At 46.2% G+C, this 57,233-nt stretch carries 61 protein-coding genes, 1 other RNA gene and 1 pseudogene (1 of these 63 cut by a window edge); 43 read left to right on the top strand and 20 right to left on the bottom strand.

The features are described 5' to 3' along the window. From cysD to B2337_RS13090, 3 genes are all read left to right on the top strand, one after another. Positions 1-144: the 3' end of a sulfate adenylyltransferase subunit CysD gene (cysD, locus tag B2337_RS13100; protein WP_292361843.1), read on the top strand. 759 nt of this gene lie to the left of the window's left edge; the window shows 144 of its 903 coding nt (coding positions 760-903); its start codon lies off the left edge, out of view; the stop codon is at positions 142-144. A gap of 116 nt (positions 145-260) precedes the next feature. Next, on the top strand, positions 261-1,688 hold the full coding sequence (gene cysN / locus B2337_RS13095; RefSeq protein ID WP_292361844.1) for a sulfate adenylyltransferase subunit CysN: 1,428 nt from the start codon (positions 261-263) through the stop codon (positions 1,686-1,688). Positions 1,689-1,941: 253 nt separating this feature from the next. Continuing rightward, positions 1,942-2,709: an EAL domain-containing protein gene (locus B2337_RS13090; protein WP_292361845.1), complete on the top strand. Its 768-nt coding sequence runs from the start codon at positions 1,942-1,944 to the stop codon at positions 2,707-2,709. On the opposite strand, the gene B2337_RS13085 is transcribed toward B2337_RS13090, so the two are convergent. The 5 genes from B2337_RS13085 to B2337_RS13065 are packed head-to-tail and all read right to left on the bottom strand — an operon-like array spanning position 2,689 to position 7,428. Continuing rightward, positions 2,689-3,225, bottom strand: a complete 537-nt coding sequence (locus B2337_RS13085; RefSeq protein WP_292361846.1) for a DNA-deoxyinosine glycosylase — start codon at positions 3,223-3,225, stop codon at positions 2,689-2,691. The genes B2337_RS13090 and B2337_RS13085 overlap by 21 nt on opposite strands. A 43-nt stretch (positions 3,226-3,268) precedes the next feature. Next, complete coding sequence (locus tag B2337_RS13080; protein ID WP_292414730.1) at positions 3,269-3,712, bottom strand: DUF3465 domain-containing protein; 444 nt, start codon at positions 3,710-3,712, stop codon at positions 3,269-3,271. Then, on the bottom strand, positions 3,705-4,925 hold the full coding sequence (gene glcF, locus B2337_RS13075; RefSeq protein ID WP_292361848.1) for a glycolate oxidase subunit GlcF: 1,221 nt from the start codon (positions 4,923-4,925) through the stop codon (positions 3,705-3,707). Before glcF ends, B2337_RS13080 begins: the two co-directional genes overlap by 8 nt. 2 nt (positions 4,926-4,927) lie before the next feature. Further along, positions 4,928-5,983 carry a glycolate oxidase subunit GlcE gene (glcE, locus tag B2337_RS13070; RefSeq protein WP_292414731.1) on the bottom strand — a complete coding sequence of 352 codons (1,056 nt, stop codon included), beginning with the start codon at positions 5,981-5,983 and terminating at the stop codon, positions 4,928-4,930. Continuing rightward, positions 5,983-7,428, bottom strand: a complete 1,446-nt coding sequence (locus B2337_RS13065) for an FAD-linked oxidase C-terminal domain-containing protein (protein ID WP_292414732.1) — start codon at positions 7,426-7,428, stop codon at positions 5,983-5,985. Before B2337_RS13065 ends, glcE begins: the two co-directional genes overlap by 1 nt. 316 nt (positions 7,429-7,744) lie before the next feature. Here B2337_RS13065 and B2337_RS13060 point away from each other — a divergent pair, with 316 nt between their 5' ends. The 7 genes from B2337_RS13060 (at position 7,745) to B2337_RS13030 (ending at position 13,235) form a co-directional block, all read left to right on the top strand. Further along, the gene (locus B2337_RS13060) at positions 7,745-9,373 is read left to right on the top strand and encodes a nitrite/sulfite reductase (RefSeq protein ID WP_292742706.1); all 1,629 of its coding nucleotides are present in this window, start codon (positions 7,745-7,747) and stop codon (positions 9,371-9,373) included. After that, positions 9,357-9,839 (top strand): DUF934 domain-containing protein, encoded by a 483-nt coding sequence (locus B2337_RS13055; protein ID WP_292361852.1) that lies wholly within the window; start codon positions 9,357-9,359, stop codon positions 9,837-9,839. The genes B2337_RS13060 and B2337_RS13055 overlap by 17 nt, the downstream gene beginning before the upstream one ends. Before the next feature lie 12 nt (positions 9,840-9,851). After that, the gene (locus B2337_RS13050; protein ID WP_292361853.1) at positions 9,852-10,727 is read left to right on the top strand and encodes a symmetrical bis(5'-nucleosyl)-tetraphosphatase; all 876 of its coding nucleotides are present in this window, start codon (positions 9,852-9,854) and stop codon (positions 10,725-10,727) included. Positions 10,728-10,797: 70 nt separating this feature from the next. Beyond that, positions 10,798-11,280, top strand: a complete 483-nt coding sequence (ribE, locus tag B2337_RS13045; RefSeq protein ID WP_292361854.1) for a 6,7-dimethyl-8-ribityllumazine synthase — start codon at positions 10,798-10,800, stop codon at positions 11,278-11,280. Next, positions 11,281-11,742, top strand: a complete 462-nt coding sequence (gene nusB, locus B2337_RS13040) for a transcription antitermination factor NusB (RefSeq protein ID WP_292361855.1) — start codon at positions 11,281-11,283, stop codon at positions 11,740-11,742. It abuts the gene before it with no gap. Between the two features lie 46 nt (positions 11,743-11,788). Then, on the top strand, positions 11,789-12,766 hold the full coding sequence (thiL, locus tag B2337_RS13035; RefSeq protein WP_292361856.1) for a thiamine-phosphate kinase: 978 nt from the start codon (positions 11,789-11,791) through the stop codon (positions 12,764-12,766). Continuing rightward, complete coding sequence (locus B2337_RS13030; RefSeq protein WP_292361857.1) at positions 12,747-13,235, top strand: phosphatidylglycerophosphatase A family protein; 489 nt, start codon at positions 12,747-12,749, stop codon at positions 13,233-13,235. Before thiL ends, B2337_RS13030 begins: the two co-directional genes overlap by 20 nt. Before the next feature lie 36 nt (positions 13,236-13,271). Here B2337_RS13030 and B2337_RS13025 read toward each other — a convergent pair whose 3' ends face one another. The 5 genes from B2337_RS13025 to moaB are packed head-to-tail and all read right to left on the bottom strand — an operon-like array spanning position 13,272 to position 17,109. Further along, positions 13,272-14,207 carry a carbohydrate kinase family protein gene (locus tag B2337_RS13025; RefSeq protein WP_292361858.1) on the bottom strand — a complete coding sequence of 312 codons (936 nt, stop codon included), beginning with the start codon at positions 14,205-14,207 and terminating at the stop codon, positions 13,272-13,274. 6 nt (positions 14,208-14,213) lie between these two features. After that, positions 14,214-15,362, bottom strand: coding sequence for a ribonuclease D (gene rnd / locus B2337_RS13020; protein ID WP_292361859.1), 1,149 nt, complete (start codon positions 15,360-15,362; stop codon positions 14,214-14,216). Positions 15,363-15,400: 38 nt separating this feature from the next. After that, positions 15,401-16,291 (bottom strand): alpha/beta fold hydrolase, encoded by an 891-nt coding sequence (locus tag B2337_RS13015; RefSeq protein ID WP_292361860.1) that lies wholly within the window; start codon positions 16,289-16,291, stop codon positions 15,401-15,403. A 54-nt stretch (positions 16,292-16,345) separates the two neighbouring features. Further along, positions 16,346-16,597 carry a glutaredoxin family protein gene (locus B2337_RS13010; protein WP_292361861.1) on the bottom strand — a complete coding sequence of 84 codons (252 nt, stop codon included), beginning with the start codon at positions 16,595-16,597 and terminating at the stop codon, positions 16,346-16,348. Then, entirely contained in the window at positions 16,594-17,109 is a 516-nt protein-coding gene (moaB, locus tag B2337_RS13005) for a molybdenum cofactor biosynthesis protein B (RefSeq protein ID WP_292361862.1), read from the bottom strand. The genes B2337_RS13010 and moaB overlap by 4 nt, the downstream gene beginning before the upstream one ends. Positions 17,110-17,203: 94 nt before the next feature. Here moaB and B2337_RS13000 point away from each other — a divergent pair, with 94 nt between their 5' ends. The 9 genes and pseudogenes from B2337_RS13000 (at position 17,204) to radA (ending at position 24,864) form a co-directional block, all read left to right on the top strand. Further along, positions 17,204-17,884: an OmpA family protein gene (locus tag B2337_RS13000; RefSeq protein WP_292414733.1), complete on the top strand. Its 681-nt coding sequence runs from the start codon at positions 17,204-17,206 to the stop codon at positions 17,882-17,884. 37 nt (positions 17,885-17,921) lie between these two features. Next, positions 17,922-18,650 carry a 23S rRNA (guanosine(2251)-2'-O)-methyltransferase RlmB gene (rlmB, locus tag B2337_RS12995; RefSeq protein WP_292414751.1) on the top strand — a complete coding sequence of 243 codons (729 nt, stop codon included), beginning with the start codon at positions 17,922-17,924 and terminating at the stop codon, positions 18,648-18,650. Positions 18,651-18,753: 103 nt separating this feature from the next. Beyond that, a complete protein-coding gene (gene rpsF, locus B2337_RS12990; protein ID WP_292361864.1) occupies positions 18,754-19,098 on the top strand; it encodes a 30S ribosomal protein S6 in 345 nt (114 codons plus the stop codon). 15 nt (positions 19,099-19,113) lie between these two features. Beyond that, the gene (gene rpsR, locus B2337_RS12985) at positions 19,114-19,341 is read left to right on the top strand and encodes a 30S ribosomal protein S18 (protein WP_292357806.1); all 228 of its coding nucleotides are present in this window, start codon (positions 19,114-19,116) and stop codon (positions 19,339-19,341) included. Positions 19,342-19,378: 37 nt separating this feature from the next. Continuing rightward, positions 19,379-20,287, top strand: coding sequence for a DUF2232 domain-containing protein (locus B2337_RS12980; RefSeq protein WP_292414734.1), 909 nt, complete (start codon positions 19,379-19,381; stop codon positions 20,285-20,287). A 47-nt stretch (positions 20,288-20,334) separates the two neighbouring features. Next, positions 20,335-20,778 (top strand): annotated as a pseudogene (rplI, locus tag B2337_RS12975) (50S ribosomal protein L9); the annotation flags it as partial. A 207-nt stretch (positions 20,779-20,985) separates the two neighbouring features. Beyond that, positions 20,986-22,398, top strand: a complete 1,413-nt coding sequence (gene dnaB, locus B2337_RS12970; RefSeq protein ID WP_292361866.1) for a replicative DNA helicase — start codon at positions 20,986-20,988, stop codon at positions 22,396-22,398. Beyond that, a complete protein-coding gene (alr, locus tag B2337_RS12965) occupies positions 22,395-23,483 on the top strand; it encodes an alanine racemase (protein ID WP_292414735.1) in 1,089 nt (362 codons plus the stop codon). Before dnaB ends, alr begins: the two co-directional genes overlap by 4 nt. Continuing rightward, positions 23,476-24,864 carry a DNA repair protein RadA gene (gene radA / locus B2337_RS12960; RefSeq protein ID WP_292414736.1) on the top strand — a complete coding sequence of 463 codons (1,389 nt, stop codon included), beginning with the start codon at positions 23,476-23,478 and terminating at the stop codon, positions 24,862-24,864. Before alr ends, radA begins: the two co-directional genes overlap by 8 nt. A 12-nt stretch (positions 24,865-24,876) precedes the next feature. On the opposite strand, the gene B2337_RS12955 is transcribed toward radA, so the two are convergent. Continuing rightward, positions 24,877-25,254, bottom strand: coding sequence for a PilZ domain-containing protein (locus B2337_RS12955; protein WP_292414737.1), 378 nt, complete (start codon positions 25,252-25,254; stop codon positions 24,877-24,879). Between the two features lie 57 nt (positions 25,255-25,311). Here B2337_RS12955 and hemJ point away from each other — a divergent pair, with 57 nt between their 5' ends. After that, entirely contained in the window at positions 25,312-25,743 is a 432-nt protein-coding gene (gene hemJ, locus B2337_RS12950) for a protoporphyrinogen oxidase HemJ (protein ID WP_339612297.1), read from the top strand. A gap of 41 nt (positions 25,744-25,784) precedes the next feature. Here the strand turns inward: hemJ and B2337_RS12945 are convergent, their stop codons facing one another. Genes B2337_RS12945 through B2337_RS12935 form a run of 3 tightly spaced genes read right to left on the bottom strand, consistent with a single transcriptional unit; the run spans position 25,785 to position 28,624 of the window. Further along, on the bottom strand, positions 25,785-26,360 hold the full coding sequence (locus B2337_RS12945; protein ID WP_292361871.1) for a BON domain-containing protein: 576 nt from the start codon (positions 26,358-26,360) through the stop codon (positions 25,785-25,787). Between the two features lie 41 nt (positions 26,361-26,401). Then, positions 26,402-26,758 (bottom strand): YraN family protein, encoded by a 357-nt coding sequence (locus B2337_RS12940; RefSeq protein WP_292361872.1) that lies wholly within the window; start codon positions 26,756-26,758, stop codon positions 26,402-26,404. Between the two features lie 6 nt (positions 26,759-26,764). Next, positions 26,765-28,624 (bottom strand): penicillin-binding protein activator, encoded by a 1,860-nt coding sequence (locus B2337_RS12935; protein ID WP_292414739.1) that lies wholly within the window; start codon positions 28,622-28,624, stop codon positions 26,765-26,767. Positions 28,625-28,716: 92 nt separating this feature from the next. Here B2337_RS12935 and rsmI point away from each other — a divergent pair, with 92 nt between their 5' ends. Further along, positions 28,717-29,562, top strand: a complete 846-nt coding sequence (gene rsmI, locus B2337_RS12930) for a 16S rRNA (cytidine(1402)-2'-O)-methyltransferase (RefSeq protein ID WP_292361874.1) — start codon at positions 28,717-28,719, stop codon at positions 29,560-29,562. A gap of 24 nt (positions 29,563-29,586) precedes the next feature. Further along, an RNA gene (gene rnpB / locus B2337_RS12925) (RNase P RNA component class A) lies at positions 29,587-29,953 on the top strand. On the opposite strand, the gene B2337_RS12920 is transcribed toward rnpB, so the two are convergent. Beyond that, positions 29,947-30,081 (bottom strand): hypothetical protein, encoded by a 135-nt coding sequence (locus tag B2337_RS12920; RefSeq protein WP_292361875.1) that lies wholly within the window; start codon positions 30,079-30,081, stop codon positions 29,947-29,949. The genes rnpB and B2337_RS12920 overlap by 7 nt on opposite strands. A 153-nt stretch (positions 30,082-30,234) precedes the next feature. Between B2337_RS12920 and mraZ the strand changes: the two genes are divergently transcribed. From mraZ to lpxC, 17 genes are all read left to right on the top strand, one after another. Next, positions 30,235-30,687, top strand: coding sequence for a division/cell wall cluster transcriptional repressor MraZ (mraZ, locus tag B2337_RS12915; protein WP_292361876.1), 453 nt, complete (start codon positions 30,235-30,237; stop codon positions 30,685-30,687). Between the two features lie 9 nt (positions 30,688-30,696). After that, entirely contained in the window at positions 30,697-31,635 is a 939-nt protein-coding gene (rsmH, locus tag B2337_RS12910) for a 16S rRNA (cytosine(1402)-N(4))-methyltransferase RsmH (RefSeq protein WP_292414740.1), read from the top strand. Next, on the top strand, positions 31,632-31,925 hold the full coding sequence (gene ftsL, locus B2337_RS12905; RefSeq protein ID WP_292361878.1) for a cell division protein FtsL: 294 nt from the start codon (positions 31,632-31,634) through the stop codon (positions 31,923-31,925). The genes rsmH and ftsL overlap by 4 nt, the downstream gene beginning before the upstream one ends. Further along, a complete protein-coding gene (locus tag B2337_RS12900) occupies positions 31,922-33,631 on the top strand; it encodes a peptidoglycan D,D-transpeptidase FtsI family protein (RefSeq protein ID WP_292361879.1) in 1,710 nt (569 codons plus the stop codon). Before ftsL ends, B2337_RS12900 begins: the two co-directional genes overlap by 4 nt. Beyond that, positions 33,628-35,148 carry a UDP-N-acetylmuramoyl-L-alanyl-D-glutamate--2,6-diaminopimelate ligase gene (locus tag B2337_RS12895; protein ID WP_292363954.1) on the top strand — a complete coding sequence of 507 codons (1,521 nt, stop codon included), beginning with the start codon at positions 33,628-33,630 and terminating at the stop codon, positions 35,146-35,148. Before B2337_RS12900 ends, B2337_RS12895 begins: the two co-directional genes overlap by 4 nt. Then, positions 35,145-36,500, top strand: coding sequence for a UDP-N-acetylmuramoyl-tripeptide--D-alanyl-D-alanine ligase (locus B2337_RS12890; protein ID WP_292361881.1), 1,356 nt, complete (start codon positions 35,145-35,147; stop codon positions 36,498-36,500). The genes B2337_RS12895 and B2337_RS12890 overlap by 4 nt, the downstream gene beginning before the upstream one ends. Next, complete coding sequence (gene mraY, locus B2337_RS12885) at positions 36,500-37,582, top strand: phospho-N-acetylmuramoyl-pentapeptide-transferase (RefSeq protein ID WP_292414741.1); 1,083 nt, start codon at positions 36,500-36,502, stop codon at positions 37,580-37,582. The genes B2337_RS12890 and mraY overlap by 1 nt, the downstream gene beginning before the upstream one ends. Next, on the top strand, positions 37,579-38,934 hold the full coding sequence (gene murD, locus B2337_RS12880) for a UDP-N-acetylmuramoyl-L-alanine--D-glutamate ligase (protein WP_292414742.1): 1,356 nt from the start codon (positions 37,579-37,581) through the stop codon (positions 38,932-38,934). Before mraY ends, murD begins: the two co-directional genes overlap by 4 nt. Continuing rightward, complete coding sequence (gene ftsW / locus B2337_RS12875; protein ID WP_292361884.1) at positions 38,931-40,070, top strand: putative lipid II flippase FtsW; 1,140 nt, start codon at positions 38,931-38,933, stop codon at positions 40,068-40,070. The genes murD and ftsW overlap by 4 nt, the downstream gene beginning before the upstream one ends. Beyond that, complete coding sequence (gene murG, locus B2337_RS12870; protein WP_292414743.1) at positions 40,067-41,146, top strand: undecaprenyldiphospho-muramoylpentapeptide beta-N-acetylglucosaminyltransferase; 1,080 nt, start codon at positions 40,067-40,069, stop codon at positions 41,144-41,146. The genes ftsW and murG overlap by 4 nt, the downstream gene beginning before the upstream one ends. Next, on the top strand, positions 41,139-42,557 hold the full coding sequence (gene murC / locus B2337_RS12865; RefSeq protein WP_292414744.1) for a UDP-N-acetylmuramate--L-alanine ligase: 1,419 nt from the start codon (positions 41,139-41,141) through the stop codon (positions 42,555-42,557). The genes murG and murC overlap by 8 nt, the downstream gene beginning before the upstream one ends. Then, positions 42,557-43,447: a UDP-N-acetylmuramate dehydrogenase gene (murB, locus tag B2337_RS12860; protein ID WP_292414745.1), complete on the top strand. Its 891-nt coding sequence runs from the start codon at positions 42,557-42,559 to the stop codon at positions 43,445-43,447. The genes murC and murB overlap by 1 nt, the downstream gene beginning before the upstream one ends. Next, entirely contained in the window at positions 43,444-44,382 is a 939-nt protein-coding gene (locus B2337_RS12855; protein ID WP_292414746.1) for a D-alanine--D-alanine ligase, read from the top strand. Before murB ends, B2337_RS12855 begins: the two co-directional genes overlap by 4 nt. Further along, entirely contained in the window at positions 44,382-45,167 is a 786-nt protein-coding gene (locus B2337_RS12850) for a cell division protein FtsQ/DivIB (protein ID WP_292361889.1), read from the top strand. The genes B2337_RS12855 and B2337_RS12850 overlap by 1 nt, the downstream gene beginning before the upstream one ends. Beyond that, complete coding sequence (gene ftsA, locus B2337_RS12845; protein WP_292361890.1) at positions 45,167-46,417, top strand: cell division protein FtsA; 1,251 nt, start codon at positions 45,167-45,169, stop codon at positions 46,415-46,417. The genes B2337_RS12850 and ftsA overlap by 1 nt, the downstream gene beginning before the upstream one ends. A 36-nt stretch (positions 46,418-46,453) precedes the next feature. Next, complete coding sequence (ftsZ, locus tag B2337_RS12840; RefSeq protein WP_292414747.1) at positions 46,454-47,611, top strand: cell division protein FtsZ; 1,158 nt, start codon at positions 46,454-46,456, stop codon at positions 47,609-47,611. A gap of 71 nt (positions 47,612-47,682) precedes the next feature. Beyond that, positions 47,683-48,600, top strand: a complete 918-nt coding sequence (gene lpxC, locus B2337_RS12835) for a UDP-3-O-acyl-N-acetylglucosamine deacetylase (RefSeq protein WP_226071202.1) — start codon at positions 47,683-47,685, stop codon at positions 48,598-48,600. Here the strand turns inward: lpxC and B2337_RS12830 are convergent. Next, positions 48,597-49,049 (bottom strand): DUF721 domain-containing protein, encoded by a 453-nt coding sequence (locus tag B2337_RS12830; RefSeq protein ID WP_292361892.1) that lies wholly within the window; start codon positions 49,047-49,049, stop codon positions 48,597-48,599. The genes lpxC and B2337_RS12830 overlap by 4 nt on opposite strands. A 25-nt stretch (positions 49,050-49,074) precedes the next feature. Between B2337_RS12830 and B2337_RS12825 the strand changes: the two genes are divergently transcribed. The 4 genes from B2337_RS12825 to B2337_RS12810 all read left to right on the top strand — a co-directional run bounded on the left by B2337_RS12825 (position 49,075) and on the right by B2337_RS12810 (position 55,131). After that, positions 49,075-49,995: a M23 family metallopeptidase gene (locus B2337_RS12825; protein WP_292361893.1), complete on the top strand. Its 921-nt coding sequence runs from the start codon at positions 49,075-49,077 to the stop codon at positions 49,993-49,995. 138 nt (positions 49,996-50,133) lie between these two features. Next, positions 50,134-52,839: a preprotein translocase subunit SecA gene (gene secA / locus B2337_RS12820; protein ID WP_292361894.1), complete on the top strand. Its 2,706-nt coding sequence runs from the start codon at positions 50,134-50,136 to the stop codon at positions 52,837-52,839. Further along, a complete protein-coding gene (gene argJ / locus B2337_RS12815; RefSeq protein WP_292414748.1) occupies positions 52,839-54,065 on the top strand; it encodes a bifunctional glutamate N-acetyltransferase/amino-acid acetyltransferase ArgJ in 1,227 nt (408 codons plus the stop codon). The genes secA and argJ overlap by 1 nt, the downstream gene beginning before the upstream one ends. A gap of 13 nt (positions 54,066-54,078) precedes the next feature. Beyond that, the gene (locus B2337_RS12810; RefSeq protein ID WP_292414750.1) at positions 54,079-55,131 is read left to right on the top strand and encodes a DUF3549 family protein; all 1,053 of its coding nucleotides are present in this window, start codon (positions 54,079-54,081) and stop codon (positions 55,129-55,131) included. An 11-nt stretch (positions 55,132-55,142) separates the two neighbouring features. Here the strand turns inward: B2337_RS12810 and B2337_RS12805 are convergent, their stop codons facing one another. The 4 genes from B2337_RS12805 to B2337_RS12790 form a co-directional block, all read right to left on the bottom strand. After that, positions 55,143-55,694 carry a pyridoxamine 5'-phosphate oxidase family protein gene (locus tag B2337_RS12805; RefSeq protein WP_292361897.1) on the bottom strand — a complete coding sequence of 184 codons (552 nt, stop codon included), beginning with the start codon at positions 55,692-55,694 and terminating at the stop codon, positions 55,143-55,145. Then, positions 55,694-56,242, bottom strand: a complete 549-nt coding sequence (gene def, locus B2337_RS12800) for a peptide deformylase (protein WP_292361898.1) — start codon at positions 56,240-56,242, stop codon at positions 55,694-55,696. The genes B2337_RS12805 and def overlap by 1 nt, the downstream gene beginning before the upstream one ends. After that, positions 56,239-56,889 (bottom strand): 2OG-Fe(II) oxygenase, encoded by a 651-nt coding sequence (locus tag B2337_RS12795; protein ID WP_292361899.1) that lies wholly within the window; start codon positions 56,887-56,889, stop codon positions 56,239-56,241. The genes def and B2337_RS12795 overlap by 4 nt, the downstream gene beginning before the upstream one ends. A 164-nt stretch (positions 56,890-57,053) precedes the next feature. Next, positions 57,054-57,233, bottom strand: a 180-nt coding sequence (locus B2337_RS12790; protein WP_292363265.1) for a hypothetical protein, incomplete at its 5' end; no start/stop codon positions are given.

The following is a 57,233-nucleotide window of genomic DNA, read 5'->3' as shown; positions in this document are numbered from 1 at the left end:
GGTGCGGTGAAATCGGATGCCGATACCTTGCCAGAAATCATTCAGGAAATGCTTTTGACAACGACTTCTGAACGTCAGGGGCGTGCCATCGATCACGATGAAGCTGGCTCGATGGAGAAAAAGAAACAGGAAGGTTATTTCTAAAATTCAGGACGAGAGCGTGATTCAAATCTCTCATCCGGCAGCAAAAAGAATTGAATACGATGCTCAAATTGCTGGGCATCTTGACCCGTTAAAGATAATTAAACCAGGCACTCAACATGACATACGAAACTGATGCGCTGATTGCGACCGATATCGAAGCCTATCTCAAGCAACACGAAAACAAGGAACTGCTGCGTTTTCTGACCTGCGGTAATGTGGATGATGGAAAAAGTACGCTGATTGGACGACTGTTACATGATTCCAAAATGATCTATGAAGATCAGTTGGAAGCGGTGACCCGCGATAGTGTGAAATCCGGAACCACAGGAAATCAGGTGGATCTGGCGTTACTGGTTGATGGGTTGCAGGCGGAACGTGAGCAGGGTATTACCATTGACGTAGCGTATCGTTATTTCTCCACCACCAAACGTAAATTTATCATTGCTGATACGCCAGGTCATGAACAGTACACCCGTAACATGGCCACCGGTGCATCAACCTGTCAGCTGGCGGTTATTCTGATTGATGCTCGTTACGGAATGCAGACACAAACCCGCCGCCATAGTTTTATTGCTTCATTACTGGGTATCAAGCACATTATTGTTGCCATTAATAAAATGGATTTGATGGATTTCAGCGAACAGGTCTTTAATGATATTCGTAAAGCCTACAGCGAATTTGCCCGTGAACTGGAAATCGAAGATATTCACTTTGTACCGATGTCTGCCTTGAACGGCGATAATGTGGTGAACAGAAGTGAAAACATGCCCTGGTATCAGGGCAGCACAATGATGGAGCTGTTGGAAAACATCGAGATTGGGAAGGATGCCAATACCGAAGACGCCCGTTTCCCGGTGCAATACGTTAACCGCCCGAACCTGAATTTCCGCGGCTACTGCGGCACATTATCTGCGGGTATTCTGAAGCCGGGGGATGAAATTACCGTTTTGCCTTCAGGCAAAGAAAGCAAAGTCAAAGCACTGGTAACCTATGATGGTGAGCTGGATCATGCCGTTCCGGGTGAATCGATAACCGTTACCCTGCAGGATGAAGTGGATGTAAGCCGTGGCGATATGATTGTGCATCGGGATCATCAGCCACATGTGTCCAGCCGTTTTAAAGCCATGGTGGTATGGATGACAGAGCAACCGCTGGTGGCAAACAAACAATACAACATCAAGGTTGGCGTTTCTGACAGTACAGGTGTAATGACTCAGGTTGATCATCAGGTTGATGTGAATACATTGGCCCATAACGTTGTGACAGAACTGAAACTGAACGAAATCGGTTTATGTGAATTTTCATTAAATAAACCAGTTGTGTTTGATGCTTATAAGCGTAATCGCACTACCGGTGCTTTTATCGTGATTGATCGTCTGACTAATGTCACCATTGGTGCGGGCATGATTACCGAAGCGATTACCGGTATGATAAATGAAGATACAACAACTCATGTTTCTGCATTTGAAGTCGAATTAAATGCATTAATCCGAAAACATTTCCCTCATTGGGATGCTAAGGATATCAGTGATTTACTGAAGTAAATCTAAATAAATCAGGCCGTGTTCGCGGCCTGATTTTACCATCCGGTTTTCACTCGATAACTTTTCGAGATTCCATTCTTATTTCATTAAATCTTGTGAATGCTTTGCTTTATGTTATTGAGGCAATACTGCTGTTTTGTCATCTTATTGAAAGCTGTTAGGGTAAATTTTAAAAATTTAGCGAATTATGTGAACCGGTTTGAGTAGCGGACAATGATTTAGGTTACATTCTGCGAAACCGGGATGGTGAATAATGAAAGAACAAGCAGATTTTAGAAAGATTGGTTGTGGCGAGTGTTTCAACAGCGGTTTACTTGGATTTGATTTTTCCATGGCTTTCCAGCCGATTGTGAATACAAACAGCCGAACGGTGTATGCGCAGGAAGCACTTGTTCGGGGGGTGGATGGGCAAGGTGCGGCCCATGTTTTTGATAATGTAAATCAGAGTAACCGCTATCGTTTTGATCAGGCCTGTCGGGTTAAAGCGATTAAACTTGCTGCAGAACTTAACATCGATTCTAAACTCAGCATCAACTTTATGCCCAATGCAGTGTACAAACCTGAGTTGTGTATCAGGACGACACTCGAGGCTGCTGAAATCTATAACTTCCCGATTGAACGCATTATTTTCGAAGTGACTGAAGGTGAGCAGATTACTGACCATGTTCACTTGCAGGACATTATTCAGTCTTATCAGCAGCAGGGATTTTCAACTGCCATAGATGATTTTGGGGCTGGCTATGCGGGGTTGAACCTGCTGGCAAATATGCAGACTGATTTAGTAAAATTGGATATGGCGTTAATACGCAATATCCATAATGATAAAGTCAGGCAGTCCATTACGCGAGGCATCATCGCTTTCTGTAATGATTTGGATATTACCGTGATAGCCGAAGGTATCGAATCTGCAGATGAACTTTATGTTTTACAGGAGATGGGGATTGAGTTGTTTCAGGGATTTTATTTTGCCAAACCAAGTTTTGAGTCTTTGGCAACAGTCTCATCCGATTGGTGGCGCTGATAACGCTTGATGCCAGAGCTGTTGTTTGGTTTCAAATTTCATAGCGGCATGCGCCGGGCTGGTTGAGGGTAGCCTTTGGTAGTTTAATAATATGTCGGCGGCTTCCAACTGTTTTATTACATAACGTTTGAATACCTGTTCCGCTTTGCCACCATTAAAAAAGATCTGTCTTATTGACGGATGACGCTGCAGTAACTCCACAAAATCATTGGCAACCATCGATTCCGTTTCAATATGCTGATCCAGACTTCCCGGGCGGCGGCAGCTTTTCAATACATCCCATACGGCAATCCGTTTTTGTATTAATAAATCACAGCGTTGTGGGTAGTCCAACTTAACAGATTGCCCAAAAAATGACGTTATGATTGGCCAGAAAGCATTGCGTGGATGGGCGTAATAACGTTGTTGTTTTAATGATTCAATACCAGGCATGGAACCGAGAATCAAAATCCGTGGTTCATGGCCAACGATGGGTGGAAAGCTGGATGCGGGTTGCAGTGTGAGTTTATCTTTCATAACCGTATCAGCCTGAGTTGAAATATCTCTCTCATCAACAGCATTACTGATAGAGTCTGCCCTGATGCCTTATCCAGCCATGAGGATGACGGTTGGCTGGATCATGATGCGTCCAGTGGATTAAGCCACCTTTATCATTCCAGATATATTCACCATAAACACGGACATCATCGCCTTCTTTAATCTCATTAATTCTGGGTGCCAAATCGATATTGTGAACGATTAATAAGGTCTGCCCGCTGGCCAGTTCAATAACAAACCGTTGATGACGACTGCCTTTATTATCATCTGCTAACAGCCTGGTAACGGTTCCGGCCACCTCGATTTGAACATCACTTTGCCGCTGTTCAAATAATTGTTCAACACTTCCAGCAGGAGAGATTTGATTACGTTGTGGCTCAGGCTCATAAAAGCTTCCCAGAAAGATCAAAATGGCAAAGCCGAACAGGATCCAGATACGCTGTTTCATACGTTTTGTATTAGCCATGTTCAATTCGCTCCGCAAGCATTTCAATCCAATGATTCACAGGACGACTCGGTGTTGAAAGGTATAGCTGACAACCAATATTGGCCGTAACAATTTTATCCGGTTGTGATGCTTCCAAAGCCGACAATTTCTGTAAACGTAACGATTGAGATAATTTGGGCTGCAATAACGAATAACTGCCTGCTGAGCCGCAGCAGATATGTGCATCATTGATAACCGGAGTGGTGAATCCAAGTTGTTGCAAAATCGTTTCCACGAGTCCTGTTAGTTGCTGCCCATGCTGTAACGAACAGGGAGATTGAAACGCAATAGTGCTGCCAACACCCAGATTTTGCCATACAGATAAATCTTCAGCAGCAATCACTTCAGCGATATCTTTGCTGAGTTCGCTGACTTTGGCAGCTTTTTCTGCATAGACTTTGTCATTTCGCAGCAAATAGCCATAGTCTTTTACTGTACTTCCGCAACCACTGGCGGTCATCACTATCGCTTCACAGCCATGTTCAATAAACGGCCACCAGGCATCAATATTCTGTTTCATTTGATTGGATGCTTTTTCTTCCGCGGACAGATGCTGTGCCAATGCACCACAGCAACCCGCTTTGGGTGCTTCCAGCAGACTAATCTGCAGTTTATCTAAAACGTTTGCTGCGGCCTGATTGGTATTCGGACTACTGACCGATTGCACACAACCGGCTAAAACCAGCATAAAGCGTTGGTGAGTTTGCTGGATGAGCGGTCTGGTTTTTTGTACAGGTATTAATCTGGCTTTTACGCTTTGTGGGAGTAGTGGTTTGAACAGATTGGCCGTCTTTAACAATGGGCGAAATGTGGCGGGATAAGGTACAGTCTGAAGCAATAATTTTCTTATCAGGCGATCTACAAAAGGTCTGTTGACCAATGTGTCCACTTCCATGCGACCAATATCCGCCAACTTGGCAAACTCCACTCCTGAAGGGCAGGTTGATTCACAGGCGCGACAGGTGAGACATTGATCCAGATGAACTTGTGTTTCTCGTGTTGGCGATACCCCCTCAAACACCTGTTTTATCAGGTAAATTCGGCCACGAGGACCATCGCGCTCATCACCCAGTAACTGATAGGTAGGGCAGGTAGCATTGCAAAATCCACAATGCACACAGTTGCGGATAATCGATTCAGCAGTCAGGCCTTTTTCAGTATTGGCGTATTTTGCTGCGAGTCTGGTTTGCATAATTAAAACTCTGGATAAAGCTGGCCGCGGTTGAATATACCGTGCGGATCAAAGCTTTGTTTCAATTGTTGATGCAATCGTTTTAAGCCACTGTTTAATGGTTGCCGACGTATTTCTGTTAATTTTGCGGTACGAAACAGTTGCGCATGGCCATGATGGCGGGCAGCTAATGTGAAGATTTTTTCAGCACTTTCATCGGTTTTCACCCAGCGCAAACCGCCTGCCCAATCGACTAGCTGTTTACCTGAAATGGGTAAATTGACTGTGGCGGGTGGTACTGAAACTCTCCATAAAGGTATTTCACCATCAAAGAAACGATGTTGTTGTTCATTGACCAGAGTCCAGAACACATCCGCCTTATGATGTTCACCACCGAGCTTCTGTCGGGCTGCACGTACAGCGGCTTCAGCGCCTGCCAGCCGAATATGCACAGCTTTACCATCATAAGCCAGTCCTGAGAGTGGCAGATTTTGCGCAGCCAGCGTTTGCATCATTCGTAATGCATCCTGCGTATCGCGCGACTGTGATAGATAGCATTCGCTGGCGGGAATCGGCAGAACTTTAAGACTGATTTCCAGTAATACACCTAAACTGCCCATGGCTCCGACCATGAGTCTTGAGACATCATAGCCCGCTACATTTTTCATCACCTGTCCGCCAAACTGCATTATCTGGCCTTTGCCATTGATGATCCGGCAACCAAGCACATAATCACGGGCGCTGCCGGTGAACGGCCTGATGGAACCTGATAATCCCGTCGCGATGGCGCCACCCAGCGTGGCATCGTCGCCGAAATGCGGTGGGTCAAATGGCAGGCGTTGATTGTGTTCTGCCAGTGTACTCTGCAAGTCATTGAGTTTAGTCCCGGCATAAGCGGTAACAACCAACTCGGTTGGTTGGTAATTTACGATGCCTTGATGTGCTTGCAATGACAACGTTTCGCCAGGTTTTGCGTGATACAGAAATGACTTGGTATTTCCACCTCGAAGATTAACTGGCTGTTGAGTTTCAACGGCCGTTAATATCTGCTGTTGAATAGTTTTACTTATATCTGCCATCAGAAACGCTCTAATTCCGGATGGGGAAGCTCACCATGATGCACATGCATTGCGCCCAGTTCAGCACAGCGATGCAGGGTCGGGACAGCTTTTCCCGGATTCAGAATACCCTGCGGATCAAAGGCTGCTTTTACCGAATGAAACTGTGCCAGTTCATCCGTAGCAAATTGATTGCACATCTGATCGATTTTTTCGATGCCAACGCCGTGCTCGCCGGTAATACTGCCACCTGCCTGAACGCACAATTTAAGTATATCTGCACCGAAATGTTCTGCTTTAACCAATTCCCCAGCGTTATTAGCATCATAAAGAATCAATGGATGCAAATTGCCATCCCCCGCATGAAATACATTAGCGACCGCCAATTCGTGATGTCTGGATAAGCGCTGAATTTCCTGCAGCACTGCAGCTAAATGTTGTTTGGGAATGGTGCCATCCATACAGTAATAATCCGGTGAAAGTCGACCAACCGCAGGAAATGCCGCTTTGCGTCCGGCCCAGAACAAATTCCGCTGCTGCTCAGACTCTGCCGTCGCAAAGCTGATCGGATCACTGTTTTCCAGAACGTGATGAACCTTCATAATATGCTCTGAAACTTCTTCATTATTGCCATCAATTTCACATAGTAAGATGGCTTCAGCCTCCAGTGGATAGCCTGCATGAACAAAGGCTTCAGCAGCCTGAATGGCCAGTTTGTCCATCATTTCCAGACCCGCCGGAATAATCCCTGCGGCAATAATATCGGCAACGGCGCGGCCGGCTTTGGCTACATCATCAAAGGCGGCCAGGATCACTTGGGTACGTTCAGGTTTAGGCAACAGCTTTACCGTGACTTCAACAATAATACCCAGTAACCCCTCCGAACCCGTCATTAGCGCCAGTAAGTCAAAACCCGCACTGTCATAAGCCTGTGAACCGATGGTGAGCAGTTCCCCATCAGCCATGACTACTTTGAGCTCCAGAATGTTATGCACCGTTAAACCATATTTCAGGCAATGTACGCCACCGGAATTTTCGGCGACATTGCCTCCGATAGTACAGGCAATCTGTGAGGATGGATCCGGGGCGTAATACAAACCGTACTGGGCCACTGCTTCTGAAATTGCCAGGTTACGCACGCCGGGTTGCACCCGGACACTGCGGTTTGGAATATCTATTGATAAAATTTGATTGAACTTGGCCAGATTGAGCAGAATACCTTCTTCATGAGGCAGTGCGCCGCCAGATAATCCGGTACCTGCGCCACGGGCAACCAGAGGAATCTGCTGCTGGTTACAGAGCTTACAGATAGCCTGAATTTGCTCAATGGTATCCGGCAATACCGTCAATAAAGGTAATTGCCGATAAGCAGATAGTCCATCGCATTCAAAAGGTTTTTGGGATTCTTTGCTGGAAAGAATCGCTGATTCCGGCAGAATGGCTTGCAACGCTGCAATTAATTGCATTTTTTTCATTTGCGTAATATGGCATATTTCAAATCATGTGACATCTTCACATAATAATTATTGTTAGTTAGCTGAGGACGATGCCGGTTGCCGCGAATTCCGTGTCTGCAGAAGTTCTGAGGCATTTCATCCGCAGATTCCTGTTGATGAAATAGCGACTGGATTTAATGAGCTTTAGACAGATTTTTAAGTGTTTAATAATATTGATATAGCCATTTATAATTTCCTGTTATAAGCCGTCATCGTTATAATATGCGGTTCCATTGAAACCGTTTAGAGACCATAAATGTATCAATACGATAAGTATGATCAAACGATGATTGATCAGCGAGTAGCGCAATTCCGTGATCAGACACGTCGTTTCCTTGCTGGTGAATTAACTGAAGAACAATTCCGCCCACTGCGGCTGATGAATGGCTTATACATTCAGATCCATGCGCCGATGCTCCGTGTTGCAGTACCTTACGGGATGATGTCATCCCGCCAGGTTCGTAAAATTGCTGAAGTTGCACGTCGGTACGATAAAGGTTTTGTCCATTTCACCACGCGGCAGAATTTCCAAATGAACTGGCCCAAACTGGAGGATGTACCGGATATTCTGGCCGAATTGGCCAGCGTGCAAATGCATGCGATTCAAAGCAGTGGTAACTGCATTCGTAACACCACTTCAGATCAGCTGGCTGGTGTTAATGCCAATGAAATTGAAGACCCACGGCCCTGGGCTGAGATCATTCGTCAGTGGTCAACATTCCATCCGGAATTTGCCTACTTACCACGCAAATTCAAAATTGCCGTTGTGGGATCCCATGAAGATCGCGCGGCAACCAAGTTGCATGATATCGGCTTGCATCTGGTGAAAAATCACGAAGGTGACGTCGGTTTTGAAGTGCTGGTGGGTGGTGGTTTGGGTCGTACCCCAATCATTGGTGAACAGATTCGTCCTTTCCTGGAAAAACAGGATTTGTTGTCCTATCTTGAAGCGATTCTGCGTGTCTATAACCGTTTGGGTCGCCGTGATAACAAATATAAAGCACGTATCAAAATTACCGTTCGTGAACACGGTATCAACCATATCCGTGAACTGGTTGAAGCGGAGTGGGTACATATCCGTGACCAGTTGAAACTGGATAAAAAAGAAGTCGAACGGGTAAAACAGTATTTCACCGAGCCTGCTTATGAATTGGATGCAGCTGATTCAGACAGCAGTTATGCGGATCTGTTAGCACAGGACAAGGAATTTGCACTTTGGGTCAAGCAAAATACTGCGGACCATAAAGTTTCAGGCTACCGTGCAGTCTATGTTTCGTTGAAAAAACCGGGCCAGGCACCTGGGGATATTACCTCTGAACAGCTTGAAGTCGTCGCAGACCTGGCGGATGAATTCAGTTTTGGCGAAGTGCGCTCCACCCATACACAAAACCTGGTTTATACCGATGTAAAACAAGCGGATTTGTATGCCCTGTGGTTACGTTTGAATGCAGAAAATCTGGCCACACCTAATATCAATACCCTGACAGATATTATCTGCTGTCCCGGTCTGGATTACTGTGGTCTGGCCAATGCCACATCCATCCCATTATCCAAAGGTATTGCCCAACGGTTCGATGATTTGGATTACCTGCATGATCTGGGCGATATCAAAATCAAATTTTCAGGCTGTATGAATGGCTGTGCCCATCAGAGCGTCGGGCATATCGGTATTCTGGGCGTCGATAAAAAAGGTGAGGAGTGGTATCAATTTACTCTGGGCGGCAGTTCCGAGGCTGATGCTTCGCTTGGTGAGCGTCTTGGTCGGGCTATTCCAAAAGATGAGGTGGTCGATACGGTAGCGCACTTACTGGATGCCTATATCGATTTACGCTATGAAGATGAGAGTTTCCTCGCGACTGTACGCCGGATTGGCGTAGATCCATTCAAGGAGCGTGTTTATGCAGCAGATCATTAAAGATCGCGAGATCGTTGAAGACAACTGGCAGCATCTGGATGATGAGGCGGCTCTGGTTGCTGGAAATATTACGGTTTCAATAACACGTTGGCAGGAACAGCACGAGACATTAAGTCATCACGAAGGTGGCTTGGGCATTCGTTTATCCGGGGATGATCCATTAGAGGAAATCGTTCCGGATTTAGGCCGCTTTCAACTCGTTGTATTGTTATTTCCGGCATTTACAGACGGACGTTGTTACTCCTATGCCCGTTTGTTGCGTGACCGGTATAACTTTAAAGGTGAAATCCGCGCTCAGGGTGATGTGTTATACGACCAGCTGTTTTACATGTCGCAGTGCGGTATCAATAGTTTTGAACTGGCAAACCCGAATCGGCTGACACAAGCTCTAGCCGCATTTGATGATTTCAGTGAAAGCTATCAGGCAACAGTATTAAGGCCTGAACCATTGTTTCGTCGCCGTTAATTCACCAGCAAAATGGCAGTTTATGCAATTGGTGATGTTCAGGGGTGTTTCGACGAGCTGATCAAGTTACTCGAAACACTCCAATTTGATCCTCAGTGGGATCAGATATGGCTTGCCGGAGATCTGGTTAACCGTGGACCAAAATCATTAGATACCCTGCGTTTTGTTCGCAACCTGGGTGAGCAGACAGCTAAAGTTGTGCTGGGGAATCATGATCTGCATATGCTGGCGCATGCTGCCGGCATCGTTGAGTACAGTCATCGACTGGATACGATTGATTCAGTGCTGAATGCTGAAGATCGGGATGAACTGGTCTACTGGTTACGACATCAGCCTTTGTTTTACCACGATAGTGAATTACAGTTTTCGATGGTTCATGCCGGATTACCACCCGAATGGAGCATTGATGAAGCGCTAGCCAGAGCAGCTGAAGTGGAGTCAGTGCTTCAATCTGATAACTGGCGTGATTTCTTCAAGCATATGTACGGTAATAAACCCAAACGCTGGTCTGCTGACTTAACCGGCTGGGATCGATTACGCTTTATTACCAACTGTTTCACCCGCTTACGTTATTGTCATGAAGATGGCAGTCTGGCACTGAAATTCAAAGGTGCACCTGAAGATAAACCGGCTGAGCAGAAACCCTGGTTCATGATGCCTAATCGCGCCAGCGTCAATGACAGGATTGTATTTGGTCATTGGTCGCAATTAGGAACAGGCCAGTATGACAACGTCTTTTCATTGGACAGTGGGGCGGTGTGGGGAGAGCAGTTGACGGCAGTACGCATTGATCAAACGCCTTACCAATGGACAGTGGTTGAAGCCGATCCGGATGGTTTGCCGCATGCACGCAATAAAACGGCTGCAGAAAAGCAACGCTGGCTGTAACTGACTGTTAGGCATTCATTTTTAAACACAGTACAATACCTTTTTTATCTCTAATGGACATTTCTGAAATATGAGCAATATCAAAACCTTTTCAGGTGACTTTTCCGCAAAAGGCATACGAGTAGGTATCGTTGCTGGCCGTTTCAATGACTTTATCGTTGATAATCTGATTGCAGGTGCAGTCGATACTTTATTACGTCACGGAGCAGCGGAAAAAGATATTGAAATCGCCCGTGTTCCAGGCGCAGTAGAAATTCCATTAGCCGTACAACGTATGGGCAAAACTGAAAAATACGATGCCATCATTGCCTTAGGCGCGGTTATTCGTGGTGGTACACCACATTTTGAATTTGTCGCAGGTGAGTGTTCGAAAGGCCTGGGTCAGCTGACATTGCAACTGGATATTCCGATTGCCTTTGGTGTGTTGACGGTGGATACAATTGAACAGGCGATTGAGCGTGCAGGTACTAAAGCTGGCAATAAAGGGGCTGAAGCGGCAATGAGCACTATCGAAATGGTTAATGTATTACGTCAAATCGGAGATGCCAAGTAAATGGCTGGTGGACTGCCCCGGACCCAGGCTAGACGTGCTGCTGTGCAAGCGCTTTATCAATCACTTGTCAACAATCAGGCGCCTGAAAAAGACACGATGGATTTTGTTATGGCCGAGTACGCCAATAAAATCGACAAAAACTATTTTCAAGTGCTGGTTGACGGCGTGACCAAAGAAATTGATACCATTGATGCTGAACTGGCTCATGCGGTGGATAGAAGTTTATCCGCTGTGGATCCTGTTGAGGTTTCGGTCTTGCGTTTGGCTGTTTTTGAATATATGCACCGTCCGGATATCCCTTATCGGGTGGTATTGAATGAAGCTGTAGAGCTCGCCAAGTCCTTTGGTGGAGAACAAGGCCATAAGTATGTTAATGGTGTTCTGGATAAAATGGGTGCTCGTCTGCGCCAGGCAGAATACCAGGCCGCCAAGGTCTCTCGAGCCCAGAAAAAATCGAATTGATTCTCAGCCCCGAAAAGATGCAACCATCCTGACGGGGCTTTTTTAAATGAATTTATCACCCGAATTTTCACTTATCCACCACTATTTCAATACGTTAACTGCGGAGCGTGATGATGTAGTAGTCGGTATTGGAGATGATTGCGCTGTTTTATACACTCCTGCAAATACGTTGACGGCAGTTTCCATTGATACCTTGGTGCAAGGTACACATTTTTTTGCCGATGTTGATCCCTATCGATTAGGCATTAAAGCGCTGGCGGTCAATCTCAGTGATCTTGCTGCAATGGGTGCGGAGCCGGCATGGTTTACTCTCGCTCTGACGTTGACGGAGATAAACGACAAGTGGCTTAAACAGTTTTCAGCCGGTTTAGCTGAAATCGCTAAACAGCATCGAATTCAATTGGTTGGTGGTGATACGACACGAGGACCGTTATCCATCACCATTCAGGTGCATGGTCATCTTCAGGCTGAAAATATGCTTCGGCGTAATGCCGCTAAACCGGCTGATTTGATATGTGTTACAGGCTGTCTTGGTGATGCCGCTGCCGCTTTACAATATAAGTTAGGGCAGTTAGATAAATCAGCGTTAAGCGATACAGATATCGAATATCTGTTGCAGCGACTGGAAATGCCGACCCCACGAAATCAAATCGGTCAGCAACTGGCTGGTCAGGCACATGCAGCCATTGATATTTCGGATGGTTTATTAGCTGACTTAACTCATATCCTTAACGCCAGTAATAAAGGGGCAAAGCTGGATTTATCGGCTTTACCGTTTTCTGCTGTGTTGCAAAAATTACCCCTGGAACTTGCTACACAACTGGCGTTGACCGGTGGCGACGATTACGAATTATGTTTTACCGCAACTGCAGACAAAGTGGCGGGGCTCAAACAACAGTTTCCGAACCTGATCCATGTGATTGGTGAAATCACAGACGATACCGGCATTTATTATCAAGGCGAGCAGGGTCACTGGAAGCCATTCTTAAATATCAGGGCAGGTTATGACCACTTCTCCAAATAAGGTTACATTGCTGGATTTGCTTAAACGACCGGCATGCTTACTTGCCTATGGGTTTGGAAGCGGATTATCCCCGAAAGCGCCTGGTACGATGGGCACAATAGCCGCATTACCAATCTATTGGCTGATCCACGATGTCGGGATGCTGAGTTACTTACTCATCACTTTCATCGCATTTTTTGCCGGGATCTGGATTTGTCAGCAAGCTGTTAACTGGTTGAAACAGGACGATCCCTCTGCCGTGGTTTGGGATGAGATTGTCGGTTATCTGATCACAATGATTGCTGCCCCGGCCGGTTGGCAGTGGATGCTTTTGGGATTTGTGTTATTCAGATTATTTGATATCTGGAAGCCATGGCCGATTTCATTGGCCGACCGCAAGTTACATGGTGGTTTTGGCATTATGCTGGATGATGTAATCGCCGGAGTTTTTGCCGCGATGGTATTACAGCTTTGTCATTATTTGCTCTGAAACTGCTGTGGGCAGTCTCAGAGCTTTATACAAAATCTAACTTAAAGTCATGCCAAAGTTTTGTTCAAATCGTGCAGCAAAGCTTTCAGCGGTAAATTGATGATTCTGAGTGCCATGCTGTTCAATTTTGATGGCACCTAATAATGACGCAATACGTCCAGTCATTTCCCAATCCTTGCCGTGCAAAATGCCATGTAATAATCCGGCACGATATGCATCGCCGCAACCTGTTGGATCCACGACTTTTTCGGCTTTGGCACAGGGTATATCAATACGTTTTCCCGCGGTATAAATATGCGATCCCTGGGCGCCACGAGTAATGATAAGCGCCTCAACCTGTTTGGCAATTTCTCCGGGTGGCAGGCCGGTTCTATCTTCAAATAACTGCGCTTCATAATCATTCAAGGCGATATAGGTTGCCTGCCGGGCAAATTGCAGCAAATCCTCGCCATCAAACATCGGCAACCCCTGGCCCGGATCAAAAATAAATGGAATGCCGGCATCCGCAAATTGCTGAGCGTGTTGAATCATACCGTCACGACCATCCGGAGCGATAATGCCCAGCCTGATATTTTGCGCTTCGGTGATTTTAGTTTCATGGGCCAGGTTCATGGCTCCGGGATGAAAAGCGGTGATCTGATTATCATCAATATCAGTGGTGATATAGGCCTGTGCTGTGAAATGATCGTCTTTGACATGTACATGCCGGCGATTGATGGCAAATTTATCCATCCATGCGGCATACGTACCAAAATCACTGCCGACTGTTCCCATCGGTACCGGTTCATCACCCAGCATTTTCATATTAAAAGCGATATTGCCGGCACAGCCACCAAACTCACGACGTAACTCCGGCACCAGAAACGCTACATTCAACATATGCACTTTGTCGGGCAGAATGTGATTTTTGAATTGATCCGGAAACACCATAATATTGTCGTAGGCAAATGAGCCACAGATAAGTACCGACATCTTTATTTATACCTCTTTTGTATGAATCTGTTGTATATCAGCCGTGACAGACAAATGACCGTCAATAAATGCAGTCAGGTGATGTCCCACAATCTGATAACGCCATCCTTGTAATAAAGCCAGTTCGGTTTCACCGCGAACAAGCTTTTCTATATCTTTACGACTGGCAACAGCAATGGGCGTGACGGATTGTTCATCACAGAATTTACGTAATAAAGCCATCAGTGCATCAATCAGAGCTTCCTGTTGATTACTCAGTGGTTCAGGTTTAAGTAAAATCGGCCACGCTTCAGGCGGCGTTTGTTTGGCTTTACTGATTACGTCAATAATGGCCCGGCCATTACGTTCAATATCCCGGGCTTCAAGACCGCGAATCTGACTGAGTTTTTCTATCTTTTCCGGTGCAAATCGTGCCAGATCCAACATGACTTCATCTTTGATTATCCAGCGTCTCGGGCGATCACGATCGATTGCCCGTTGTTCACGCCATGCTGCCAGTTGTTGAAGTATGGCCAGCTGAACGCCCTTCAATTTACCTGCCCCACGGATTTTGCGCCAGATGGTTTCAGGGTCTGCAATATAATTATCAGCGTTAGCAAGGGCTGAAAAATCTTCTTTGAGCCATTCAGTGCGTTGCTGCTTTTCCAAATCGGCAGACATCTGATGATAAAGTTCACGCAGATAACGCACATCATCAGCAGCATATTCCAGTTGTTCAGCGCTTAAAGGTCGCTGTGTCCAATCCGCACGGGAATGCGCTTTATCCAGATTGACATTGAGTCGCTGCTTAACCAGGTTGCCATATCCAATCTGATCACCATCACCCAGAATAGTCGCGGCCAACTGCGTATCAAACAGGTTTTGTGGAAGTGCATTTTTTAACAAATACAGTAGCTCCAGATCCTGTCGTGCAGCATGAAACACCAGGGTTATTTGCGGTTGATAAAGTAGATCAAGTAATGGTGTCAGATCTTTTACAGCGATAGGATCAACACAGGCAATAACATCATCGTTGGCAATCTGGATCAGGCATAGTTGGGGGTAGTAGGTTTTTTCACGCAGAAACTCTGTATCGATAGCCAGCCAATGGCTGTCCTGAATATCCTGGCAAAATTGTGTTAACGCCGCATCCGAATCAATGTAAAGAACAGTCATGTTATCCAGCTGAAAAAAAGCAACCAGTATAACTGTTTTTAGAGGGTGTTGCGGGCGTGCACCTGACTCACTATTTGTTCAATGGCTTCAATAATAATCTCAGGCTGTTCATGAGGAATAGCATGACCACTTTGATGGGCAAACATATGTGTACTGATAGGAGATAAACGCGACAAATCCTGTTGCAAAGTAATCCAGGTTTTTTCACGTTGCTGTTGGCTTAAATCACCATACCACTCTGGTTTTCCACGGCTGATTACGATTAATGGTACGACCGGTAAAGCTGAATTTTTCTGTAATTGCACTGAACTTTCATCCAGAGCTGAAATTTCTGCTCTGGCGGCATGAAAGGCACGTTCACGTAATATTGGAGGTTTATTCGCATGTGCCATACTATCCGTGGATTTCGGCAAAATCATGATGGTGCCACGTCGATTGAAATTGTTGGGTAGTTTGATTTGAAATTGTTTGTATTGATCTTCATGAGAGGCATCAACCAGCACCATGCCCGCGACCATCTGAGGGTTATTCGCTGCAAAAATACGGATGTTGTATCCACCAAATGAATGGCCCACCAGTATATATGGCGGAGGAATATCGGCCTGTTCAAGTAATGTCTCTAATTCATCGGCAATTCTGTTACTGGTTCTTGGCGATGGACCAAAATCACTCCAACCGTAACCCGGTCGATCAAAAACACATATCTTTGAATGATTTGAAACGGCTTGCTGTATAAGCTGCCAGTCAGTGGAATCATCGCCAAGACCAACATCCACAATAACAGTGGGACTGCCGGAGCCAGTACAATTAATGTGCAACTGATAGCCGCCAACATCGAAACGTTTTCCGGGAATCGCTGGAAATTCAGCAGCAATTAATGGTGCGGAAACAGACCAAAATACTAAAAAAGGCCAGATCAACGCTTTCATTCATTGGCTCCGATGCAGTTAACTTAACAGTTAAATTAAGAGATGAAATAAGCGTTAAAGTTCCGTAGTCTCCCAGGCAATTTTCTGCAGAATATCATTTTGATTAAATGGCCAGTTTATTTCACTGTTATCAGAAAACTTGATGACTGGAATGCGAACGCCATATTGTTCTACCAGATCATCATCGTCACCGATCTCAACGACATGTAAATTTATCTGTTCGGCGATGGCGAGCGTAATGACCTGTTCAATTGCAAGCTCGCATAAATGGCATCCAGCCGTGGAAAATAATTGCAGATTAATCATTTTTCGCGCAATCGAGGAATCAGTTCAACAAAGTTGCAAGGCCTGTGCCGGACATCCAGCTGATGTTGTAGAATGTCATCCCAAGCCGTTTTACACGCGCCGGATGACCCCGGAAGACAAAAGATAAACGTACCATTTGCTACGCCGGCGATGGCTCTTGATTGTATGGTTGATGTGCGGATAACGTCATAAGAGATTTGTCGGAACAGCTCACCAAACCCATTAATTTCTTTATCAAACAGTACCTGAACGGCTTCCGGGGTGCCATCTCTTCCGGTCAGCCCGGTGCCGCCGGTAGTGATAATGACATCAACCTGCTCATCGCAAATCCATCGCGAAACAATGGCGCGAATCTGATAAATATCATCAGTAACAATCTGTTTGTCGGCAAGTTCATGACCCGCAGAGAGCAAGCGGTCTTTTAACGTTTTACCGGATATGTCGTCGGTTTCTGTGCGGGTATCAGAAATCGTCAAAATGGCAATTTTGACAGCAATAAATTCACGATCCATGAGCACTGTTTCTCGCATAGGAAGTTAGAAAACAAGTATAGTCAGCATATCGCTTAGGGTCTAGAATGCTACGCAATAGTGAGGAGTCATAACAATGAAAAAAATCTTATTAGTCTCAGCCATATCATCGGCGATCATTTTGTCAGGCTGTGCGGCAGACGATCCCAATATGCGAACTAAAAGAGGTGCAGCAATTGGTGCGGCTGCCGGTTCAATTATCGGATATGCCATTGATGATGGTGCCGGTGGCGTAATAGCCGGTGCTGCTGTCGGTACGCTGGCCGGTGCCGGTGTGGGACGTTATATGGATAACCAGCAACGTGAAATGAATGAGGCGTTGGCTCAGGAACAAGCCCGTAATGAATTGCAAATTCAGCAACTGCAGGACGAATCATTGAAAATTGATATTTCAAACGAAGTATCTTTTGATTTTGATAGCTCAGCCATCAAACCCGCGTTTGAACCGACGTTGAATAAAGTCGCTGATGTGCTGCAGCGTTATCCCAAGACCATAATTCATGTCATCGGACATACAGACAGCAAAGGGTCAGAAAATTATAACCAGCAACTTTCTGAACGTAGAGCCCAATCCGTAACCAACTATTTTGCGGCACGAGGTGTGCTGAAAGAACGTCTGGTACCAATGGGACGTGGTGAACTTGAACCGCGTGCCACAAATGATACCGAAGCCGGGCGACAGTTGAATCGTCGTGTGGAAATAATTGTAAAACCTATTGTAGAGGGACAGGAAGCTGAAGCCTACCAAACGCCGTAAAGGCACATCAGATAGAAACCAGGCACCATCGCAAGACCTGATTTTTGGTTTGCATGCAGTACAGGCGGCTCTAGAGTCGCCTGTTTCACGCGTGGCCGAAATCTGGATTTCGGATGAGCGACATGATCAACGTGTTGAAACTATATATAAGCTAGCGGGTGATTTGGGAATACGTTTACATAAAACCCAGCGTCAGCAACTGGATGATATGGTTCCGGAAAATCGACATCAGGGCTGTGTTGCCCGTTGTCATCCGTTGGCTATTCTTGATGAAACAGATTTGGATGTATTGCTGGATAATTTGCAGCAAACGCCATTTCTATTAATTCTGGATGGTGTTCAGGATCCGCATAATCTTGGCGCTTGTCTGCGAACGGCAGAAGCGGCCGGAGCACATGCGGTGATTGCACCCAAAGATCGTGCATCTGGTTTGACGCCGACCGCAATTAAAATTTCCAGTGGTGCTGCTGAACGCTTACCCTTTATTCAGGTCACTAATCTTGCGCGCGTGTTAAGAGATTTGCAGCAACGGGGTATCTGGTTAGTGGGCACCTCAGGTGATAGCGAAATGAGTCTGTATCAGGCAGATCTTAAAGGACCTTTAGCGATTATCCTTGGCGCCGAAGGTCAGGGCATCCGTCGTTTAACCAGAGACCACTGTGATCAGGTTATACACATTCCCATGCAAGGTGGTGCCGAAAGTCTCAACGTATCTGTAGCCGCTGGTGTTTGCTTATTTGAAGCGGATCGTCAACGACGCTTGTGAGCAGGTAGTAAAATAAAGTAAAATGTTAGATTGCCTTTCATAGGTAAAACTCCTTGCTTTCTGAAATTTTTCAGCAAGCTGTATAAACCGTGAGGAGCTCAAATTGAGACATTACGAAATCGTGTTTCTGGTCCACCCTGATCAGAGCGAACAAGTGCCCGGCATGATCGAGCGCTATACCCAAACATTGACTACTGCTGGTGGTCAGGTTCACCGTCTGGAAGACTGGGGTCGTCGTCAATTAGCTTATCCAATCAACAAAGTTCACAAAGCACATTACGTGTTGATGAATGTTGAATGTGATGTTGAGCAATTGAATGAAGTCACCACTGCGTTCCGTTTCAATGATGCCGTTATTCGTCACCTGGTTGTCAGCATGGACGAAGCTGTTACTGAAGCTTCGCCGATGATGCGCAAAGACGACGAAAAACCCGCTTCACAAGCCTAATCAGGAGATATCACGATGGCACGTTTTTTCAGACGTAGAAAATTTTGTCGTTTCACTGCCGAAGGTGTGAAACAAATTGATTATAAAGACGTAAACCTGCTTAAAAATTTCGTTACTGAAACAGGTAAAATCGTCCCAAGTCGTATTACCGGTACAAAAGCTCGTTTCCAGCGTCAGCTGTCAACTTGTGTAAAACGTGCACGGTTTCTGGCATTGCTGCCTTACTGTGATATGCACAAGTAATTCAGCTTCCCAGTTGTAAGGTTAAGATCAAAATAATATGTTGCGCGGTATAGCTGATTTTGCAATGAAAGGTCGCTGGCAAGCTGCATTTGCAGCGGCTTTGCTATCGGTTGCTGCAATGTTGCTACCACCACTGAATTATCTCGCTAGCGGGGTAATTGTGTTAGCCACTTTACGTGTAGGTCCTAAAGAAGGACTACGGGTAATGGCGGCAACATTGGTGGTATTTGCTATTGTAGCCGGACTGCTTTTAGGTCAGATCTGGATTGCTCTGGCACTATTGCTGACCAGTTGGTTACCGGCTTATTTGGTGACGCTGGTATTAGGATACAGTCGATCACTGGAGCGGGCACTTTTAGCCGCAGCCGGTGCAGGTGTCCTGGTCGTACTGATAGCACATGTTTTCCTGTCCAGTCCGGCATTATGGTGGCAGGAAATGTTGACACCATTCGTTCAATTACTGTCAGAGCAATCTGGATGGCAACTGAATGCGGCAGACACCCAAAACTTCCTGGTCCAAATGGCCGGCATGATGACGGGGTTAATGGCCGCTGCAGTTAGCGTTAATATTATTCTGGGTATTTTGATTGGTCGTGCGTGGCAAGCTGCGCTTTATAACGAAGGTGCTTTTGGCAGTGAATTTACTCAGATTTCGTTGGGTAAAACGCTGGCAATAATCACCGCGGTGCTGATGGGCTTGTCATTAACACCAATAGCCAGCTCGCTGACGCTATTGATAGATTGTTTACCGGTCCTGCTGGTGCTGTTTGCAATACAGGGTATTGCGGTAGCCCATGCAATCGTTCGGACTAAACAGAAATCGGTGGCCTGGTTAGTGGTTATGTATGTGCTGATGGTGCTTATGCTGCCGCAGATGTTGATTTTGACCGCCTCACTGGGTGTATTGGAACAATGGTTTAATTTTCGCAAACGCTCAATAGCGTAATGCGGTTATTTATAAGCAGTCTTTGACTGCGAATGAGGGTTAGAACGATGCAAGTAATTTTGCTGGAAAAAGTTCAAAAGCTTGGTAATTTGGGTGACGAAGTGAGCGTTAAAGCTGGCTATGGTCGCAACTATCTGGTTCCTGCTGGTAAGGCATTGCCTGCCAACAAGAATAACAGAGAAAAATTTGAAGAACGTCGTGCTGAATTAGAAGCGGCGGCGGCCAAATTACTTACTGCAGCTCAAGAACGTGAGAAAAAACTGGTTGCAGCTGGTGATGTTGATATCATGGCTAATGCTGGTGTTGAAGGTAAACTGTTCGGTTCAGTCACTGCTGCGGATATCGCTGATGCGGTAAATGCAAAAGGTGCTGATGTAGATCGTAACGAAGTTCGTTTACCAACAGGTCCTTTGCGTCACACAGGTGAATACAACATTGATGTGCAATTGCATGCTGATGTTGTCGTCAGTGTGAAAGTAAATATCACTTCAGAAGCTGAACTTGCAGCCATTGCTGCTGCAGAAGAAGCGCGTAAAGCACGTGAAGCTTCACGTGAAGAAGCTGAAGCGATCGCTAAAGCGCAAGAACAAGAGTAAGAAGTTTGAACGACAGGGGCATAGTAAAATCTATGCCCCTGTTATTTTTGTGATTCAGGTATATTGAATCAAATGCTTGTTTAATCAGCTTGGACAATTGCTGTGGAACAGATAACTTATCCAGAAAGCTATCAAGACAGCGCAACTCAGGCCCTGAAGGTCCCTCCGCATTCTGTTGAAGCTGAACAATCAGTGTTGGGCGGACTAATGCTTGATAACAGTGCCTGGGAGCAGGTTTCTGATTTATTGGTCGAGCAGGATTTCTACCGCCACGATCATCAGCTTATATTCCGCGGCATCGCCGAGTTAATGGAACAGGCTAATCCGGTTGACGTCATCACGCTGGCCGAATGGCATAATCAACGTGGCGAGCTCGATAAAGTCGGTGAACTCGCTTATCTTGGCGCCCTCGCGCGCAATACTCCCAGTGCAGCCAATATCAAAGCGTATGCTTCAATCGTGCGTGAACGTTCGATTCTGCGTCAGCTGATTCAGATTGGTAATAATATTGCCAATATGGCCTTTACGCCGGAAGGGCGAAATAGTGAAGAAATGCTCGACACCGCTGAGCGTCGCGTTTTCGAAATCGCTGAAAAAGGTGCAAAACGTGGCGGCGGGTTTATTCAGGTCAAAGATGTCCTGAGTAAAGTCGTTGATAAAATTGATACGCTGTTTGAACAGGATAGTGGTATCACCGGATTACCGACCGGTTTTATTGATTTTGATGATCAGACTTCAGGTTTACAGCCTGCTGATTTGGTCATTATCGCGGGCCGTCCATCGATGGGTAAAACCACCTTTGCCATGAATATTGCTGAAAATGCCGCGATTCACAGTAAACAGCCCGTTGCGGTATTCAGTATGGAGATGCCTGCTGACTCACTAGCTATGCGTATGTTGTCATCATTAGGCCGTATCGATCAGCATCGTTTACGTACCGGTCGATTGAATGATGATGACTGGCCACGACTGACATCGGCAATAGCGTTATTAAATGAAGCACCGTTATTTATTGATGATACCGGTGGGTTAACACCATCTGAACTCAGGGCCAGGGCAAGACGTTTAAAACGTGAGCATGGCCTTAGTCTTATCATTGTTGATTACCTGCAGCTAATGAGTGGCAGTTCCAATGGCCGACAGGCTGAAAACCGTACCAACGAGATTTCTGAAATCTCCCGTTCATTAAAAGCACTGGCCAAAGAATTAAATGTGCCGGTTATTGCTTTGTCTCAGCTGAATCGTTCACTCGAGCAGCGGCCGAATAAACGCCCGGTTATGTCGGATTTGCGTGAGTCAGGAGCGATTGAGCAGGATGCCGATATCATTGTATTTATCTATCGTGATGAAGTTTACAACGAAGATTCTGCAGAAAAGGGTAAAGCGGAGATCATTATCAGTAAACAGCGTAATGGTCCGATCGGTACGGTGGCGTTAACCTTCCAGGGCAAATACACCCGGTTTGAAAATTTTGCCCCTGCTTATTATCAAGATTACGGTGATAATGAATCGTGAGTCGTTATCCGTTTGCCCGAATCGATCTGGCAGCACTGAAACATAATCTGCAGCAAGTTCGTCAATACGCCCCAGATAGTAAAGTGATGTCGGTGATTAAAGCCGATGCCTATGGACATGGGTTTATTAAAATTGCCAAAGCTTTAAACCAAAGTGATGCTTTTGCGGTGGCACGATTAAGCGAAGCGTTAGCTCTTCGGCAAAATGGCTTTCAACAGCCGATTACCATATTTGAAGGTGTCAGCAGTACTGAAGAGTGGCATTTGGTTTCAGATTATGGCTTAACAGCGGTGCTCCATCAGCAACAGCATCTTGATTCGCTTATTAACGCCGGAATCAACCGGCCGTTACCCGCTATTTGGTTAATGCTGGAAACCGGAATGCACCGGCTGGGATTACCTGAACCGGCTATTCAACAAATTATTCACCAGCTTGAAAAGCGAAAAGATTTGGTTGAGCAGTATGGTTTGATGAGCCATTTTGCCAACTCAGATTTACTTGATGATTTACGAAATCAACAGCAGTTAGCTATTATGCATAAACTAGCTGAAAGCACTGGATTACCAGTATGTATGGCCAATTCAGCAGCCATTATCAGTCTGCCAGAATCGCATTATGATTGGGTAAGACCGGGACTGATGCTTTATGGTGCATCACCGTTTGCTGACAAGTCAGGCGCAGATCTGAGATTGAAACCGGTAATGCAACTGGTCTCCAAACTGATAGCTACTCAGCAGTTAAAGCCCGGTGATCAAGTCGGTTATGGCGGGCAGTGGACAGCAGACAAGCCTATGCGTATGGGAGTCGTCAGTATTGGCTATGGAGATGGCTATAGTCGCCATTTGTCCAACGCTGGAACTGTGATGATTCGTGGCCAATACACCCCCATTATAGGTCGTGTCTCAATGGATACAATTTGTATCAACCTGAATGATTGTCCGCAAGCACAATTAGATGACGAAGTAATAATCTGGGGAGCAGATGGGGTGACGGTTGAATGGTTAGCCGAAAAAGCCGGAACGATTCCATATGAATTACTGACCTGTGTGACACCCAGGGTTCAAAGAGAATATTTGAATGGCTAAAGCCAAGAGAGTTTATGTCTGTCGTGAATGTGGTGCGCAGACACCGCAATGGGCTGGTCGCTGTTCCGATTGCGGTGCCTGGAACAATCTTGAGGAATCAGTACAGAGCGGTGTTAAACCATCCGCTACACTGAATAAACATACTGGCTATGCAGGGCAGCAACAAAACACGGTTCAGGCATTAAAAACCATTACTTCTGAACAGGCTGTCCGCTGGTCTACTGGGCTGCCTGAATTGGACCGCGTGCTGGGCGGTGGCCTGGTTACAGGTTCTGTTGTGTTGATAGGCGGTGACCCCGGTATTGGTAAGTCGACTTTACTATTGCAGGCCATGGCCAGTATGGCCGAGTTAAGTGGTATCAACCCACTTTATATCAGTGGTGAAGAATCCCTGCAGCAAATTAGACTGCGGGCTGAGCGTTTGCAATTGCAGGAAACCCCAGTGGATTTACTGGCGGAAACCCATGCAGAACAGATGATGGCGATTGCCCAGCAGCGTCAACCGCAGGTAATGGTTATTGATTCGATTCAAACGGTGTTTACCGAATTGTTGCAATCGGCACCCGGAACAGTGGCGCAGGTGCGTGAAAGTGCAGCGCAATTAGTTCGCTTTGCCAAATCCAGCGGTATCACCATGATTCTGGTGGGCCATGTCACCAAACAGGGTGCATTGGCAGGACCACGCGTTCTGGAACATATGGTCGATACCGTGTTGTATTTTGAAGGCGACAGCTCAACACGGTTCCGTATTTTACGTGCAGTCAAAAACCGCTTTGGTGCGGTTAATGAGCTGGGCGTATTTGCGATGACTGAACTTGGATTGAAGGAAGTCAGTAATCCATCAGCCATCTTTTTGTCTCGTGGAGAACAGGCCGTTCCCGGCAGCATGATCACAGTGATTCGCGAAGGCAGTCGTCCGATGCTGGTGGAAGTGCAGGCATTGGTCGATGAAAGTCCATTGGGTAATCCGCGACGTGTCTCAGTAGGTTTGGAACAAAACCGTCTGGCGATGTTACTGGCTATTTTGCACCGCCATGGCGGTATTACCTGTCATGATCAGGATGTCTTTATCAATGTGGTGGGTGGCGTTAAACTCAGTGAAACCGGTGCCGATCTGGCGGTATTAACAGCCGTTATTTCCAGTTTGCGTAATAAAGCGATTCCACAAGACTGGGTGGTCTTCGGAGAGGTCGGATTAACGGGGGAAATTCGTCCGGTTCAGGCAGGCGAAGAACGAATCCGCGATGCGGGTAAACACGGCTTTAAAGTGGCCTTGGTGCCCGCTGCCAATGCACCGCGTAAGTCGATTTCAGGTTTGAAAGTGATAGCCGTGCATCATTTACAACAGGCTATTGAGGCGCTTAAAGAAGGCTGGCAGTGATCATTATTGGTTCTAGTTATCCGGCATGTCCAGCAGGGCGGATAACTCCCGATGCAATAAGCCTTCATCGGCAAGGTTCAGTTCAACCAGCTTTTTTAAATGGGTAATACTGTCAAGGTCAATCAGCTGGCAGTGAAAGCCGATACTCTGTGTATCCATATGCGCTACCTCAGCCTGCATCTTAATCACAATTTGAGCATTTTCGAGCAATAGATCAACATTAAAGACATCAGCCAACTTTGCTGACCAATTGTCCGGACGGGCAATCAATAATCCATTCAGCGAGATATCAATAACCGTACAATTTAAATAGACATCACCATGGGGCGCAATGACATGTGCGTTAGCAGCAAATGGAATGCGACTGAAATATCTGCGTTCCTCCGACATTGGTGGTCTCCTGTTTATAGTAAGACTGATACTATCATTATTTCAAATAAGGAGTCATTGCAGATGTTGTGGGTAAAAGCGTTTCATTTAATGGCTGTTGTCACCTGGTTTGCCGCTTTATTTTATCTGCCAAGGTTGTTTGTCTATCACGCCATGTGCGATGACCGGGCTGGTAACGAACGGTTTAAAATCATGGAGCGAAAATTATACCGGGGCATCATGACACCAAGTGCTGTTATTGCCCTGTTATTAGGTATCTGGTTAATGAGTTATTACACGCTGGAACAATTAAAAACTATGTACTGGTTACACGCTAAACTGACGCTGGTGTTGTTACTGTTTGTTTATCATGGAATGTGTGGTCGCATGCTCAAACAATTTGCTGCGGATAACAATCAACGTAGTCACGTGTTTTACCGCTGGTTTAACGAAATGCCGGTATTAATTTTGATTGCCGTGATGATTCTGGCTGTGGTGAAACCTTTTTAAAAAAAAGCCCCTGCGAGAGGGGCTTTTCTTCAATCTGACAGTTAATCTATATATTCAAAAATTTTCACTACTCGTAAAACACCTTTAGTCGTTCGTGTAACAGCAACGGCCTGGTCAGCTTCTTCACGGGTAACTTTACCCATCAGATAAACAACACCGCGTTCAGTCACGACTTTGACAAAGAAAGGATCAACATTTTCATCCTGGGTCATTTTGGTTTTTACTTTCGTAGTGATCCAACTGTCACTGCTGCGTGAAGTTAACGCACTCGGGCCAGAGATAGCCAGCTCGTTAAACACCTTACGTACTTTCGGAATATCTTTAACCAGGTTTTCAGCTTTTTGCTTGAGAGCCTCAGTAGGCGTTTCACCAGACAGCAACAGAAAGCCATTGTAACTGGTCACGTTAATGTTACTTTGGCTGTGAATGTCTTTATCCTGAAAAATGGCATATTTGGCTTTTGCTTCAATAGTTTGATCGTCTAAAACTGCTCCAGCTGTTCGGCGATCATAGGCGACCGCTGCAGTGGTTGCTGCACCACCGACCACAACAGCCGCGCAGGCTTGCAACAACATTATGGGTATCAGTAACATAAAAACCAGTCTAATTTGGTACATGGATTTGTTCCTCGTTGAATGAGCGCAGATAAAAGTGTTGCTTAGTTTAGTTGAAATGCATCCCGAATCCACACAATTTTATCTGCTGTGCCGGCAGTGATGGCGATGACATCAAAGCGGCAATTGTGTGACCATCCGGATTGCATTAAATAATGTTGAGCTGTGATGATGATACGTGATTGTTTAAAGCTTGTAATACTTTCCAGCGCGCCACCATGTGAGTGATTGCGGCGATATCGAACTTCAACAAAAACCAGGGTTTGTTCATCCTGCATTATCAGGTCAATTTCACCACGACGACAATGAAAGTTACGCTGAATCAGCTTTAAACCTTGCTGTTGTAAATAATCACAAGCTAATTGCTCCGCCTGCTTTCCAGACTGGAGATGTTTTGCCATTCGCCCTTAATCTCTTTGTAGCGGTTCAATCAAGCCGTTGCGGATAGTGGCGATTGGCATCAAACGTTCAATCTGACCTTGCTCATTAATTGTCAGTTCACCGGTCGCTCCCTGATATTTTTCATCTTCAGAGCTACTCATGGCGGTCAGGAAAGGAATCATTCTATAAGCATCAACACCCAGCGCGGCCAAACGCATGAATGAGCCTATATCACCACTCGCTTGCCGACGAACAGCTGAATAGGCAGGATCTTGTTCCGACTGTTCCGTAAACATCCAGGGAATATCAGTAAAAATCAAACCATTCAAATCAATGTCTTGCTGGGCATTCGCTTCACCACCGTACGCATGTGAGGTGGCAAGTATCGGTAACTGACCTGAACGATGGAAACGAAGTTGCGTTACCAGCTGACGTGCTTTCAAAGGTCTGCCGACCATAAACAGAAAATCGACATCCTGGCGTCTTCTCGGTTCAAACTCCAGAGATTGTCCTAATGTGCGTCGCAGGTTCTGATAACGCTGATTACTGCTTTCGACTCCCAGGATTGGTGTCAGGATATGCGAATAGTCATTCTCTGCTTCATCATATTTTGCACGGGTAACCAGCTGGCCGCCTGAGGTTTGCCATTCTTCGGCAAAAGCGGCTGCCACCCTGTCACCCCAGTCACTGCGGGGGCTCAACACGATGGCCCGTTTATATCCCATTTTATTAGCATGCTCAGCCTGGCTACGTGCATCATCTTCTGGTGCCAGAGCAAATTGAAAGAAATTTGAATGATCATTGGATTGACTGATTCGATTCAGTGCTAATACCGGAACTGATAAGGTCTGATGTGCTGCCAGTAATTCAACTGATACCTTATCTAACGGTCCAATAATAATATTGGCCCCGTCCGCCACCGCTTTTTCATACTGTGAGATAACATTGTTAGAGTCAGGCTTATTACCGGTGCGAACATCATAGAATTGCAAGCGAACGTTGGAACGGGCATTAAAATGTGCCGCAATGATGCCTTGACGGATTGCCTGGGCGGCATTTGCTGCAGGACCGGACTCAGGCAATAAAATTCCAATCAATTCCAGTTGCTCAGGAAGGCGAATAGGCGTTTTAATCGATTTCTTCAGTTGTTCGACGTTGGCTGGATGATTTGGATAGCTGAATTCCCAATCTTCAATGGCAACTTCCATTGCTTCTGGATTATTTTCATAGGCTTTAACAGCATAGGCCAAGGCAAACCAGCCACTATCTTCCGCCGGAGGCTGACCGGGATTATATAAATCCAAAGCCTGTGGTGTCATTTTCATCAATGTCTGCCACAATGCTAAATGATTATTTTCACGATCATTCTCCGCCAGCATTGGATCCAGTCGGATATGTGCCAAGGCTTTTTCCAACCAGTTTTCAGTCAGATCATAAGCTGTTATCCGCAGTTCCAGAATACGTTTTTGTTGAGCTGCATTGGCGGAATCAAAGTCTACTTTATCCAGATGTTGTAATGCACTTAGGCCATCCAGATCCAAAAGCGCAATATCGGCACGTAACAGATTCGCTGTAAGTTGTTCACGTGATGTCAGTTGCTGCAGGTTGGTTTCAGCGAGCAGAGCTTCTGCTTCTGCCAACTCACCTAATTCATAGTGCATCATTGCAGCGCGATATTGAAATGCTGATTTGAGTGCGCCTTCTGATTCCGCCGCTTTGGCTATATATTGTTCAGCGGCCACTGCATAATCGCCTTGTTTTTCTGCCTCGGATACCAAGGACGTCATATCAGGAGCTGATGGTTTTGTTTCCATAGATATCGGCTGACAGGCTGATAATGTCAGTAAGGTCAACAATATAAGCAGGGCGGAAAATCGTTGCGTCATAAGCTACATCAAATTTAGTTCGGAGAAGGCATCATCTTACCTGTTCGCGTATATTACGACCAGAATCAATATTTCTTTTCAGGATATACGCCGTGAAAGACGCCACAGCCGCACTTTATATTGTTGCCACGCCAATCGGCAATCTCGCCGATATTTCAGCGCGCGCTATTGACGTTCTGTCTTCAGTCGATTTAATTGCCGCTGAGGACACTCGTCATAGCAAATTTCTGTTGCAACATCATGGTATCGAAACATCAACTATTTCATTACACGAACATAATGAGCAGCAGCGCAGTGAATTATTGTTATCAAAAATAGTGGATGGTAATTCAATTGCACTGATTTCTGATGCTGGCACACCATTAATCAGCGATCCGGGTTTTCGGTTAGTCAATATGGCACGTGAAAAGGGTATTAAGGTCGTTCCTATTCCTGGTGCCTGTGCCGTTATCACCGCCTTATCCGCTTCTGGATTATCTGCTGAACGCTTTACTTTTGAAGGTTTTCTGCCACCGAAAGTGACTGCTCGCCGCCAGGCTTTGGAAAAGCTTGTGAGCGAGCCGCGGACGATGATTTTTTACGAAAGTCCTAAAAGGATGGTCGGTTGCTTGCAGGATATGCTGGCCGTATTTGGAGGGGAGCGTAAAGCCTGTTTGGCACGTGAACTGACAAAAATGTTTGAAACCATTGTTACGCTGCCATTAGCGGAATTGGTTGAGATTGTCATCATGGATACCAATCATCAAAAAGGTGAAATAGTTTTGCTTGTTGAAGGAGAATCTACGGTGGCTGACACCGATGAAACGGAGCAGGCTCGGGTGTTACAAATTTTGCTTAACGAAGTGCCTTTAAAACAAGCAGCGAGCATCACAGCGTCCATTCTGGGTATCAAAAAAAATAAAGCCTATGACATGGCGTTGAAACTTCAGCAAAAATAAAGCTGCTCCGGTAAAATGGTAAGTTGAGATGGCCAGACAATCGCGCTTGATGTCCGTAAGGATTCAGAGTGAGGAAAGTCCGGGCTCCACAGGGTAAGGTGCCAGGTAACACCTGGGGGACGTAAGTCCACGGCCAGTGCAACAGAGAGTAAACCGCCTGAACGAAAGTTCAGGTAAGGGTGAAAGGGTGCGGTAAGAGCGCACCGCGCTTCTGGTAACAGAAGTGGCATGGTAAACCCCACCAGGAGCAAGACCAAATAGAGGAACAAATGCTTCGGCATGACATGCGGCCCGCATGGTTCCCGGGTAGGTTGCTTGAGGCAGATGGCGACATCTGTCCCAGATGAATGATTGTCCACGACAGAACCCGGCTTATCGGCCATCTCAAACTTTTTCTGTTTCACCCATCTGAAAATATTTTTTCTGCGAGTCAAATTCTGCCTTTATTCTAGAATCTACTTTAACTTCCGATGCCAGTTTTTTGATAAGAAATAAGTCCTCATTTTTACCTTGATCCACATTTCTCCCACTTTTATGAAAATGCGCTAAGTCCTTGTCGTAAAAAGAGGATTTACTTAATTTTCGTGCTTGACTTCGTTATGTTGCACTCCTATAGTGTCGGAAAGTGGGGAAAAGTGGATCTTTGTGGATCCTTCAATTTGAGGACGAACAGTGTTTCGAGGCGTAGCAACTTTCAATCTGGATGCAAAAGGACGGATGGCCATTCCTGCCAAGTTCCGTAAGCATCTTGATGTCTGCTGCGAAGGCCGTTTGGTCATTACCATCGATCACTCAGATCACTGTTTACAGCTATATCCATTGCCTGAATGGGAAGCAGTTGAACAAAAATTATCCGCATTACCAAGTTTGAATCCTCAGGTTCGTCGTTTAAAACGCATGCTGCTTGGATATGCCACAGAATGTGAAATGGATAGTAATGGCCGTATTTTATTACCAGCTAAATTACGTGAATTTGCAGGATTAGATAAAAATATCGTGATGATAGGTCAGGGGAATAAGTTTGAACTGTGGGATGAGCAAACCTGGAACACCTTGATGGACGAATGTTTGCAGGAAGACTTCGACGCAATACTGCCAGCTGAACTCGAAACGCTATCGATATAGGGAGGAGTAATGACGAACCAACTCCCAACACATCAACCGGTTCTTCTCAAAGAGACCGTCGAGGCGCTGTTTATTCAGCCAGATGGTTTTTATGTGGATGCGACGTTTGGTCGTGGCGGACATTCCCGAGCTATTCTTGAAAAACTTTCTGAAAATGGCAGATTATTAGGCCTTGACCGTGATCCAGCTGCTGTAAAAGCAGGCGAGGCGCTGGCGGCCAGTGATCAACGTTTTGCCATTGAACATTGTGCTTTTTCTGAACTTTCAACCGTTATTCACTCACGGCTGTGGCAGGGAAATGTAAACGGTATTTTGATGGATATCGGTGTGTCTTCTCCACAGCTGGATGAAGCTGATCGCGGATTCAGTTTTCAACATGATGGCCCATTGGATATGCGGATGGATCCGACTTCCGGAATGAGTGCAGCCGAATGGCTTGCCAGCGCCGAGATGAATGAAATTGCCACGGTAATCAAAACACTGGGCGAGGAACGTTATGGCAAACGTATTGCCAGCGCTATTGTGGAAACCCGCGAACATACACCGATTACCACCACTAAACAACTGGCTGATTTGGTGGATAAGGCCAGTCCAACTCGGGACAAGTTCAAACACCCTGCGACCCGGACTTTTCAGGCCATCCGTATTTTTATCAACAGTGAATTGGAAGAATTAACCAGCGCGCTTGAACAGGCATTGGAAGTACTGGCTGTAGGCGGCAGACTGGCCGTTATCAGTTTTCATTCGCTGGAAGATCGCATCGTAAAACGTTTTTTCCGTGATCAGGCTAAAGGCGATGATTTACCAGCCCATTTCCCTATAACCGCCGATCAATTAAACCCCCGTCTGAAAATTATCGGCAAAGCCATTAAAGCGGATGCAGCTGAATTATCAGTGAATGTTCGCTCGCGCAGTGCCGTGTTGCGGGTTGCGGAGAAACTGGCATGAGCTGGCCAACGTTTTTTGAGCATATGCGTATTGATTTTCCGGTGCTGGTGATGACGTTACTGGTTCTGGTTTCATCCGTTGCAGTGGTTTACACCAAGCATGCGGGGCGTAGTGAATTCGTTGCATTACAGCAGTTGGAAAACAGACGTGATCAACTGAATGAAGAATGGGGGAAATTATTGCTCGAGCAAAGTACCTGGGCTAGCCCTGCTCGTGTAGAACTTCAGTCTCGTACCCGACTGAATATGCAGGTCCCCAACAATGAACAGACTGTGGTGGTCAAACCATGAGTCGTCGTCAGCAACGAGGTTATCAGCAAACGGGCGGCTGGCGGCTGAATCTGGTCAGGCTGTCCTTTATTCTGATTGGACTGGGACTGTTATGGCGTCTGGTAGATATTCAAGTGTTAAATCCAGACTTTCTGCGTAATCAGGGTGATGCACGCCATTTACGTAATGTGCCGATTGTGGCACATCGCGGCATGATCCTCGATCGTCAGGGTGAACCACTGGCGATCAGTACGCCGGTTCATTCCGTCTGGTTGAATCCACAAGCCACGGATCCAGATCATCCGCAACTTGCAAAACTGGCCTCCATTTTAGGTATTGATGTGAATAACGTTCGTGAGCGGATTTATCAGAATCCCGAACGTGAATTTCTTTATTTAAAACGTCGGGTAGCCCCCGAAATTTCCGTGCAGGTGAAACAATTAAATATTGGCGGTGTAGCTCTGCAACGTGAATACAAACGCTATTACCCTGCAGGTGAAGTCGCTGCCCACGTAGTCGGTTTTACCAATATTGATGATATTGGTCAGGAAGGTCTTGAACTAACCTATGAACCATTATTGACGGGTGTACCTGGACTGCGTCGAATGGTGCGGGACAGTAAAGGCAATTTTGTCGGGGGCGGCGATCCGATACGCGCAGCCAAGGCCGGTGAAAATATTCAGTTGAGTATTGATTTACGCTTGCAATACCTTAGCTATAACGCACTGAAAAATGCGGTCGAAAAGCATGGGGCGCAATCTGGTTCTGCGGTTATTCTGGATGTGCAGACTGGGGAAGTACTGGCGATGGTTAATCAGCCGGCATTTAACCCGAACAACCGGAATGGTGTGCGCTCAACTGATTTACGTAACCGAGCGGTTACCGATTTGTTTGAACCCGGCTCAACAGTTAAACCATTCACGGTGGTGAGCGGTTTGAAATCAGGCAAATTTGATCTTACAACCATGATCAATACGCACCCCGGCACGATGCGGGTCAGTGGGCATAATATCCGCGATTTCCGCGATTACGGCATCATCAACCTGGCAACGTCGATTCAAAAGTCCAGTAATGTGGCAGCCAGCAAAATTGCGCTGGAACTAGAACCGATGGCGTTATGGCAGGATTTTGCCAGTTTTGGTATGGGCGTTGACAGTGGTGCCTATTTCCCCGGCGAAGCAATGGGGCGTTTACCGGACCCGCGTACATGGCGGACCCTGGATCGAGCAACGCTCGCTTATGGTTATGGTTTGGCAACCAACACCCTGCAGCTCGCCAGAGCCTACACCATTATCGGCAATGGTGGCATCATGCGCGATGTTACTTTTATCAAACAGGATAAAACACCTAAAGGCCGTCGAGTGTTCTCCAAAGATCTGATGGAAACCGTTCGCGGCATGATGGAACTGGTCGTGCTTCCAGGCGGAACGGCACAACGTGCAGCGGTGCCAAATTACAGTGTTGCTGCAAAAACCGGAACCGTAAAAAAAGCCATGGCGGGTGGGTATACCGAAAGTGAATATCAATCTTTATTTGCTGGTTTGATTCCTGCCAGTAATCCCCGACTGGCAATGGTCGTGGTTGTGGATAATCCTACTGGTGAAGAATATTACGGCGGTGCGGTAGCGGCACCAGTATTTGCAGATGTCATGGTGGGAGCAATGCGGTTATTGAATATCGCCCCGGATGCCCTTCCGCAAACGCAATTACAGGTGGCGCATCAATGAAATATCAAATGCGCCTTATTGACATAATGAGTCTGGTTGAAAGTGACACGGTTTCAACTACTGAAATCACCGGCATGAGCCTGGACAGTCGCCAGCTTAAGCCGGGTGATTTGTTTATAGCCTTAGCGACGACCCCGACAGTCCGTGAACAGCATATCAGGCAGGCTATGGCGTCAGGTATTGCCGCGGTCTGTTATTCAGCTGAATTATCGTTGGATCCAGAACTCAGCAAACAGCTGAAAGATCGGAATATTGAAAGGGTTGCTGTCACTAACTTAAAAGACAAAACAGCTCGTCTGGCCGCTGCTTTTTATCAATATCCATCAGCGGTTATGACGGTTATTGCGGTCACAGGAACCAACGGCAAAACATCTGTTACCCAGTTTATTGCACAGGCACTGGAAAATGCCGGTCAGCCATGTGGTGTGATTGGAACCTTGGGCTGTGGAAGAGTAACTGAGCTTAAACACAATGGCATGACAACGCCTGATCCGGTTTCCTTACAGGCCACATTAGCGGAAATGCGCGATGCCGGAATTGAATATATTGCGTTGGAAGCTTCTTCACACGCACTGGAACAAGGCCGGTTGAATTTCGTAGATATCAATTACGGCATCCTGACTAATTTAAGCCGCGATCATCTTGATTATCACCAAAATATGGCGGAATACGCTGCCGCTAAACAACGTTTATTCAGCTTTACTTCGCTACAGGCTGCTGTGGTCAATGCAGATGATGAATTCGGTCAGGCCTTGCTGCTATATCTCAATAATCATCAAATGACATGTATTGAATATAGCTGCAAAGACGCGCAGGCAAACCTTTATGCAACCGATATAACGTCAACTGCCCGTGGTTTGCAATTTAACCTGCATATCCAGCAGCAACAGTTATCCATACAAAGTCGATTGCTCGGCAAATTCAATGTCGAAAATATGTTGGCAACTGCCGCGGTGTTATCACTACTTGGCTGGTCAGCGAGCGAAATTGCTCAGGGACTCAACCAACTAGTTGGTGTGAATGGTCGTATGCAACTGTTGGCGAGCAGTCTGAAACCTTCCGTAGTGATTGATTTTGCTCATACCCCGGATGCACTTTCCAAAGCTTTACATGGTATGCGACAGCATATGGATAGCACTTCCAGACTGTGGTGTGTATTTGGCTGTGGAGGTGATCGTGATAGTGGTAAGCGGCCATTGATGGGGCAAATCGCCAGTGAGATGGCCGATAAAATCGTGCTGACGGACGATAATCCGCGTGGCGAGAGCAGCATGCAGATTATTGAACAGATTCAGGCCGGTTGTCCTGTAGGTACTGACATTCATATTGAAGCAGACAGACAGCGGGCGATTGAGTATGCCGTTCTTGATTCCGCGCTGGAAGACATGGTGTTAATTGCAGGAAAAGGTCACGAACAGTATCAGGAAGTCTCCGGTGTGAAGACACCTTTTAATGATTATGAGATAGCTATGCAAGCCTTACAGAAACGCCATTCAGCAACAAGGGTAACAGTATGACGTGGAACATTCGCCTGACCGAAATTGCTGATCTGCTGAATGCAGAGTTGCATGGCAATGATGCCATTATGACGGGCAGCAAAATTGATAGTCGTAAAATTGAAGCAGGTGATTTGTTTATAGCATTGCCGGGAGAAAATACAGATGGCCATGATTATATCGATCAAGCCTATAAGGCAGGAGCCTGTGGGGCATTAGTCAATCGATATATACCCAGCGAATTACCACAGATTGTAGTGAAGAATGTGATCAGTGCTTATGGGCAAATTGCCAGATTGTGTCGTGAAAAAAGTCAGGCCAGAATCATTGCTGTAACAGGCAGTAATGGCAAGACAACCCTTAAAGAAATGATCGCTTCCATTCTCGGGCAATGCGGAAAAGTTTTAGCAACAGCTGGTAATTTGAATAATGAGCTGGGTGTGCCACTTACGCTGACACGGCTCAATGAAAATTATGATTTTGCTGTCATCGAAATGGGCGCTAACCATGCTGGTGAAATAGCCACTCTGGTTGCCATGGCGGAACCGGATGTAGCGGTAATAAATAACGTTGGGGCTGCGCATCTAGAAGGATTCGGATCATTACAGGGTATAGCTGAAGCAAAAGGTGAAATCTTTGCCGGACTTAAAGCGGAAGGTATCGGCGTCATTAATGCGGATATGCCCTACGTTGATTTATGGAAACACATACTTGGTGCCCGCCAGTCCCTGACGTTCGGTCTTCAGCAACCGGCAGATATTGCAGCACTTGACCTACAGCCAGCAATTACCGGAAGTCACTTTATGGTGCGTCTGGAAGGTGTCTGTCATTTTATCTTTTTACCGTTACCCGGGATTCATAATGTAAGTAATGCACTGGCGGCTATTGCCGTGTGTTCAGCCTTGAAGATTGCTCCTGAAGCCATTGTCAAAGGTTTGGCCTCAATCAAATCAGTGCCGCATCGCTTGCAACTGCGTCAGGCGGTCAATAATGCATTAGTAATTGATGATACATATAACGCTAATCCGGGTTCCTTTCGCCAGGCGTTAAAGACGTTAATGCAGTTTCCCGGAGAACATTGGCTGGTATTGGGAGATTTTGGAGAGCTGGGACCGGAAAGCACGTCCATTCATCAGCAATTGGGTCGTGATGCCAGAACGGCGGGAGTGAATAGATTATTCACTGTGGGGCAGCAAAGTAAGCTGGCTTCAGCAGCCTTTGGTGATAACGCCAGGCATTTCAATGATAAAGCAGAACTGGAAGCTGAACTAAAACGCATCCTAACCAAGGATGTGGCATGTCTGATTAAAGGTTCACGTTTTATGAAGCTGGACCAGCTGGCGGATGCGCTTGCCGTTGGAGGAGAAGCCTGATGTTGTTAATGCTGAGTGAATATTTAAGCCAGTATTACACCGGCTTTAATGTCTTTCAATATCTGACATTACGCGCCATTCTCGGGGTGATGACCGCATTGGGTATTGCCTTGATTGTCGGACCGACAATGATTCGTCACTTGAGCTTCAGGCAGATCGGTCAAGTCGTCAGAAATGATGGACCTGAATCACACTTCAGTAAAACGGGCACCCCAACAATGGGTGGTTCATTGATTCTGGTAGCCATTGCTGTCAGCACATTGCTGTGGGCCGATTTAGCTAACCGTTATGTCTGGGTCGTTTTGCTGGTGACGCTGCTGTTTGGGCTCATCGGGTTTATTGATGACTATATCAAACTGGTTCGTCAGGATCCGAAAGGATTGTTAAGCCGATATAAATATTTCTGGCAATCCGTGGTCGGGTTAGGCGCAGCCATATTTCTTTATATGACAGTGCAAACACCTGCTGAAACACAGCTTATCGTGCCATTTTTTAAAGAAATCGTTATTCCTTTAGGCGCCTGGTATTTGCTGGTGGTCTATCTGGTTATTGTTGGCAGCAGTAATGCTGTGAATCTGACAGATGGGTTAGATGGTTTGGCTATTATGCCAACGGTCATGGTTGCCGCCGCATTAGGCTTATTCAGTTATGTTGCCGGTCACTTTGAGTTTGCCCGTTATTTACAAATCCCGCATATACCGGGAGCAGGTGAATTAACCGTGTTCTGTGCGGCCATGGTTGGAGCGGGATTAGGATTTCTCTGGTTCAACACTTATCCGGCACAAGTATTTATGGGGGATGTCGGGGCGTTGGCACTAGGGGCGGCGCTTGGAACCGTAGCGGTGTTAGTACGTCAGGAATTGGTGTTGCTGATTATGGGCGGCGTATTTGTTATTGAAACGCTATCAGTAATGATTCAGGTGGCATCCTATAAATTACGTGGTAAGCGGGTGTTTTTAATGGCACCGATTCATCATCATTATGAATTAAAGGGCTGGCCTGAACCTCGCATTATTGTTCGATTCTGGATCATTACCGTGTTTTTGGTATTGGTCGGTTTAGCGACGTTGAAAATACGATGACAGCAGAATTACAACAGCATAGCTCACATTACAGCCTGATCATTGGATTAGGCCAGACTGGTTTGTCGTGCGCTCGATTTTTATTGCAGCAGGGCAATGCGGTGGCGGTAATTGATAGCAGTGAAAAGCCATCCTGCCTGAACGCGTTGCAAAAAGACTTCCCGGAAGTAGTTGTGAAAACGGGAGGTATTCCTGCCGATTGGCTGATGCGTGCAGATAGTATTGTATTGAGTCCAGGGGTCGACCCACGATTACCGCAAATTCGCCAGGCATATGAAGCAGGTATTGAAATCGTTGGTGATATTGAGTTGTTCGCCCGGCATGCAAATGCGCCGATTATCGCGATTACCGGTTCAAATGGTAAGAGTACCGTCACAACCTTAGTCGGATTGATGGCAAAAATGGCCGGTAAAAACGTGGCTATTGGCGGTAACCTGGGTATCCCGGCGTTGGATCTGCTTACTGATCCTGCCCCCGATTTTTATGTACTCGAATTATCCAGTTTCCAAATGGAAACCGTAAAGTCACTGAACGCTTTTGCATCGGTGATTCTGAATGTCAGTGCCGATCATCTGGATCGTTATGATTCAATTGAAGATTACCAGCGGGCGAAACAAAAGGTTTATCAGGGAAATGGTGTCATGGTTATCAACCGCGACGATCCTATCGTTTCATCGATGGCAATTCCTGGGCGTAATCAGCTTGGCTTCAGTTTGCATGAATCACAGGGTTATGAATTTGGCGTACTTACTCAGCGCGGCCATTTGTGGCTAGCCGAAGGGGATGCGCCATTAATGCTGGTCAGTGAAATGAAAATTGCTGGCAGACATAATATTGCTAATGCCTTGGCAGCGTTGGCATTAGGCTCCGTCATGGGCTTGCCCATGGATGCCATGCTCAAAGCATTAAGAGAATTTAAAGGTTTACCGCACCGGTGTCGGTTTGTACGTGAATTACATGGTGTGCGCTGGTTCAATGATTCAAAAGCGACCAATGTAGGTGCCAGTATCGCAGCAATTGAAGGCCTGGCTGACAATGGCAAGATCGTCTTGATTGCAGGTGGTGTAGGGAAAGGTCAGAATTTTGCCCCATTGGCATCAACCTTAAACGAGTATGTCAGTACGATTATCTTAATTGGCCAGTCTGCTGAAGAAATTGCCAGGAATGTGCCGAAATCGGTGCAGGTACATTTTGCTGCAGATATGAAAGCGGCTGTACAGCTGGCAAACAGTTCAGCAGAGTCAGGCCAGCAAGTATTGTTATCTCCAGCTTGTGCCAGCTTTGATCAGTTTGCCAATTATGTGGATCGCGGTGAACGATTTGAACAGGCTGTAAGGGAGTTGGCGGCATGAGTCGTGTAAGTGCCCACTTTGATTCCAAGCTAATAATGGCAACATTAGCTTTGCTGCTTATTGGCCTTATTATGGTCTGTTCAGCATCAATTACTATTGCTGAGAATAAAACCGGCCAACCCTTATATTTCTTTATCCGTCAGGCCGCTTTTGCGATGCTGGGATTATTCTTTGCATGGTGTGTTATTTCTATCCGTTTATCTCATTGGCAACAAATGGCGCCAATGTTGTTGATGGTAGGTGTGGGACTGTTGGTCCTGGTGCTTATACCGGGGGTTGGTCGTGAAGTGAACGGTAGCTCACGCTGGTTACCTTTGGGGCCGGTGAATCTTCAGGTGGCTGAGTTAATCAAGTTGTTTGCCATTATTTATGTGGCAGATTATCTGCAGCGTCATCATGGCCAGTTAAATACGTCATTATTAAAGGTCCTTTCGCCATTACTGCTTTTAAGTGTGGCAGCAGTATTGTTACTGATGCAGCCTGACATGGGGTCCATTGTGGTGATTTTATCTACCGTTCTGGTGATGATGTTCCTTGGCGGGGCAAGGCTCGATGTGTTTATCGGTTTAATCGGTATTCTGGCTGGACTGTTTGCGATGATGGTGTGGATCGCACCTTATCGTTTACAACGACTGCAAAGTTTTATGGATCCATGGGCCGACCCGTTTGGCAGTGGATTTCAGTTAACACAAGCGCTTATTGCCTTTGGGCGTGGTGACTGGTTGGGTGTCGGGCTCGGTAGCAGCATGCAAAAGCTGTTTTATCTGCCTGAAGCACATACTGACTTTCTTTTTTCAATTTTGGCAGAAGAACTGGGGTTGATTGGCGCAGTCACTGTGATTGGCTTGTTTTTGGTAATGATTTGGCGTGCATTGGCCATTGGTCGCGCTGCTGAAGAAGCCGGACAATTATTTGGTGCCCAAATTGCTTATGGCATTTCGGTATGGTTGGGTCTGCAGGCCTGCGTGAATATTGGCGTCAATATGGGGGTGTTACCCACCAAAGGATTAACCCTGCCATTAATGAGTTATGGCGGTAGTAGTCTTGTCATTGTTTGTGTGGCAATTGGCTTGCTGCTACGCGTTGATTTGGAAACACGCCAGCCGGAAAAAGCGTCAGCGAGGGTCAAACGATGACGCGTGTATTGATTATGGCAGGTGGCACCGGTGGACATGTGTTCCCAGCTTTGGCCGTGGCTGAAGAATTGCGAACCCGTTCAGTGGACATTGAATGGATTGGTACTGAGCGCGGTATCGAATCTCGTCTGGTACCTGCGGCAGCATTTAAGTTGAATTTGATTCCTATTAAAGGCTTACGTGGCAACGGATTATTTGGCTGGTTAGTGGCTCCATTCAGAATATTGCGAGCTGTACTGGAATCCGGAAAAGTGATTAAGCGCTTTCAACCCGATGTCGTGATTGGCTTAGGTGGGTTTGCTTCTGGCCCCGGTGGATTGGCAGCATGGCTGTCGGGTAAACCTTTGATAATTCATGAACAGAATGCTATCGCCGGCTTGACAAACCGTTTACTGGCCAAGATTGCAAGGCAAGTCCTGCAGGGCTTTGAAAACAGTTTTACCCAGACAGTTAAAACCAGATGGGTAGGCAATCCCGTACGAAAACAAATAGAACAGTTAGCCGAACCGCAGGTTCGTTACGCTGCACGAACCAAGCAATCAACTAAAGTGCTGGTTTTAGGTGGTAGCCTGGGAGCAAAAAGTTTAAATCAGGTTGTACCTCGGGCGCTGGCAATGCTCAAAACAAAACATGTGATTGAAGTTACTCATCAATGTGGCGACAGCCATTTTACTGATTGCCAACAGGCATATGAACAAGCCGGTGTTGATGGAACGGTGACTAAATTTATTGATGATATGGCAAAAGCCTATGGTGAAGCCGATCTGGTGATATGTCGTGCCGGAGCATTAACGGTAGCAGAAGTTGCGGCGGCAGGGGTAGCGGCCATATTGGTTCCTTATCCATACGCTGTGGATGATCATCAGACACATAATGCCCAGGCATTAAAAGATGCTGGTGCCGCACTACTTATAAACGATTCGGATCTCAATCCTGAAGACCTTGCTGCATCGCTTTTATCGTTACTGGATGACCGAAAACAATTAGAAAATATGGCAATACAGGCAAGAAAGCTGGCAAAACCAGGTACAGCAATGCAGATAGCCGATATCTGTCTGGAGTATGCCCATGGCTAAATTAACCTCAGCAATGCAAAGTCGGGTCAAACACATCCATTTTATTGGTATTGGTGGCGTCGGTATGGGTGGCATTGCCGAAGTATTGTTGAATCTGGGATATCAGGTCAGCGGATCCGATTTGCATGAAAACAGTTTAATCCAGCATCTGCGTCAACTGGGTGCCAACATCATGATTGGCCATGATGCTGAATATCTGAAGGGTGCTGATGTTGTGGTTGTTACAACAGCAGTGAGTACTGACAATGTAGAAGTCATCGCTGCTCGCGAACAACGGATTCCAGTCGTGCCAAGAGCAGAAATGCTGGCTGAGTTAATGCGTTTCAGTTATGGCATTGCTGTGGCGGGCACACATGGCAAAACCACCACAACAAGTTTAACAGCCGCACTGCTAAGTGAAGGTGAGCTGGATCCGACATTTGTTATCGGTGGCCGTTTAAACAGTGCGGGTTCCAATGCACGGTTAGGCACAGGTCGATATCTTGTTGCAGAAGCGGATGAAAGTGATGCGTCATTTTTATATCTGCAACCGATGATCGCCATCGTGACGAATATCGATAACGATCATATGGAAACCTACGAAGGCGATTTTGAGAAACTCAAAGCAACGTTTGTCGAGTTTTTACATCACTTGCCTTTCTATGGGCTGGCCGTGTTATGTATCGACGATGCAGTAGTTGAGAGCATTCTGCCGGAAGTTACCCGTCCTGTAACCACCTACGGACAAGATGCTCGTGCCGATTTCCGAGTCAGTAATCTCAAGCAATATCAGGGACAGAGTGAGTTTACGGTTAACGAAGCCCGAAGTGGTGAGCAATATCAGATTCGATTAAATATGCCTGGCTTACACAACGCGCTGAATGCCACTGCTGCCTTATCAGTCGCTCGTAACCTGGGTGTGGACATTGCTGCTTGTCAACGTGGGTTATTGAAGTTTGATGGTGTTGGTCGGCGGTTTAACCTGCTTGGTGAAAAACAAATGCCTCAGGGACAGGTGCTGTTGGTTGATGACTATGGTCATCATCCGACAGAAATTGCTGCCACAATTGCCGCCAGTCGTGGCGGTTGGCCTGATAGGCGTTTAGTGGTGATCTTTCAGCCACATCGTTATACCCGTACCCGAGATTTATTTGAAGATTTTGCTCGCGTGCTTTCAACAGTTGACGTTTTGATTGTGTTGGAGGTCTACCCGGCAGGCGAAAATAAAATTGCCGGTGCAGATGCTCGGAGTTTATGCCGTGCCATCCGTCTGCGTGGTCAGGTTGAGCCGGTATTTGCTGAGGATAAACAAGCCTTGTTTTCAGTGCTTCCCGGTTTGCTCCAGGAACATGATTTGCTGCTGACACTTGGTGCAGGCGATATCGGTGCAATAGCTAAAGAATTGGATAATAAACTTGAGGGGCTGAACTGATGGTCTCCATGTTTACGGCATTACAAGGTGAGTTAAAAACAAATGAGCCTTTATCACAACACACCTCCTGGCGTGTGGGAGGCATTGCTCAGCGGTTTTATCAACCTAAAGATAAACATGATCTGGCCACTTTTTTGCGCCAGCTGCCAGCCAATGAACCCTTGCTCTGGTTGGGGCTGGGTAGCAATTTATTAATACGGGATGGTGGCTTTGCCGGAACGGTGATTAGCACGGCTGGTACCATGCAGGCCCTGGAGTTTGATGGACAGACTGTCACTGCCGAAGTAGGCGTTTACTGCAGTAAAGTTGCCAGACAATCCGCAAAGCATGGATTAAGTGGAGCAGCATTTTTAGCCGGTATACCGGGAACATTTGGCGGTGCATTGGCAATGAATGCCGGTGCACATGGCTCCGAAACCTGGCAGCTGGTAACAGAGGCTACTACGGTAACCCGTCAGGGTGAGCTCAAAAAACGTCCGGCAAGTGACTTTAAAGTGAGCTATCGACATGTCGAGCTCCCGGAAAAAGAATGGTTTGTATCAGCCACACTGGACTTGCAGCGTGGGGATACTGTAAGCGAAACAGCGCTGATCAGACAATTATTGAAAAAGCGCAATGACAGCCAACCGACTAACCAGCCTTGTGCAGGCTCAGTGTTTCGAAATCCGCAAGGTGATTTTGCCGGAAGGTTAATTGAGCACTGTGGTTTGAAAGGGGTGCGAGTAGGGGGGGCCAGTGTGTCATCTAAACATGCCAACTTTATCGTTAATGATGGCTCAGCGAGCGCAGCCGATATTGAAGCCCTGATTAACCTGGTAAGACAACGTGTGGAAGCAGAAACAAAGGTAAACCTGGTGCCCGAAGTTCACATTATCGGAGAACATGCATGAGCGACGTAACTTTCAATCCGCAAAACTTTGGTCGGGTTGCCGTGTTATTGGGCGGTCGCTCTGCTGAACGTGAGATTTCATTGAAAAGTGGTCGTGCTGTCATTGCTGCGATGCAGTCAATCGGAATTGATGCTGTCGAAATTGACGTAGATAAATCAGTTAGTGAGCGTTTACGTCAGGAAGGTATTGATCGGGCATTTATCATTTTGCACGGCCGCGGTGGTGAAGATGGTGAAATCCAGGGTGTTTTGCAATCTCTGCAGATCCCCTATACCGGCAGTGGTATTACTGGTGCAGTGCTGTCGATGAATAAACGACTTAGCAAACAAGTCTGGCAGGGCCAGGGATTACCAACACCCAAATATATGCAGTTAAATCGCCAATCCAATACGCAACAACTTGTTGAAGAATTGGGACTGCCCATTGTGATCAAGCCAGTGAATGAGGGGTCAAGCATTGGCATGAGCAAAGTGAATTCTGCCGAAGCTCTGCAACAGGCGATTGACTTAGCTTTTGACTATGACGATGAAGTGATTGCAGAACAATGGGTTCATGGCGCTGAATACACCATCAGTATTTTAAACGATGAGGCATTACCGGTTATTCGGTTAAAAACGCCGAGAGAGTTTTACGATTTTGAAGCCAAATACCTGGCAGATTCAACAGAATATTTATGCCCATGCGGTCTGACAGAAGCAGATGAAAAGCGTTGTCAGCAGCTGGCAGTGAAAGCATTTAATGCCCTCAATATGTCGGGCTGGGGCCGCATCGATGTAATGGCTGATCAGCACGGCGACTTTTATTTACTGGAAGCCAATAGTGTGCCCGGTATGACAGATCATAGTCTGGTGCCGATGGCTGCACGTCAGGCGGGAATCAGTTTCGAAAATCTGGTTACACAGATCCTGCAAGGCACATTGGAGCTAAAACGCTGATGGCTATCAGAAAACGCCCAACTGCTGGAGCAACACGCACGCGTGTGGTTAAGCCACGTGAACGCGTGAGCTGGAAGATCAAAATGAGAAATATCAGCACCGTATTGGTGTTGCTGACATTGATTGTCAGCACGGTGTATCTGAACAATACCGATACCTTGCCGATTCTGCATGTGACGGTGGAAGGTGAGTTAATAAATACCGAGAAACAGGCTTTGATAGAAGCGGTAACCCCTTACGTTACCGGCAGTTTCCTCGATGTCAATGTAGCGGGAATTCGTCAGGCAGGTGAGGCATTGCCATGGGTAGCCCAGATACAGGTAAGACGCGTCTGGCCAGATACATTGCACCTGATGGTGAGTGAGCATCAGGCGATAGCCCGCTGGAATGAAAACGGTCTGGTGAATACGCGTGGGCAAGTTTTTTATCCCGATAGTGGAAAAATGCCGGAAGGCCTTATTCAATTATTTGGTCCTGAAGGTAACAGTGAATTGATGGCACGACAGTTAGTCACGATCCAGCAGTCGGTGGATAAATTAGGTTTAAGAGTGAAAAGTCTGACCATGGATGAACGTCGCTCATGGCAAGTGAAATTTACTGATGATATGCAACTACAGCTGGGTCGAGCGGCAAGCGAACAACGTTTAGCTCGATTTATTCGGGTATTCGAAGGGCCTCTGGCGAGCTATCGCGAACTAATCGAAATTGTAGATATGCGCTATACCAACGGGCTAGCAGTTGTCTGGAAAAACGGTAAGCAACCTGATTTTAATGGAATTGTGTAATGTCGAAACGAATTGAAAGAGAACTGATTGTCGGATTGGATATCGGAACTTCCAAGGTGGTTGCGATTGTTGCAGCCCCGATTCTGGATGCCGGGCCTAACGAGAATAAGCTGGAAATTATCGGTATTGGTTCACACCCGGCCAGAGGCATGAAAAAAGGTGTCGTTGTCAATATTGAATCCACAGTCCAATCCATCCAGCGTGCGGTAGAAGAAGCCGAGCTGATGGCGGGGTGCCAGATCCATTCGGTTTTTGCCGGTATCGCGGGTAGCCATATTCGTAGTCTGAATTCGCATGGTACCGTTGCTATTCGGGATAAGGAAGTGACCCAGGGTGATTTAGACCGGGTATTGGATGCTGCCAGAGCGGTGCATTTCCCCGGCGATCAACAATTACTGCATGTATTGCCTCAGGAATTCATTATCGATAACCAGGAAGGTATTCGTGAACCCATCGGCATGTCAGGGGTTCGCCTGGAAGCCAAGGTTCATCTGATTACCGGGGCAGTCAGTGCCGCCCAAAATATCACCAAATGTATAGAGCGATGTGGGCTGGTGGTAGATGGCATCATTCTTGAGCAAATGGCTTCCAGTTATTCGGTACTGGAACAGGATGAAAAAGAATTAGGTGTCTGCTTAGTCGATATCGGTGGTGGCACCACGGATATTGCGGTGTTCATTGATGGTGCAATTCGTCATACCGCAGTCATTCCTATTGCGGGTGATCAAGTCACCAACGATATTGCGGTGGCATTAAGAACACCTACTCAGTATGCCGAAGAAATCAAAATTAAATATGCCTGTGCGCTTACCCAGTTGGCACGGGAAGACGAAACCATTGAAGTGCCGAGTGTTGGTGACAGACCACCACGTCAGTTAGCGAGACAGACACTGGCTGAAGTGGTTGAGCCACGTTATGAAGAATTATTAATGCTGGTTCAGGCCGAATTGCGACGCAGTGGCTTTGAGGAAATGTTAGCTGCCGGAGTGGTATTAACCGGCGGCAGTTCGAAAATGGAAGGTGCAATTGAACTGGCAGAAGAAGTCTTTCATCTGCCGGTAAGACTTGGTGTACCACAGCATGTTGGTGGTTTAGTTGATGTAGTACGTAATCCAATCCATGCCACAGGTGTGGGTTTATTACTGTTTGGCAATGAACAAGTGAGTACCGGACACAGTGAATCTGTGATTTCGGATGGTTTTAAAGGAATGCTTGCCAGAATGAAAAGTTGGTTTCAGGGCAATTTCTGAGCAAGCCTTGTTAGTAAATGAAGAGGGGAGAAAATCATGACATTTGAATTGATTGATACATATACAGCAAATGCGGTTATCAAAGTCATCGGTGTCGGTGGCGGTGGCGGTAACGCTTTGGAACACATGGTGGCCAATAAAATTGAAGGTGTGGATTTTATTTGTGCCAATACAGATGCTCAGGCGTTACGTAAAAGTAATGCCACTACGCATCTACAATTAGGTACTGATATCACCAAGGGGCTTGGTGCGGGTGCCAATCCGGATGTTGGTCGTCAGGCCGCATTGGAAGATCGTGAACGCATTATGGATGTGATCCGCGGCGCAGATATGGTCTTTATTACTGCCGGCATGGGTGGTGGAACGGGTACCGGTGCTGCTCCAGTAGTCGCTCAGGTGGCTAAAGAAATGGGCATTTTAACGGTTGCCGTGGTGACTAAGCCCTTCCCATTTGAAGGTGGCAAAAGACTGAAAGTCGCTACAGCTGGCATCGAAGAGTTAAGTCAGCATGTAGATTCACTGATTACAATTCCAAATGAAAAACTGCTGAAAGTGTTGGGCAAAGAAATGAGCCTTTTGAATGCTTTTAAATCAGCCAATGATGTACTGCTGGGCGCTGTTCAGGGTATTGCTGAACTGATTACCCGCGAAGGTATGATCAACGTCGACTTTGCTGACGTACGCACTGTTATGTCAGAAATGGGTATGGCAATGATGGGTACCGGTCGTGCTTCAGGTGAAAACCGTGCATCAGAAGCCGCCAGACTAGCCGTTTCCAGTCCTTTATTGGAAGATGTCGATTTGGCTGGTGCCCGTGGTGTACTGGTAAACATTACTGCTGGTCTTGATATGAGTATCGGTGAATTCGAAGAGGTGGGTAATACCATTAAAGAATTCGCATCAGAAGACGCCACAGTAGTTGTGGGTACCGTTATTGATCCGGAAATGACAGATGAATTACGTGTCACGGTTGTGGCGACTGGTTTAGGCGCTGCCAGAGCAGCGGTAGTAAAACCGGTTGAAACAACTGCTTCGCCGCAAATTGAAATTGTCAAGAAACCGATTGATATTGATTATGATGAACCAACTGTTTTACGAAATGGTCGGAATAATGAGCACAAACAAGCGGCTAATGGTGATGTCAATATGGATTATTTAGACATTCCAGCCTTCTTACGCAGACAAGCTGACTAACGTAGATGGTCGAGTAATATAAGCCTATGATATTATTGTCGGATGATTAAACTAGAAGGGGGTAAAGCACCTTGATTAAGCAGCGAACATTGAAAAATGTGATTCGTGCCACAGGTGTAGGATTACACAGCGGTGAAATGGTTTATTTAACATTGCGCCCGGCTGCCCCTAATACTGGCATTATTTTCCGACGAGTCGATCTGGACCCGGTTGTTGAAATTGAGGCCAAAGCTGAAAATGTGGGTGAGACTGCCCTGTCAACCACATTGATACAAAATGGTCAGCGGGTTTCAACAGTGGAACATTTGTTGTCAGCCTTTGCCGGGCTGGGTATTGATAACGCTTATATTGATCTGAATGCAGCTGAAGTACCCATCATGGACGGCAGTGCCGGCCCATTTGTATTTCTGGTGCAGTCTGCGGGTATTGAAGAACAGTCAGTTGCCAAGCAATTTATTCGTATTAAAAAACCGGTATTACTGGAAGATGGCGATAAGTGGGCTAAATTTGAGCCATTTGAGGGGTTCAAAGTCTCTTTTACTATCGATTTTGAACATCCTGCATTTACTGGCAGACCACAACAGGTTGATGTTGATTTCTCCTCCACATCATTTGTTCGTGAAGTCAGTCGTGCCAGAACCTTTGGTTTTATGAAAGATATCGAAAAATTGCGGGAAATGAATCTGGCACTTGGCGGCAGTATGGATAATGCCATTGTGGTCGATGATTTCCGGGTGCTGAATGAAGATGGTCTGCGTTATGAAGATGAATTTGTGCGTCATAAAGTGCTTGATGCCATCGGCGATTTGTATTTACTTGGCCACAGTTTGATCGGTGCGTTTGTTGGCCATAAATCAGGCCATGAAGTAAACAATCGTTTATTACGCAAACTTATCGCCCAGGAAGATTGCTGGGAACTGGTTACATTTGAAGAGGATGCAGATGCCCCGATTGTTTTCAGTCGACCTGCTGCGTCAATTGTAAGTTAGGAATCATCAGACGTTTTACCTCGTTTAGCGAGTTTATGCAGCGCTGTTTTGAGCTGACCATCGTCCATCCCGGCGGCGGTCTGAGCAATCAGCGCTGCGTTGTTATTAGAGATATCAATCATATTTGATTTGGCTGGCCGTGCTGGCTGGTAGTTTGGTTTTACCTTGATTTCAGCTCGTTGAATCTGAACCTTCAACTGACTGGAAAACGTTTTACAAATAGTTGCGGAATGAAAACGTAACAGGCTTGCAATTGCCGCATTTTCAGTGTGAATAATGATTTTGTTATCTGTCATATTCGCCAGCTGGCAATGCCCTACGAACTGTGAGGGTAAAATTTCTTGCAGAATACTGTTAAGCTGGGTTAATTTCTGAGCGCGCTTCGACATTTGCTGTAAATGCTGATTTGTTTGGCAAACAGTGGCGAAATGAAGCGGTTTATTTGACATGTCTCAATCCGGGACGAGGATAAGTATGCAGATTATCATAATATCCGCCGACAATACCGGCCATAAGCATTGGCATTTAAGCCGAGCGAGTTTGATGTTATTAGCGATGTTTCTTTTATCCATGACCATTGCTATCACTGTCACAGCAATGAATTATATTGAAGAAAAGACGGCGCTGACAACGACAGAAGATTCAAAGTTTTTCCCTACGGCACAATTACTTTCTCCCCAAACCGCACCTCATTCCATTAGTGATGACACTACTGCCAATGAAGAAATTCAAGGTTTTTATGCACAGCAGCTAGGTGGCTTACAGGCAGAAGCAATCCGACTAAAAATGCTCAGCCAACGCCTGGCTGAAATTGCCGGTTTCGAACTAAGCGATTTTGATTTGGAGTTTTCACCAGGTATCGGGGGTATTGAAAAATCCGGTGACTGGTTGTCCAACGCTGAATTTGAAGAAAGCCTAGTAAAGCTTTCTCAAGACTTTGCCAATCAACAGGATACCCTGACTGCTTTACAGGATTATTTGATCACAAACGATAATATTACTGGTGCGATTCCAACTGGCAGACCTGTTCAGGATGGATGGATATCGTCTTTTTATGGCTATCGTGTGGACCCTTTTAATGGCAAAAAAGCTTTTCATGATGGAATAGATTTTGCCGGTAAAACGGGTAGCGCAGTAATCTCTGTTGCTGATGGTATTGTCAGTTGGGCTGGTATGCGGGGAGGTTATGGCGGATTGGTGGAAATCGATCACGGCAATGGATATGTAACCCGTTACGCCCATAACAAATCACTGGAAGTCAATACGGGTGACCGCGTCAGCAAGGGTGATGTTATCGCATTGATGGGTTCAACCGGCCGCTCAACCGGTCCGCATGTTCATTTCGAAGTGCTAAGAGACGGTAAATCAGTCAATCCATTTAACTACATCGAATAACGCTTCTTGCAATTGAAAAAAATGTCACCACTTAAAAAAGTGTGGCAGGTCTTTCGATCTTCTTAACAGTACGCGTTATAATCACGCGATTAATCAAACCGTCGTCAATTCGGCACAATTCAACAGGTAGTTTCAGTCATGGTAGGCAAGTTTTTCAGTAAGGTTTTCGGCAGTCGTAACGATCGTGTAATCAAAAAACTGCAGAAACAAGTTGGCCTTATCAATGATTTGGAAAGCGAATACGAAAAACTTGATGATGCTGCCTTAAAAGCCAAAACCACAGAATTCAAACAACGACTCGCAGATGGCCAGACACTGGAAGATATTCTGGTTGAAGCTTTCGCTGTCGTACGTGAAGCCGGCAAGCGGGTAATGGAAATGCGCCACTTTGATGTGCAGCTGATTGGCGGTATGGTGCTCAATGATGGCAAAGTTGCTGAAATGAAAACCGGTGAAGGTAAAACACTGGTTGCAACCCTGGCTGTTTATCTCAATGCGTTAACTGGTGAAGGTGTTCACGTAATTACCGTCAACGATTATCTGGCGAAACGTGACTCAGCCTGGATGAGTAAGCTATACGGTTTCCTGGGATTAACAACGGGTGTCATTGTCAGCGGATTAAGTGGTGATGAACGTCGTGAAGCCTATGCTGCGGATATTACCTACGGCACCAATAACGAGTTTGGCTTTGATTATCTGCGCGATAATATGGCCTTTCGGCTTGAAGACCGCGTGCAACGCCCCCTGAATTTTGCGGTTATCGATGAAGTCGACTCCATTCTTATTGACGAAGCACGGACGCCCCTGATCATATCTGGTCCTGCCGAGGATAGCTCTGAACGGTATGTACAGATCAATTCACTCATCCCAAATCTGACGAAACAGGAAGGTGAAGAAGAGGATATTACCGTACCCGGTGACTACACCGTCGATGAAAAGAACAAACAGGTTCATTTCACTGAGGCCGGTCATGAAAAAATTGAGCAATTACTGACCGATGCCGGTCTGCTCGATGAAGATGCCAGCTTGTACGATGCGGCAAATATCGGACTTATGCACCATGTTACAGCGGCATTGCGAGCGCATGTATTGTTTCATCGGGATGTTGAGTACATTGTGCAGGACGATCAGATTGTAATCGTCGATGAATTTACCGGGCGTACCATGCCGGGCCGTCGTTGGTCTGAAGGTTTACATCAAGCCATCGAAGCCAAAGAGGGTGTGAAGATTCAAAATGAGAATCAAACGCTTGCATCAATAACCTTTCAGAATTATTTCCGTCTGTATAAAAAATTATCCGGTATGACCGGTACCGCTGATACGGAAGCATACGAATTACAATCGATTTATGGGCTGGAAGTTGTCGTCATCCCGACACATCGGCCAATGCAACGTAAAGATGAAGCGGATCGTATTTACCTGACAGCCAAAGAAAAATTTGATGCAATTTTGTTGGACATTCAGGAATGTATAAAACGTAAACAACCGGTGCTGGTGGGTACGGCTTCGATTGAAAGTTCAGAATATCTGGATAAATTACTGACCAAAGCCAAAATTCCGCATGAAGTGCTGAACGCCAAATTCCATGAAAAAGAGGCGCATATCATAGCTGAAGCAGGTAAACCCGGTTCCGTAACTATCGCCACCAATATGGCTGGCCGTGGTACGGATATTGTTTTGGGCGGCAGTTTGGATGCTGAGCTGGATAAATTAGACGAAAATGCTGATGACGCAGCAAAAGCCAGAGTGAAAGCCGATTGGCAGCAACGTCATGACTTAGTGTTACAAGCTGGCGGTTTGCATATTATCGGTACAGAGCGTCATGAATCACGTCGCATTGATAACCAGCTGCGCGGCCGTTCGGGTCGTCAGGGTGATCCCGGTTCAACCCGTTTCTATCTGTCTCTGGAAGATAATCTGATGCGAATTTTTGCTTCGGAACGCATGTCAGGGCTGATGCAGAAACTGGGTATGGAAGAAGGTGAGGCCATCGAGCATCCATGGGTCAGCAGAGCAATCGAGAATGCGCAACGCAAAGTCGAAGGACATAACTTTGATATTCGCAAGCAGTTACTGCAGTTTGATGATGTTGCCAACGATCAGCGTAAGGTGATTTACGAGCAGCGCAATGAATTAATGGCAGCGGAAGATGTGTCTGAAACCATTGTTTCCATGCGCAGAGGTGTTGTTAACGACGTTATCAGTCTTTATATCCCACCAAACAGTATCGACGAACAGTGGAATATCAGTGGTCTGGAACAGGCATTGCGTGATGATTTTGCCCTGGATCTGGATATCAGTGGCTGGCTTGAAGCCGATGATAACCTGCACGAAGAAACCTTGCGTGAACGTATTATTGATGAAGCTGAAGCAGCTTGTCAGGCTAAGGAAGCTACGGTCGGTGCTGAACTGATGCGACATTTTGAAAAAGCCATTATGTTGCAAACACTGGATACACAATGGAAAGAACATCTGGCACAAATGGATTATCTTCGCCAGGGTATTAACCTGCGTGGTTACGCACAAAAAGATCCAAAACAGGAATACAAACGGGAAGCTTTCCAGTTATTCACGGCAATGCTTGATACCTTAAAACACGAAGTTATCAGCTTGATTTCACGTGTCAAAGTGCGTGCCCCTGAAGATATTGCTGCAGTTGACGAACAACGTCGTCAATCAGCGGATGTAGAGTATCAGCATGAAAGTGCATCGGCTGAAGCAGAGAGCGAACACCCTACAGCCAATCAACCGTTAACACGTGATGGCAAGAAAGTTGGCCGTAACGATCCGTGCCCATGTGGCAGTGGCAAGAAGTTTAAAAATTGCCACGGCGCCATTAAATAATGGCAGTCAATCTATCGGCTCCGATTGCTGCTGAATTAAAACCGGTTAAGGGTATCCGCCTTGCCACCGCCAGTGCCGGTATTAAAAAGCCTGGCCGTCAAGATGTGGTATTAATTGAACTGGCTCCAGGTAGTCACACAGCCGGGGTGTACACTCGCAATGCATTTTGTGCTGCACCAGTATTGGTTGCCCGGCAACATCAAACCCAATCAACAACCCGCTTTCTGTTGATAAATTCGGGAAATGCCAATGCTGGAACCGGTGATGCAGGGTTAGTTGCTGCAAAAGCATGTTGTGAGGCGGTGGCTAAGATTGGCCAGTGTGACGCTAATACCGTATTGCCTTTTTCTACCGGCGTAATTGGACAACCATTACCGGTGGATAAAATTACCACTGTATTACCGGAAGCATTTAACCAGTTAAAGGCTGATAACTGGTTGAATGCTGCACATGCCATTATGACCACCGATACTATCCCTAAAGCCCGTAGTGTAGAACTGTCTTTAAATGGACAGCAAATCACCCTGACAGGCATTGCAAAAGGTTCCGGTATGATTCGGCCTGATATGGCCACGATGCTGTCCTACATCGCCACTGATGCGGCAATAAGCACATCTGTGTTGCAAGCAATGCTTGAAATATCGATGGAACAGTCATTTAACAGCATCACGGTGGATGGGGATACGTCGACCAATGATGCCTGTATTTTGATGGCCACCGGTCAGGCGGCTAACCCTTTAATAGATGATATTAACGCCGCTGATGCTCAACAGTTTTTAACCGCTTTGAATGAATTAAGTCGGTTTCTGGCACAAGCGATTGTGCGGGATGGCGAAGGGGCAACCAAATTTATCAGTATTGATGTGCAGCAGGGTGCGGATGTAGATGAATGTCAGCAGGTTGCCTATACGATTGCCCATTCACCACTGGTAAAAACCGCATTATTTGCCTCAGATCCAAACTGGGGACGTATTCTGGCGGCAGTGGGCCGTAGTGGTTTACCTAATCTGGATTTATCAAAAATTGCAATATATCTGGATACCGTTTGTATTGTCGATGGTGGACAACCCGCATCTGACTATACTGAAGAAAAAGGTCAGCAGGTAATGTCTCAATCAGAAATAACTATCCAGGTTAAACTCGGTAGAGGTGATGCCGCTAAAACAGTCTGGACTTGTGATTTTTCTTACGATTACGTGAAAATCAACGCCGAATACCGTACCTGATACGGAGCAGCATATGGATATTGGACAGATCAATACGCTGAGCAAGTTTCTACGTCAGAGTGGTGCTCAATACCGGGTATTTGATATGGGGCGCAGGGTCTGCAAATTAACGCCTGAGCAGTTTGTCAGTTTTGATAATTGTCAGCGCCCCTACCCTTATCCTTTCAAACGTTTAGCTCAAATGGGGATCATTTTCTGGCATCCTGAAATGTCGGAAAAGCAGTATGTCTGGTTTCTGCAATTTCCATTGGATGAACAGGGGCTGTTGGTTCCAGATGCCCGTGATGCGTTCCTGCTGATGTTGTTAGAAAGACTGGGTGAAGCCATGCTGGCTGCAGCAGATGGTGAAAAAATTCAGGGTGCTTTGCGCGATAGCCCCTACACCTTCAAACCACGCCAGGATCGAATGGCCGCTTTCAATGCCCAGGCCACTTATACTTTAAAGTTAGCACCATCGAAATATTATGATACCGCCTATCGGTATTTCACTGGTGATCTGCCACTGGATAAATGGCCTGGACTTGCCATGCAGGGATTGGCAGATTTTGCCATCAGACTGGATACTAATGAAGGTACTTTAGGTTTAATTCAAACGCTGCCAAAACTGCCAGAAGAACCATTTCATAATCTCTGTGTGTTACTGGAACATGCCTGTCCTGCTGCAGGGGTAATAGAAGTGCTGGCTCAGCAGGTTGATATTCAATTACAAGAAAAACAACCCGATACGGCCAGGATTATTTCCTGCTTGCGGGCAGCATCAAACAGCCCCGCGCGTGGATTAGTTGAGCGAATGGTAACCCAGGTACTGAAACATCGCTGCAGTAAGGAAATTGAAGTCCTGGCAATAATTTCGGGGCGAATCTGGCTGGCAGTGGCCAAACCGGCAATCTGTGCGTTGTATCTTGAGCAACTCGCCCTCAATGATGCCGGTCAACCCGGCTTCAGTCAGTTATTGGCCGATCTGTTATTCATTCCCGGTATGCGTGAACCGGTGATGCAGGCACTGCGTAATCCGAAACGTTCGGAATCTCTGGCAAAATCGGTGGGTGAAATGTTCGGCCATTAGGGGCAAGCAGACTAAAGATTCTTATTTACAATATTGGTTTCAAGTCCATCCACAGTGAATTGATTTTTTTCCCGCCAATAGTCTTTTATACCGGTTTCACCTTTGCGTTCAGCCCAGTTATTCAGCAATTCGCGTTCACCGACATAATCCAAATAGGGTACAGCCATGCCACAAGAGGTTTGTACCAGATCAATATCCAGAATAAAGATTTGTCTGGCTCCGGGCAGCGGATCAAACAAGGCATAATGGCTTTTCCATTCGGGGTCATGATGATGTATAGCCTGAGCCTGTCCATAGAGTCTCAGAATTAAAGGCTTTCCTTCAAATGCACAAAACATAATGGTCATACGCGGAATTTCTTCAATATGTGCAGCAGTTTCATTGCCACTGCCAGTCACGTTGAGCCAGGCCACGCGGTTGCTGTTTAATACTCTCAACGAATCCATGCCTTTGGGGGAGACATTAACCCGACTGTCAGCTGTTGCTGTTGCCACAAAAAACAGATGTTGTTTATGAATGAATTCAATCAAGCGGTCCGATAAAGCTGTAAATTGCTGTGCCATTACTTGTCATTGTCTCCGGATTGTTGTGTCAGCATGGAGCGCCAGCTGGATTCGGTCATCATATCCAAGCTGCTTTCCACTCGATCAACAAACACTTTGCCATCAAGATGATCCAGTTCATGCTGAAACAGTCTGGCCATAAAATCATGATATTCCGTTTCAACCAACTCACCATTACGCAACAGATAGCGAACTTTTATCTGCTGATAACGCGGAACAAGGGCACGTAATCCGGGGACACTCAAACAACCTTCCCAGTCTTTTTCCATAGCGTCGGAATGCCAGACAATTTCAGGATTAATAACACTGGTTGCAGGCATATCCGGTGCATAGGGATAACGATCATTGGGATGGCTCGACATAATAAAAAATCGTTGGTTAATACCGACTTGAGTCGCGGCAATTCCCATACCACCACGCTGTTTCACAAATTCAATTAATGCATCAATCTTTTGCTGAAATACCGTAGATTGTATATCGGTGACAGGTTCGGCGATACGACGTAAATCGGATTGCCCCAATTCCAGAATGTCAAAGTCTGTTTTCATATTAATGGTGCCTGCAATGGATCCTGAACCCGGAACCACCCTGCAATACTGTAACGATCCCGCCTGGCGGACAAAACTTCATGCGGAAACTGCTCACTTAGAAAAACCACAAAGGTGCCCATTTCGGGTTCAACTGAGGTAATCAGACTATCATTATTAATGTCATAGATCTGCAATTGACCGCCGTCCTGAGCCTGCCAGAACGGGTTTAAGTACATCACTGTCGTTAATATACGATTTGACTGACCTTTAAATGCATCCACATGCCGTTTGTAGAATGCCCCAGTAGGATAATGTGCATAATGCGCTTCGTAATCAAACAGGCCGAGAAACAAACGTTGATTCATCGCCAGTCGGAAGTCAGCCATATGGGAAAGATAAGCCTGGTCAATGCTGTTAGCCGGATCCAGCCAACGGGTTTCATCACTACGAATATTTTCATTCAATTGATGTTTTTGTTCACGACCTATACCAGCAAGCAACAAGTCATTATGTTCGTCAAGACGGGATACGCGTCGGTATAAATTGTGAGTCAATGCTGGAGGCAACAACTGTGGCAGGATGCAGTAACCATGGGTGGTTAAGGCATCGGCAATCAGATCGAATACGGCATAATCAACAACCGATTGAGTGTTCAATAAAGTCATTCTCCAGATGAAAAAGTGGCTTTGTTGTTGATGAAGAACAAAGCTAAGCCCTTGAAAGGGCGATAGAATGTAGCAGAATTTACGGTTGTAGGGCGATTTATTTTTTTATCGGCACGCGGATTTACCTAAACTTCACGGACACATACCATGTGAACAAACTTTTATTAAAAGCGGTCGCTAGGGCTTGTTGATCTTTCATCTCCACCACTGCTGGAGGCTTTTTTTGTGTCTGACAAGGCGGAAATCACGCCGTGTAGCCCTCCTACATAAGCGATTGACAAATGAGTCTGGAACTCATTTGAACAGCTTAGCGGGCTGCGCAGCGGTGAAATACAGGGATGTAT

The organism is Methylophaga sp. UBA3192 (assembly GCA_002363955.1).
Classification (GTDB): domain Bacteria; phylum Pseudomonadota; class Gammaproteobacteria; order Nitrosococcales; family Methylophagaceae; genus Methylophaga.
The sequence above is the reverse complement of the archived record's forward strand: the minus strand, read 5'-3'. Positions and strand labels throughout refer to the sequence as shown.

What these genes read in the sequence shown, in the direction of transcription:
- cysN (WP_292361844.1), top strand. Translation starts at nt 261, where the DNA reads ATGACATACGAAACTGATGCGCTGATTGCGACCGATATCGAAGCCTAT.
- nusB (WP_292361855.1), top strand. Translation starts at nt 11,281, where the DNA reads ATGGCTGGTGGACTGCCCCGGACCCAGGCTAGACGTGCTGCTGTGCAA.
- ftsZ (WP_292414747.1), top strand. Translation starts at nt 46,454, where the DNA reads ATGACATTTGAATTGATTGATACATATACAGCAAATGCGGTTATCAAA.
- B2337_RS13025 (WP_292361858.1), bottom strand. Translation starts at nt 14,207, where the DNA reads ATGTCGGTACTTATCTGTGGCTCATTTGCCTACGACAATATTATGGTG.
- B2337_RS12810 (WP_292414750.1), top strand. Translation starts at nt 54,079, where the DNA reads ATGGATATTGGACAGATCAATACGCTGAGCAAGTTTCTACGTCAGAGT.
- B2337_RS13030 (WP_292361857.1), top strand. Translation starts at nt 12,747, where the DNA reads ATGACCACTTCTCCAAATAAGGTTACATTGCTGGATTTGCTTAAACGA.
- murG (WP_292414743.1), top strand. Translation starts at nt 40,067, where the DNA reads ATGACGCGTGTATTGATTATGGCAGGTGGCACCGGTGGACATGTGTTC.
- glcE (WP_292414731.1), bottom strand. Translation starts at nt 5,983, where the DNA reads ATGGCAGATATAAGTAAAACTATTCAACAGCAGATATTAACGGCCGTT.
- radA (WP_292414736.1), top strand. Translation starts at nt 23,476, where the DNA reads ATGGCTAAAGCCAAGAGAGTTTATGTCTGTCGTGAATGTGGTGCGCAG.
- rpsR (WP_292357806.1), top strand. Translation starts at nt 19,114, where the DNA reads ATGGCACGTTTTTTCAGACGTAGAAAATTTTGTCGTTTCACTGCCGAA.
- B2337_RS13010 (WP_292361861.1), bottom strand. Translation starts at nt 16,597, where the DNA reads ATGATTAATCTGCAATTATTTTCCACGGCTGGATGCCATTTATGCGAG.
- glcF (WP_292361848.1), bottom strand. Translation starts at nt 4,925, where the DNA reads ATGCAAACCAGACTCGCAGCAAAATACGCCAATACTGAAAAAGGCCTG.
- ftsL (WP_292361878.1), top strand. Translation starts at nt 31,632, where the DNA reads ATGAGCTGGCCAACGTTTTTTGAGCATATGCGTATTGATTTTCCGGTG.
- B2337_RS12855 (WP_292414746.1), top strand. Translation starts at nt 43,444, where the DNA reads ATGAGCGACGTAACTTTCAATCCGCAAAACTTTGGTCGGGTTGCCGTG.
- B2337_RS13080 (WP_292414730.1), bottom strand. Translation starts at nt 3,712, where the DNA reads ATGGCTAATACAAAACGTATGAAACAGCGTATCTGGATCCTGTTCGGC.
- rsmH (WP_292414740.1), top strand. Translation starts at nt 30,697, where the DNA reads ATGACGAACCAACTCCCAACACATCAACCGGTTCTTCTCAAAGAGACC.
- B2337_RS13000 (WP_292414733.1), top strand. Translation starts at nt 17,204, where the DNA reads ATGAAAAAAATCTTATTAGTCTCAGCCATATCATCGGCGATCATTTTG.
- mraY (WP_292414741.1), top strand. Translation starts at nt 36,500, where the DNA reads ATGTTGTTAATGCTGAGTGAATATTTAAGCCAGTATTACACCGGCTTT.
- B2337_RS12955 (WP_292414737.1), bottom strand. Translation starts at nt 25,254, where the DNA reads ATGTCGGAGGAACGCAGATATTTCAGTCGCATTCCATTTGCTGCTAAC.
- B2337_RS13060 (WP_292742706.1), top strand. Translation starts at nt 7,745, where the DNA reads ATGATTGATCAGCGAGTAGCGCAATTCCGTGATCAGACACGTCGTTTC.
- murB (WP_292414745.1), top strand. Translation starts at nt 42,557, where the DNA reads ATGGTCTCCATGTTTACGGCATTACAAGGTGAGTTAAAAACAAATGAG.
- ribE (WP_292361854.1), top strand. Translation starts at nt 10,798, where the DNA reads ATGAGCAATATCAAAACCTTTTCAGGTGACTTTTCCGCAAAAGGCATA.
- B2337_RS12805 (WP_292361897.1), bottom strand. Translation starts at nt 55,694, where the DNA reads ATGGCACAGCAATTTACAGCTTTATCGGACCGCTTGATTGAATTCATT.
- moaB (WP_292361862.1), bottom strand. Translation starts at nt 17,109, where the DNA reads ATGGATCGTGAATTTATTGCTGTCAAAATTGCCATTTTGACGATTTCT.
- B2337_RS12795 (WP_292361899.1), bottom strand. Translation starts at nt 56,889, where the DNA reads ATGACTTTATTGAACACTCAATCGGTTGTTGATTATGCCGTATTCGAT.
- thiL (WP_292361856.1), top strand. Translation starts at nt 11,789, where the DNA reads ATGAATTTATCACCCGAATTTTCACTTATCCACCACTATTTCAATACG.
- murC (WP_292414744.1), top strand. Translation starts at nt 41,139, where the DNA reads ATGGCTAAATTAACCTCAGCAATGCAAAGTCGGGTCAAACACATCCAT.
- B2337_RS12890 (WP_292361881.1), top strand. Translation starts at nt 35,145, where the DNA reads ATGACGTGGAACATTCGCCTGACCGAAATTGCTGATCTGCTGAATGCA.
- ftsA (WP_292361890.1), top strand. Translation starts at nt 45,167, where the DNA reads ATGTCGAAACGAATTGAAAGAGAACTGATTGTCGGATTGGATATCGGA.
- B2337_RS12830 (WP_292361892.1), bottom strand. Translation starts at nt 49,049, where the DNA reads ATGTCAAATAAACCGCTTCATTTCGCCACTGTTTGCCAAACAAATCAG.
- secA (WP_292361894.1), top strand. Translation starts at nt 50,134, where the DNA reads ATGGTAGGCAAGTTTTTCAGTAAGGTTTTCGGCAGTCGTAACGATCGT.
- B2337_RS13065 (WP_292414732.1), bottom strand. Translation starts at nt 7,428, where the DNA reads ATGCAATTAATTGCAGCGTTGCAAGCCATTCTGCCGGAATCAGCGATT.
- B2337_RS12895 (WP_292363954.1), top strand. Translation starts at nt 33,628, where the DNA reads ATGAAATATCAAATGCGCCTTATTGACATAATGAGTCTGGTTGAAAGT.
- argJ (WP_292414748.1), top strand. Translation starts at nt 52,839, where the DNA reads ATGGCAGTCAATCTATCGGCTCCGATTGCTGCTGAATTAAAACCGGTT.
- murD (WP_292414742.1), top strand. Translation starts at nt 37,579, where the DNA reads ATGACAGCAGAATTACAACAGCATAGCTCACATTACAGCCTGATCATT.
- def (WP_292361898.1), bottom strand. Translation starts at nt 56,242, where the DNA reads ATGAAAACAGACTTTGACATTCTGGAATTGGGGCAATCCGATTTACGT.
- B2337_RS13015 (WP_292361860.1), bottom strand. Translation starts at nt 16,291, where the DNA reads ATGAAAGCGTTGATCTGGCCTTTTTTAGTATTTTGGTCTGTTTCCGCA.
- B2337_RS12900 (WP_292361879.1), top strand. Translation starts at nt 31,922, where the DNA reads ATGAGTCGTCGTCAGCAACGAGGTTATCAGCAAACGGGCGGCTGGCGG.
- B2337_RS13090 (WP_292361845.1), top strand. Translation starts at nt 1,942, where the DNA reads ATGAAAGAACAAGCAGATTTTAGAAAGATTGGTTGTGGCGAGTGTTTC.
- ftsW (WP_292361884.1), top strand. Translation starts at nt 38,931, where the DNA reads ATGAGTCGTGTAAGTGCCCACTTTGATTCCAAGCTAATAATGGCAACA.
- B2337_RS13085 (WP_292361846.1), bottom strand. Translation starts at nt 3,225, where the DNA reads ATGAAAGATAAACTCACACTGCAACCCGCATCCAGCTTTCCACCCATC.
- B2337_RS12935 (WP_292414739.1), bottom strand. Translation starts at nt 28,624, where the DNA reads ATGACGCAACGATTTTCCGCCCTGCTTATATTGTTGACCTTACTGACA.
- B2337_RS13055 (WP_292361852.1), top strand. Translation starts at nt 9,357, where the DNA reads ATGCAGCAGATCATTAAAGATCGCGAGATCGTTGAAGACAACTGGCAG.
- B2337_RS13050 (WP_292361853.1), top strand. Translation starts at nt 9,852, where the DNA reads ATGGCAGTTTATGCAATTGGTGATGTTCAGGGGTGTTTCGACGAGCTG.
- B2337_RS12850 (WP_292361889.1), top strand. Translation starts at nt 44,382, where the DNA reads ATGGCTATCAGAAAACGCCCAACTGCTGGAGCAACACGCACGCGTGTG.
- B2337_RS12980 (WP_292414734.1), top strand. Translation starts at nt 19,379, where the DNA reads ATGTTGCGCGGTATAGCTGATTTTGCAATGAAAGGTCGCTGGCAAGCT.
- B2337_RS12825 (WP_292361893.1), top strand. Translation starts at nt 49,075, where the DNA reads ATGCAGATTATCATAATATCCGCCGACAATACCGGCCATAAGCATTGG.
- B2337_RS12945 (WP_292361871.1), bottom strand. Translation starts at nt 26,360, where the DNA reads ATGTACCAAATTAGACTGGTTTTTATGTTACTGATACCCATAATGTTG.
- B2337_RS12940 (WP_292361872.1), bottom strand. Translation starts at nt 26,758, where the DNA reads ATGGCAAAACATCTCCAGTCTGGAAAGCAGGCGGAGCAATTAGCTTGT.
- rnd (WP_292361859.1), bottom strand. Translation starts at nt 15,362, where the DNA reads ATGACTGTTCTTTACATTGATTCGGATGCGGCGTTAACACAATTTTGC.